Source organism: Actinoalloteichus caeruleus DSM 43889 (assembly GCF_000429185.2).
Taxonomy (GTDB): domain Bacteria; phylum Actinomycetota; class Actinomycetes; order Mycobacteriales; family Pseudonocardiaceae; genus Actinoalloteichus_B; species Actinoalloteichus_B caeruleus.
In genome coordinates this window covers 4,087,459-4,145,129 of record NZ_AUBJ02000001.1, presented here as the reverse complement: position 1 = coordinate 4,145,129, position 57,671 = coordinate 4,087,459, and the positions used below count along the sequence as shown (strand labels likewise).

Annotated in this window: 44 protein-coding genes and 2 tRNA genes (1 of these 46 running past the window's edge); 29 read left to right on the top strand and 17 right to left on the bottom strand. The window is 72.1% G+C overall.

Annotation, left to right across the window (positions count from 1 at the left end; all coding sequences use genetic code 11):
* Positions 1 to 278 precede the first annotated feature (278 nt).
* Positions 279 to 2,477 carry an MMPL family transporter gene (locus tag G443_RS16390; protein ID WP_026417873.1) on the bottom strand — a complete coding sequence of 733 codons (2,199 nt, stop codon included), beginning with the start codon at positions 2,475 to 2,477 and terminating at the stop codon, positions 279 to 281.
* 141 nt (positions 2,478 to 2,618) lie between these two features.
* Here G443_RS16390 and G443_RS16385 point away from each other — a divergent pair, with 141 nt between their 5' ends.
* On the top strand, positions 2,619 to 3,377 hold the full coding sequence (locus G443_RS16385; RefSeq protein ID WP_081715272.1) for a TetR/AcrR family transcriptional regulator: 759 nt from the start codon (positions 2,619 to 2,621) through the stop codon (positions 3,375 to 3,377).
* A gap of 236 nt (positions 3,378 to 3,613) precedes the next feature.
* Here the strand turns inward: G443_RS16385 and leuS are convergent, their stop codons facing one another.
* Entirely contained in the window at positions 3,614 to 6,523 is a 2,910-nt protein-coding gene (gene leuS / locus G443_RS16380; protein ID WP_026417872.1) for a leucine--tRNA ligase, read from the bottom strand.
* 316 nt (positions 6,524 to 6,839) lie between these two features.
* Between leuS and G443_RS16375 the strand changes: the two genes are divergently transcribed.
* Positions 6,840 to 7,355, top strand: a complete 516-nt coding sequence (locus G443_RS16375; protein ID WP_245588711.1) for an SdpI family protein — start codon at positions 6,840 to 6,842, stop codon at positions 7,353 to 7,355.
* 77 nt (positions 7,356 to 7,432) lie between these two features.
* Here G443_RS16375 and G443_RS16370 read toward each other — a convergent pair whose 3' ends face one another.
* A complete protein-coding gene (locus G443_RS16370; RefSeq protein ID WP_026417870.1) occupies positions 7,433 to 8,005 on the bottom strand; it encodes a YqgE/AlgH family protein in 573 nt (190 codons plus the stop codon).
* 131 nt (positions 8,006 to 8,136) lie between these two features.
* Here G443_RS16370 and G443_RS16365 point away from each other — a divergent pair, with 131 nt between their 5' ends.
* Positions 8,137 to 9,807 (top strand): MFS transporter, encoded by a 1,671-nt coding sequence (locus tag G443_RS16365; RefSeq protein WP_253860229.1) that lies wholly within the window; start codon positions 8,137 to 8,139, stop codon positions 9,805 to 9,807.
* On the opposite strand, the gene G443_RS16360 is transcribed toward G443_RS16365, so the two are convergent.
* Both G443_RS16360 and G443_RS16355 read right to left on the bottom strand, forming a co-directional pair.
* Positions 9,731 to 10,003: a hypothetical protein gene (locus G443_RS16360; RefSeq protein WP_253860228.1), complete on the bottom strand. Its 273-nt coding sequence runs from the start codon at positions 10,001 to 10,003 to the stop codon at positions 9,731 to 9,733. The two genes, G443_RS16365 and G443_RS16360, sit on opposite strands and share 77 nt — an antisense overlap.
* 1,049 nt (positions 10,004 to 11,052) lie before the next feature.
* Positions 11,053 to 12,684 (bottom strand): CCA tRNA nucleotidyltransferase, encoded by a 1,632-nt coding sequence (locus G443_RS16355; RefSeq protein ID WP_245588710.1) that lies wholly within the window; start codon positions 12,682 to 12,684, stop codon positions 11,053 to 11,055.
* Here G443_RS16355 and G443_RS16350 point away from each other — a divergent pair.
* The 9 genes from G443_RS16350 (at position 12,672) to G443_RS16310 (ending at position 24,322) form a co-directional block, all read left to right on the top strand.
* On the top strand, positions 12,672 to 13,217 hold the full coding sequence (locus G443_RS16350; RefSeq protein ID WP_026417868.1) for an NUDIX hydrolase: 546 nt from the start codon (positions 12,672 to 12,674) through the stop codon (positions 13,215 to 13,217). The genes G443_RS16355 and G443_RS16350 overlap by 13 nt on opposite strands.
* Before the next feature lie 35 nt (positions 13,218 to 13,252).
* A complete protein-coding gene (locus G443_RS16345; protein ID WP_155886049.1) occupies positions 13,253 to 15,694 on the top strand; it encodes a DUF6049 family protein in 2,442 nt (813 codons plus the stop codon).
* 130 nt (positions 15,695 to 15,824) lie between these two features.
* A complete protein-coding gene (gene murJ / locus G443_RS16340) occupies positions 15,825 to 17,615 on the top strand; it encodes a murein biosynthesis integral membrane protein MurJ (RefSeq protein ID WP_026417867.1) in 1,791 nt (596 codons plus the stop codon).
* 184 nt (positions 17,616 to 17,799) lie between these two features.
* Positions 17,800 to 19,458, top strand: a complete 1,659-nt coding sequence (locus G443_RS16335) for a protein kinase family protein (protein ID WP_051313555.1) — start codon at positions 17,800 to 17,802, stop codon at positions 19,456 to 19,458.
* 172 nt (positions 19,459 to 19,630) lie between these two features.
* Positions 19,631 to 20,248 carry an RNA polymerase sigma factor SigM gene (gene sigM, locus G443_RS16330; protein WP_026417866.1) on the top strand — a complete coding sequence of 206 codons (618 nt, stop codon included), beginning with the start codon at positions 19,631 to 19,633 and terminating at the stop codon, positions 20,246 to 20,248.
* Positions 20,245 to 21,150, top strand: coding sequence for an RsmA family anti-sigma factor (locus G443_RS16325; RefSeq protein WP_051313553.1), 906 nt, complete (start codon positions 20,245 to 20,247; stop codon positions 21,148 to 21,150). The genes sigM and G443_RS16325 overlap by 4 nt, the downstream gene beginning before the upstream one ends.
* Positions 21,151 to 21,352: 202 nt before the next feature.
* A complete protein-coding gene (gene trxB, locus G443_RS16320) occupies positions 21,353 to 22,339 on the top strand; it encodes a thioredoxin-disulfide reductase (protein WP_026417865.1) in 987 nt (328 codons plus the stop codon).
* A 77-nt stretch (positions 22,340 to 22,416) separates the two neighbouring features.
* The gene (trxA, locus tag G443_RS16315; RefSeq protein ID WP_016699014.1) at positions 22,417 to 22,746 is read left to right on the top strand and encodes a thioredoxin; all 330 of its coding nucleotides are present in this window, start codon (positions 22,417 to 22,419) and stop codon (positions 22,744 to 22,746) included.
* A gap of 391 nt (positions 22,747 to 23,137) precedes the next feature.
* Complete coding sequence (locus G443_RS16310; RefSeq protein WP_026417864.1) at positions 23,138 to 24,322, top strand: N-acetylmuramoyl-L-alanine amidase; 1,185 nt, start codon at positions 23,138 to 23,140, stop codon at positions 24,320 to 24,322.
* 251 nt (positions 24,323 to 24,573) lie between these two features.
* Here the strand turns inward: G443_RS16310 and G443_RS16305 are convergent, their stop codons facing one another.
* A complete protein-coding gene (locus tag G443_RS16305) occupies positions 24,574 to 25,224 on the bottom strand; it encodes a GNAT family N-acetyltransferase (protein WP_026417863.1) in 651 nt (216 codons plus the stop codon).
* 364 nt (positions 25,225 to 25,588) lie between these two features.
* Here G443_RS16305 and G443_RS16300 point away from each other — a divergent pair, with 364 nt between their 5' ends.
* The gene (locus G443_RS16300) at positions 25,589 to 26,932 is read left to right on the top strand and encodes an aminotransferase-like domain-containing protein (protein WP_035291481.1); all 1,344 of its coding nucleotides are present in this window, start codon (positions 25,589 to 25,591) and stop codon (positions 26,930 to 26,932) included.
* 289 nt (positions 26,933 to 27,221) lie between these two features.
* Positions 27,222 to 28,181: a D-alanine--D-alanine ligase family protein gene (locus G443_RS16295; RefSeq protein ID WP_026417861.1), complete on the top strand. Its 960-nt coding sequence runs from the start codon at positions 27,222 to 27,224 to the stop codon at positions 28,179 to 28,181.
* 486 nt (positions 28,182 to 28,667) lie between these two features.
* On the opposite strand, the gene G443_RS16290 is transcribed toward G443_RS16295, so the two are convergent.
* The 9 genes from G443_RS16290 to rpmH form a co-directional block, all read right to left on the bottom strand.
* Positions 28,668 to 29,669 carry a ParB/RepB/Spo0J family partition protein gene (locus tag G443_RS16290; RefSeq protein WP_026417860.1) on the bottom strand — a complete coding sequence of 334 codons (1,002 nt, stop codon included), beginning with the start codon at positions 29,667 to 29,669 and terminating at the stop codon, positions 28,668 to 28,670.
* Entirely contained in the window at positions 29,666 to 30,565 is a 900-nt protein-coding gene (locus G443_RS16285; RefSeq protein WP_026417859.1) for a ParA family protein, read from the bottom strand. The genes G443_RS16290 and G443_RS16285 overlap by 4 nt, the downstream gene beginning before the upstream one ends.
* A 58-nt stretch (positions 30,566 to 30,623) precedes the next feature.
* Entirely contained in the window at positions 30,624 to 31,376 is a 753-nt protein-coding gene (rsmG, locus tag G443_RS16280) for a 16S rRNA (guanine(527)-N(7))-methyltransferase RsmG (protein ID WP_245588708.1), read from the bottom strand.
* 270 nt (positions 31,377 to 31,646) lie between these two features.
* Complete coding sequence (locus tag G443_RS16275) at positions 31,647 to 32,090, bottom strand: ASCH domain-containing protein (RefSeq protein ID WP_030106360.1); 444 nt, start codon at positions 32,088 to 32,090, stop codon at positions 31,647 to 31,649.
* 2,934 nt (positions 32,091 to 35,024) lie between these two features.
* Entirely contained in the window at positions 35,025 to 35,585 is a 561-nt protein-coding gene (locus G443_RS16270; protein ID WP_026417856.1) for a Jag family protein, read from the bottom strand.
* Between the two features lie 53 nt (positions 35,586 to 35,638).
* Entirely contained in the window at positions 35,639 to 36,628 is a 990-nt protein-coding gene (gene yidC / locus G443_RS16265; RefSeq protein WP_026417855.1) for a membrane protein insertase YidC, read from the bottom strand.
* A 4-nt stretch (positions 36,629 to 36,632) separates the two neighbouring features.
* On the bottom strand, positions 36,633 to 36,953 hold the full coding sequence (yidD, locus tag G443_RS16260) for a membrane protein insertion efficiency factor YidD (protein ID WP_026417854.1): 321 nt from the start codon (positions 36,951 to 36,953) through the stop codon (positions 36,633 to 36,635).
* Complete coding sequence (gene rnpA / locus G443_RS16255; RefSeq protein ID WP_081715269.1) at positions 36,950 to 37,516, bottom strand: ribonuclease P protein component; 567 nt, start codon at positions 37,514 to 37,516, stop codon at positions 36,950 to 36,952. The genes yidD and rnpA overlap by 4 nt, the downstream gene beginning before the upstream one ends.
* Before the next feature lie 9 nt (positions 37,517 to 37,525).
* Positions 37,526 to 37,663 (bottom strand): 50S ribosomal protein L34, encoded by a 138-nt coding sequence (gene rpmH / locus G443_RS16250; RefSeq protein WP_016699000.1) that lies wholly within the window; start codon positions 37,661 to 37,663, stop codon positions 37,526 to 37,528.
* A 667-nt stretch (positions 37,664 to 38,330) separates the two neighbouring features.
* Here rpmH and dnaA point away from each other — a divergent pair.
* From dnaA to G443_RS16195, 11 genes are all read left to right on the top strand, one after another.
* Positions 38,331 to 40,121: a chromosomal replication initiator protein DnaA gene (dnaA, locus tag G443_RS16245; RefSeq protein WP_026417853.1), complete on the top strand. Its 1,791-nt coding sequence runs from the start codon at positions 38,331 to 38,333 to the stop codon at positions 40,119 to 40,121.
* A 1,801-nt stretch (positions 40,122 to 41,922) separates the two neighbouring features.
* Positions 41,923 to 43,077 (top strand): DNA polymerase III subunit beta, encoded by a 1,155-nt coding sequence (gene dnaN, locus G443_RS16240; RefSeq protein WP_026417852.1) that lies wholly within the window; start codon positions 41,923 to 41,925, stop codon positions 43,075 to 43,077.
* Between the two features lie 172 nt (positions 43,078 to 43,249).
* Positions 43,250 to 44,167: a phosphogluconate dehydrogenase (NAD(+)-dependent, decarboxylating) gene (gnd, locus tag G443_RS16235; RefSeq protein ID WP_026417851.1), complete on the top strand. Its 918-nt coding sequence runs from the start codon at positions 43,250 to 43,252 to the stop codon at positions 44,165 to 44,167.
* 49 nt (positions 44,168 to 44,216) lie between these two features.
* Entirely contained in the window at positions 44,217 to 45,371 is a 1,155-nt protein-coding gene (gene recF, locus G443_RS16230) for a DNA replication/repair protein RecF (RefSeq protein WP_026417850.1), read from the top strand.
* Positions 45,372 to 45,432: 61 nt separating this feature from the next.
* Positions 45,433 to 46,026, top strand: coding sequence for a DciA family protein (locus G443_RS16225; RefSeq protein WP_372493017.1), 594 nt, complete (start codon positions 45,433 to 45,435; stop codon positions 46,024 to 46,026).
* Between the two features lie 398 nt (positions 46,027 to 46,424).
* The gene (gyrB, locus tag G443_RS16220) at positions 46,425 to 48,395 is read left to right on the top strand and encodes a DNA topoisomerase (ATP-hydrolyzing) subunit B (RefSeq protein ID WP_026417848.1); all 1,971 of its coding nucleotides are present in this window, start codon (positions 46,425 to 46,427) and stop codon (positions 48,393 to 48,395) included.
* 79 nt (positions 48,396 to 48,474) lie between these two features.
* Complete coding sequence (gene gyrA, locus G443_RS16215; protein ID WP_026417847.1) at positions 48,475 to 51,012, top strand: DNA gyrase subunit A; 2,538 nt, start codon at positions 48,475 to 48,477, stop codon at positions 51,010 to 51,012.
* On the top strand, positions 51,009 to 51,863 hold the full coding sequence (locus G443_RS16210) for a DUF3566 domain-containing protein (protein ID WP_245588707.1): 855 nt from the start codon (positions 51,009 to 51,011) through the stop codon (positions 51,861 to 51,863). Before gyrA ends, G443_RS16210 begins: the two co-directional genes overlap by 4 nt.
* A gap of 558 nt (positions 51,864 to 52,421) precedes the next feature.
* Positions 52,422 to 52,495 (top strand) — tRNA-Ile (locus G443_RS16205).
* Between the two features lie 86 nt (positions 52,496 to 52,581).
* The gene (locus tag G443_RS16200; protein WP_211215418.1) at positions 52,582 to 52,704 is read left to right on the top strand and encodes a DLW-39 family protein; all 123 of its coding nucleotides are present in this window, start codon (positions 52,582 to 52,584) and stop codon (positions 52,702 to 52,704) included.
* Positions 52,705 to 52,834: 130 nt separating this feature from the next.
* Positions 52,835 to 52,907: transfer RNA gene (locus tag G443_RS16195), tRNA-Ala, on the top strand.
* 113 nt (positions 52,908 to 53,020) lie between these two features.
* Here G443_RS16195 and G443_RS16190 read toward each other — a convergent pair.
* Positions 53,021 to 53,833: a helix-turn-helix transcriptional regulator gene (locus tag G443_RS16190; RefSeq protein WP_155886048.1), complete on the bottom strand. Its 813-nt coding sequence runs from the start codon at positions 53,831 to 53,833 to the stop codon at positions 53,021 to 53,023.
* Between the two features lie 103 nt (positions 53,834 to 53,936).
* Between G443_RS16190 and G443_RS16185 the strand changes: the two genes are divergently transcribed.
* The 4 genes from G443_RS16185 to G443_RS16170 all read left to right on the top strand — a co-directional run bounded on the left by G443_RS16185 (position 53,937) and on the right by G443_RS16170 (position 57,327).
* Positions 53,937 to 54,791 (top strand): NAD(P)H-binding protein, encoded by an 855-nt coding sequence (locus tag G443_RS16185; protein WP_026417846.1) that lies wholly within the window; start codon positions 53,937 to 53,939, stop codon positions 54,789 to 54,791.
* Between the two features lie 327 nt (positions 54,792 to 55,118).
* Positions 55,119 to 55,622: a hypothetical protein gene (locus tag G443_RS16180; RefSeq protein ID WP_026417845.1), complete on the top strand. Its 504-nt coding sequence runs from the start codon at positions 55,119 to 55,121 to the stop codon at positions 55,620 to 55,622.
* A gap of 68 nt (positions 55,623 to 55,690) precedes the next feature.
* Positions 55,691 to 56,734: a methyltransferase gene (locus tag G443_RS16175; RefSeq protein ID WP_051313546.1), complete on the top strand. Its 1,044-nt coding sequence runs from the start codon at positions 55,691 to 55,693 to the stop codon at positions 56,732 to 56,734.
* 50 nt (positions 56,735 to 56,784) lie between these two features.
* The gene (locus G443_RS16170; RefSeq protein WP_026417844.1) at positions 56,785 to 57,327 is read left to right on the top strand and encodes a DUF2020 domain-containing protein; all 543 of its coding nucleotides are present in this window, start codon (positions 56,785 to 56,787) and stop codon (positions 57,325 to 57,327) included.
* Between the two features lie 48 nt (positions 57,328 to 57,375).
* Here G443_RS16170 and G443_RS16165 read toward each other — a convergent pair whose 3' ends face one another.
* Positions 57,376 to 57,671, bottom strand: partial view of a hypothetical protein gene (locus tag G443_RS16165; protein ID WP_253860227.1) — the 3' portion only. Its footprint extends 37 nt past the window's final position; 296 of the gene's 333 nt are visible here — the last part of the coding sequence; its start codon lies off the right edge, out of view; the stop codon is at positions 57,376 to 57,378.

Genomic DNA, 57,671 nt, shown 5'->3' with positions numbered 1-57,671 from the left:
GGCCGGCGGGGGCTGGAGCCCAACGGTCCCCACGCGGCGCTCCTGGCGGGGTCGGCCCGGGGCACCCGCGCCGGTGGTGATCCCGGGGCCCGGGTCCGGACGTCCACCCGACGACGTCGGAAGGGGGAGCGGCCCGTGGTCCGTGACCCGGTGCGGATTTCCCACGGGTTCCCGGGAGCCGACGGCCGCTCCGGCACGTCAATAGACGGAGACGGGCCGGCCCGGCCGCTGGGGGTGGCCGGGCCGGCCCGTCTCCGTGGCTCGCGGGCGGCCGGGAGCTAGGCGGCACCGCCGCCGTCGGCGCGCCGCTCGGCCGCTCCGCCACGCGAGGGCTCCGGCTCGTCGCCGCCCTCGTGGATCCCGACGCGCTGCTGGAGGCGGCGCAGCGGTCCCGGCGCCCACCACCCCGCGTTGCCCAGCAGCTTCATCAGGGCTGGGACGAGCAGCATCCGCACGATGGTCGCGTCGAGGGCCAGCGCCAGGATCATCCCGACGCCGATGAAGCGCATCATCTGGAGTCCGGAGAAGGCGAAGGCGCCCGTGACGACGATCAGCAGCAGCGCCGCCGCCGTGATGACGCGTCCGGTGCGGGCCAGTCCGGTCCGCACCGCCTCCTCGGTGGTCGCCCCGTAGGAGCGGGCCTCGACCATCCTGCTGAGCAGGAAGACCTCGTAGTCCGTCGACAGCCCGAAGACGACGGCGGCCATCAGCACGATGATGCCCGCCTCCATCGGCATCGGCGTCACGCCGAGCAGGCCGGCACCGTGGCCGTCGACGAACACCCAGGTGAGCACGCCGAAGGTGGCCGAAAGGCTGAGGACGCTGAGCAGCACCGCCTTGATCGGCAGCAGCACCGAGCCGAAGGCCAGGAACATCAGCACGACCGTGGCGCCCACGATGAGCAGCGCCATCAGGGGCAGTTGTTGACCGACGGCGTCGAGGCTGTCGAGGTTCAGGGCGGTCATGCCACCGACCAGGAGGGTGGAGCCGGCCGGCGGTTCGAGGGCGCGGATGTCGCGCACGGCCTGGTTGGCCTCGTCGCCGAAGGTGTCGCCGACGGGCTGGGCGGTGAGGACGACGACGCCGCGGGCCGCTCCGGAGGGCTGTACGCCCTCGATACCGCCGACCTCGTCGACCTGGGCGACGAACTGGCCGATCGCGGCCTCGTCCGGCGGGGTGTCCCCCTCACCCTGGATGACGATCTCGATGCCGTCACCGGAGGTGAAGGGGAAGTCCTCCTTGAGCGTCTCGACGGCCACCCTGGCGGCGTCGCCCTCGGGCAGGATCCGCTCGTCCGGCTGACCGAACTGGGTGGACAGGAACGGGGCACCCAGCAGGACGAGACCCGCGACGATCGGCACCGCGATGAGGGTGGGGCGGCGCATCACGCGGTCGGCGAGCCGTCCCCAACCGTCGCGCTCCGGGCGCTTGGGCCGGCGTTCGGCGCGCTTGCGCCAGGGCATGGGGAGTGCGTCGACCTTCGGCCCGAGCAGGGCGAGCATGGCCGGCAGCAGGGTCAGGGACACGACGGCGGCGAAGCCGACGGCGCTCATCCCGCCGTAGGCGAGGGACTTGAGGAACTCCTGCGGGAAGAGCATCAGGCCGGCCAACGCGATGACCAGCAGGGTGGCGGAGAACGCGACCGTCCGGCCGGCGGTGCCGATGGTGCGGCGCACCGCGTCGGCCGTGGAGCGCCCGGCGGCGATCTCCTCCCGGAACCTGCCGACGACGAAGAGCCCGTAGTCGATCGCCAGCCCCAGGCCGAGCAGGCTGGCGACGTTGACCGCGAAGACGTTGACGTTGGTGAACAGCGAGATCAGGTGGAGGAGGCCGAGTGACCCGAACACGGCGAGGCCGCCGACGAGCACGGGCAGCGCGGCGGCCACCACGCCACCGAAGACCACCAGCAGCAGGATCAGCACGATGGGCAGGGAGACGATCTCGGCGCGGATGAGGTCCTGTTGGGCTCGTTCCTCGATGGAGTGCTCCATCGGGATGCCGCCCGCGATGTCGCCGCGCACTCCCTCGACGTCGAGGAGGTCCCTGATCTCGTCGTAGGAGCCCATCTTGGCGTTGGCGTCCTCGCCGGCCAGGCCGACGATCGCCAGGGCGCGTCGCCCGTCCTCGCCGCGCAGCTGCGGGGCCATGGTCTGCCAGTAGCTGGTGACGCTGGTGACGGCGTCGGGGGGCAGCTCATCCAGGGCGTCGGTGATCCGGGCCCCGAACTCGGGGTCGTCGACGTCCGACCCGGCGGGGGCGGTGTACACGACGATGACGTCGCCGGCCTGCCCGTTCAGGGCCTCCTCGGCGAGGTCGCTGGCCAGCACCGCCTCGCTGTTCGGGTCCTCGTAACCGCCCTGCCCCAGCTTCCCGAAGACCCCGGTTCCCCAGACTCCTCCGGCGACCGTGATCACCAGAACGGTGATCAGGATCGCCCACCGGCCACGGAACGCCGTGACCCCCCACCTCGCGAACACGTGTTCTCCTCCACCAGTCCTTGCACGGTCGGCGCGCCGACATCCACTGGTGTGAACGGTGTAAACTCAGTTAACGCCGTTCACCCATTCGAGCAACGGTACGGCTGAGTAAACGGTGTTTACAACCCAGAAGGGTGAGGTATGTCGGGGGTCACACGTCGAGGGCGCGCACGTTCCGCGACCGAGCGGGAAATCCTCACCCAGGCGAGGGAACTACTTGTGCGGGAAGGTCGAGAAGCCGTCACGCTGCGCGCCATAGCCCGCAACCTCGGCATGACCGCGCCGGCCCTCTACCGGTACTTCCCGTCCCGGGAGGAACTGCTGCACCGACTGGTGGAGGAGATCTGCTCCGACCTGGCGGAGGTCATCACCGCACGCGCGCGCGCCGCGGACACCGGCGAGGAGATGGGAGCCGTGCTCACCGTCTGCCGGACCTTCCGGGGCTGGGCGCTGGCGCACCCCACCGAGTTCGAACTCGTCTTCGCCTCGCAGCAGGCCGTCACCGACGCTCCCACCGACGGCCCGACCTCCCGCGACCAGTTCGGTTCGATCTTCCTGCGGGTGATCGCCGGGCTGCCCGACTTCGAGGACGAGGAGCTGACCCACGCGGACGACGAGGCGTTCCCGGAGCCGATGCGGGACGAGTTGGTCGCCTACCGGCGGGAGATGGTGGCCTCACTGGGCGAGCTGGGCGTGGAGACCACCGAGGAGCAACTCACCCTCAGCGCCGTGTACCTGATCCTGCGCTGGTGGAGCCGGCTCTACGGTCACGTCGCGCTGGAGGTCTTCCAGCGGTTCCCCTTCACCGTCTCCAACGCGGAGCTGCTGTTCGAGTCGCTGCTGGCCGAACTCGTCGCCGAGGCGAGCAGCGGCGGGGCCTGCCAGGCACGGGCGCGCTAGACGACCCGGAGCAGCACCCGAACCCCCTCGGATGACCCACCCGGCCGGTGCCGTCCGCGCACCACCCCGTCGCTTCCGCCCCGACGACCCGTCGGTCGAGCTGACGAGGTCGCGCCCGGCCGCCCAGGCGGCGACCGGACCGCCTCGCCAACCACCGGCGGAGCGACCGGACCACCACGCCGCCCCGGCGCGCGCGGGCCGGTCGCCCACCTCGAACGACCGGCCCGCCCGTCGGCTCAGACGACGATGTTCACCAGGCGCCCCGGCACGACGATGACCTTGCGCGGGTCACGCCCCGCGACCACCGCCTGGATGCGCTCCTCGGCCAAGGCCGCCGCCCGCACCGCCTCCTGGTCGGCGTCCGTCGGCACCGTCACCCTGGCCCGCACCTTGCCGTTGACCTGGATGGGGTACTCCACGGTCTCGTCGACCAGGAACCGCTCATCGGCGACCGGGAACGGGCCGTGGGCCAGGGACTCGGCATGCCCCAGCCGCGACCACAACTCCTCCGCCACATGCGGACAGAGCGGGGCCAACATCAGCACCAGGGCCTCCACCACCTGACGCGGCGTGCCGGTCGAATCGCCGTACCTCTTCGTGAGGTGGTTGTTCAACTCGATCAGCTTCGCCGCCGCCGTGTTGTAGCGCAGCCCCACGTAGTCCTCGCGGACCCCGGCCACCGTCCGGTGCAACAGCCGCGTGGTCTCGTCGTCCGGCGCGTCCTCGGTGACCCTCGGCGCGCCCGTGGTCTCGTCGACGACGTTGCGCCACACCCGCTGGAGGAAGCGGTAGGCACCGACGACGTCCTTGGTCGCCCAGGGGCGGGAGATGTCCATCGGCCCCATCGACATCTCGTACAGCCGCAGCGTGTCCGCGCTGTAGGCGTCGCAGATCTCGTCGGGGGAGACGGAGTTCTTCAGGCTCTTGCCCATCTTCCCGTACTCCTGGGTGACCTCCTGGTCCTTCCAGAAGTAGCGGCCGTCCCGCTCCTCCACCTCCTCGGCTGGCACGTACACGCCGCGCGAGTCGGTGTAGGCGTAGGCCTGGATGTAGCCCTGGTTGAACAACCGCCGGTAGGGCTCCTCCGAGGACACCTCACCCAGGTCGTACAGCACCTTCTGCCAGAACCGGCTGTACAGCAGGTGCAGCACGGCGTGCTCCACCCCGCCGATGTACAGGTCCACCCCGCCGGTGTCCCGGTCCCCGTGCTCCCCGGGACGCGGACCGGTCCAGTACCGCTCGTTCACCGGCGAGCAGAAGGTCTCCTGGTTGTTCGGGTCGATGTAGCGCAGCTGGTACCAGCAGGAACCGGCCCAGTTCGGCATCGTGTTGGTGTCCCGCCGGTACTTCCTCGGCCCGTCCCCGAGGTCCAGCTCCACCTCCGCCCACTCCTCGGCACGCCCGAGCGGGGCGAACGGGTCGCTCTCCGCGTCCTCCGGGTCGAAGGTCTTCGGGGAGTAGTCGTCGACGTCGGGCAGCTCGACGGGCAGTTCGCTCTCCGGCAGGGCGATCGGCTCACCGTCCTCGTCGTAGACGATCGGGAACGGCTCACCCCAGTACCGCTGGCGGGAGAACAGCCAGTCCCGCAGCTTGTACTGCACGGTCCGCTCGCCGTGCCCCCGCTCGACGAGCCAGGAGATGACGCGCTCCTTCGCCTCGGCGACCTCCAGGCCGTCCAGGTCCACCGAGGACGGGTGGGAGCTGTTGATCGCCGGCCCCTCACCCGTGTAGGCCTCACCGTCGAAGCCCTCCGGCGGTTGGACCGTCCGCACCACCGGCAGGTCGAACGCCGAGGCGAAGTCCCAGTCCCGCTGGTCCTGCCCGGGGACGGCCATGATCGCGCCGGTGCCGTAACCCATCAGCACGTAGTCGGCGACGAAGATCGGGAGGCGGCCGCCGGTCACCGGGTTCACGGCGTACGCGCCGGTGAACACGCCCGTCTTCCGCCGGTTCTCCTGCCGTTCCAGCTCCGACTTGCGGGAGGCCGTGAGCCGGTAGGCCGCCACCGCCTCGGCCGGGTCGGCCGCGCCCCCCGTCCAGGACTCCGGGGTCCCCGCCGGCCACCCCGCCCCGATCAGGGCGTCCACCAGCGGGTTCTCGGGAGCCAACACCAGGTAGGTCGCGCCGAACAGCGTGTCCGGCCGCGTCGTGAACACCTCGATGCGCTCACCGACCCCGTCGACGGAGAAGGAGACCCTGGCCCCTTGGGAACGGCCGATCCAGTTCCGCTGCATCGCCTTGACCTTGTCCGGCCAGTCCAGCCGGTCCAGGTCGTCGACCAGCCGGTCGGCGTAGGCGGTGATCCGCATCATCCACTGCCGCAGGTTGCGGCGGAACACCGGGAAGTTGCCGCGCTCACTGCGGCCCTCCGCCGTCACCTCCTCGTTGGCCAGCACCGTGCCCAGCCCGGGGCACCAGTTGACCGGCGCGTCCGAGACGTAGGCCAGGCGGTACTGGTTCAGGACGCGGCGACGCTCACCAGCCGACAGCTCCGCCCAGGCGCGGCCGTCCGGGGTCTCCCGCGCACCCGACTCGAACTCGGCGACCAGCTCGTCGATGTGCCGCGCCCGTCCCTGACCGTCGTTGCCGTCCGGGTCGTACCAGGAGTTGAAGATCCGCAGGAAGATCCACTGGGTCCACCGGTAGTAGCCGACGTCCGTGGTGGCGATGCGGCGGCGTTCGTCGTGGCCCAGGCCGAGGCGCTGGATCTGGGCCAGGTACCGCTCGATGTTCCGCTCGGTGGTGATCCTCGGGTGCTGCCCCGTCTGCACCGCGTACTGCTCGGCGGGCAGGCCGAACGCGTCGAACCCCATGGTGTGCAGGACGTTGCGCCCCAACATGCGGTGGTAGCGGGCGTAGACGTCGGTGCCGATGAACCCGAGCGGGTGGCCGGTGTGCAGGCCGGCCCCGGAGGGGTAGGGGAACATGTCCTGGACGAAGAGCTTGTCCACCGGGACCGCTCCCTCCCCGTCCGAGGGGGCGAGGTCACCCTCCGGGTTCGGCGCGTGGAACGTGCCGTTGGCCGCCCAGTGCTCCCGCCAGCTGGCTTCCAGCTCGGCGGCCAGCCGAGGGGTGTAGCGGAACGGCGGCGCGTCACCGTCCCCGCCGGCCCCGCGCGCGGCGGTCTCCGAAGTCGCCTCACTCATCGCTCTTCCTTCCCTCCGGTCACCCGTTCGATCGCCGGCCGCGGCACCTGCCAGGGCCGCGCCATCCCCCGAAAACACGAAACCCCCCATCCCGGGAGGGCATGAGGGGTGGCCGCGCTGGCGCGTTCGCGACGCTCAGCGCGGCTGTGTAAGGAGCAGGCGACCCATGCTCACGTCGTCAGGATAGCGGATCGCCCACCGCCACCCGGCCCTCGCCAGCACCGGCGCCGTTCGGACGGGTCCGGCGTGGTGGCCTGGAACACCGGACCCCGGGGTAGCGGGAGGTGGCTGACCTGCGCCGCTTACCCTCAACCAGGTGACGACCGTGCTGGAGTCAGGACAGGTTCTCGCCGCACAGGCGGAGGCGGGGGGGATCACCGTTCCTCGCATCCTCCTGATGCTGGTCATGGTGGCCGCCGGCGTCGCCGTCGGCTTCGTGGGTCTGCGCGGCCTCCGGGAAGCCCTGCCGAAGAACTCGTGGGCGGGTGTGCAGACACCCGCGACGATGCGCAGCGACGAGGCCTTCCGGGTCGGCAACAAGGCCGCCGGTCTCCCCCTGCTGGTCGCCGGAGCGGTGTTGACCGTGCTCGGCGCCCTGGTGCCCTTCGCCACCGGCACCGCGACCGTGGTCACCCTCGGCGTGGTCGGCGGGCTGGGCGGGCTGGCGTTGACCGCCGCCGGCTGCCTGCTCGGCCACCAGGCGGCGTCCCGGGTTCCCGCGCCCAAGCCGCAGGGTCGGCGACTGGGCTGTTCCGGTCAGTGCTGCGGCGACAGCGCGTGCGGCGTGGCCAGCGCGCTCGGTGGCAGGGCCACCCCGGGCGCCGCGGGCTGAGGCTGGACGCCGCCGACCGTCCCCCGCCGACGCGGTGCTTCCCCAGTCCGAGCCAGGACGTCGGGTGCGCGGCCCGTTCAGTTGCGGCGGGGGTCCGAGGGGTGGGTGGCCAACAGCGCCAGCGGCATCGGTTGCCGCCGGAGCACCCGTCCCCACAGGTCGTCGTTGGGTGGGGCCAGGATGTCGTCCGGGAGCGCGGGGACCACGATCCAGTCACCGCGCTCGATCTCACCGGCCAGCTGGTCGCTCTCCCAGCCGGCGTACCCGGCGAAGACGCGGAGCCCCCGGATCACTCCCGCGAACGTGTCAGGGTCGTGGTCGAGGTCGACCAGTGTCACCGGGCTGCGCACCGAGATCGTGCCGGGGACCTCGGACACCCGGACGCCGGTTCGCAGCGCCGCCAGGCACAGCGCCACCTTCTGCTCCACCGGCCCCCCGAGGAAGACCGCTCTCGGCCGGGTGGCGTACGGCCCCCAACTCGGCAGCACGTCCCGAAGCGCGGTCTCGCTCGGACGGTTCAGCACGACGCCCAGCGTTCCCTCGCCGCGGTGTTCGATGACGTAGACCACGGTTCGGCGGAAGTTCGGGTCGGAGAGACCGGGCGAAGCCACCAGCAGCGTGCCGGGTTCAACCTCGACGTCAGGTCGCACTCCACCATAATTTCACCTGGCCGTCGTCCCGAACAGCCGGTACCACCCGCCCGCTTCCCCGGCGGACCCACTCGTCGGTGTCGGGCGTCGCGACCCACGCGGGACCGAGGTCGTGACTAGGCTCGGCAACCGTGAACGCCGGTGCCGACCAGAGCGACCCCACCCCACCGAGCACCACCGGTGGTGTCGAGCCCCGGCCGCCCGGCGGCACCCGGCTGCTCATGATGTTGGTCCGCACCCGGGCCGGGTTCCGCAGGCTGTTGATCAGCCGCTTCACCGCGCAGTGGGGCGACGGGATCTTCCAGGCCGGTCTCGGGAGCGCCGTCCTGTTCAACCCGGAGCGGGAGGCCGACCCGGCCGTGGTGGCGGCGGGCCTCGCGGTCCTGCTCCTGCCCTACTCGGTGGTCGGCCCGTTCGCCGGAGCGCTGCTGGACCGGTGGGACCGCCGACGGGTGTTGCTGACGGCCAACCTGGTGCGCGGGGCACTGATCGTGCTGACATCGGCCGCGGTCGCGGCGGGCGTCGCCGGGGCGCCGCTGTACGCGGGTGCCCTCCTCGTGATGGGGGTCAGCCGGTTCGTCGGGGCGGGCCTGTCGGCGTCCCTGCCGCACGTGGTGGCGCCGGGGGAACTGGTCCCGGCGAACGCGGCGGCGACCACGCTCGGCGCGGCCGTCACCGCCATCGGCGCCGGTTCCGCCATCGTCCTTCGGGAGGTGCTGGGCGCGGGCGACGCCGGGTCCGCGCTGGTCACCGTGATCGCCGCCGCCGGCTCGCTGGTCGCGGCCCTCGTGCTGGTCGGTTTCAGCCGCGGGGCTCTGGGCCCCGGCCACGAACCGACCGGGACCTCCGCCGCCGACGGCCGCGTCGACCCGCCCCCCGCCGGGGCCGCCGCCAGGCCAGGCCTGTTGGCGACGCTCGCCGCGGTGGCGGGCGGCCTGCGCGACGGAGGGCGGACCGCGTTGTCGGTGCCCTCCGTCACGGCGGGGTTCCTGGCGTTGATCAGCCATCGGGCCGCGTTCGGCGTGGTAACCCTCACCGGGCTGTTGCTCATGCGGCACGGTTTCACCGACCTCGGGCCGTTCCGGGCGGGACTGCTGGGCGTCGGCCAGGTCGTGGGGGCCGCCGCCGCCGGGATCGTCGTGGGGGCGCTGCTCACCCCCCGGCTCGTCGCGAGGCACGGTGCGCGAGGAGCCGTGCGCGGCGCCCTGCTCGGTGGAGCGGCGACCATGCTGCTGCTGGGCATCGTGACGACGCTCCCGACCCTGCTGCTCGCGTCGTTCCTGGTGGGGCTCGCTGGCCAGGTCGTCAAGCTGTGCGCCGACGCGGCCGTCCAGCGGGACATCGTCGACGAGCACCGGGGTCGGGTCTTCGCGTTGTATGACACCCTGTTCAACGTCATGTACGTGGCCGCGATCGCCGCGGCCGCCACGGTCGCCCCGCTGGACGGGCGCTCGCCCGCCCTGCTCTTCGCCGCCGCGGGGCTGTACCTGCTGGGGCTGGTGGGACACGGGATGGCCAGTCGTCGGGCACCGGAGGACGGCCCGGGAGGGGGCGGTTCGGCCGGCGGAGCGGTCGAGGCGGGCGACCCCGCGCCCGACGAACGGGACGGCGACCGGGGCCGGAGTCCTCCGCCCCGCGCCCCACGAGCTGACCCGAGCCCCCGCCCCGCACCAGCGCCCGTGCGCGCGCCCTACGCGGCCCCGTGCCCACGTCAGGCCGCCGGTCTCAGAGGTCGAACCCCTCCTCGCCGCGTCCGATCACCCGGTCCATCTCCCCGTCCCCGTCGGTGTCCACCAGCCTGACGTCCATCACGCCGTCCCCGTCGGTGTCCAGGTACACGGTGTCCAGGACGCCGTCCCCGTCGCTGTCGACGTACACCTCGTCAGCCCGGCCGTCGCCGTCCACGTCCACCACGGCCTCGTTCGCCCGGCCGTCCCCGTCGTAGTCCACCCAGGCCGCGTCGGGCACCCCGTCCTGGTCGACGTCGACCCGGGCCACGGCCACCTGTTCCCGCCCCGCCGAGTCAACCCACCGCAGTGGGGTGCCCGCCCCGCCACCGTCCGGCGCGACGGCGCCGAAGATGTCGTCCAGCCACGGATCGTCGGGCCTGGTGCCCTCCCCGACGTCGCCGGCACCGTCCCGGACGTCGTCGGCCCACTCGGAGTCGGGAACCGGGGCCTCCTCGACACCGGGCCCCTCCTCGCGTGGCGGACGCTCCTCGGTCTCGCCGGTCTCGCCGGTCTCGCCGGTCTCGCCGGTCTCGCCGGTCTCGCCGGTCTCCTCGGTCTCGCGGGTCTCGTCGGCGGGAGGCGCCGGTACCCGCTCGGTGCCCTCCCCTGGCGGGGCGTCGGTTCCCCCGGCTCGGCCCCGCCGACCCGGTCCTCCGCTCCACCGGTCGCCTCGTCTCCGGCCGGGTCCTCACCGGGGAGGGTCGGAACCGCCGGGGGGAACCCGGGCTCCTGTTCACCGGACCGCTGGTCGGGCACCCGGTCGGGGTGCGGCACCACGGAGCCCTCTCCCCAGGGCGGGAGTTCCGCGCGGGCGTTCCAGGTCCCCAACCCGGTCGGGTCGGTGAACGCGGCGTCCACGACCCCATCGCCGTCGAGGTCGAGCAGGACCGTGTCGGCGATCCCGTCCCCGTCCGAGTCCCACAGCAGGTCGACCCGGCGGCCGTCGCCGGTGAAGTCGAGCGGCACCGCGTCCGCGACTCCCGCCCCGGTCACGTCCACCGACGCCGGACTGGTCCACACCGTCGGCGCGCCCTGCCCGGTTCCGAACGAGTACTGGATCGACGCCTCAGGTACCGCCGTCCGCTGCCGGTCCGACATTCCAGCACCCCCGGTCCCTTCGGTCACCGCTCGGGCACTTCGACGTCCCCTGCCACACTCGGGTTCCGTGGTCCCATCATGTGCCGGGGCTGCGGCCCGCGCCGGCCCCCGCCGGGTGGTCGCGCGGGGAGGGCGCCCGAACGGAGGGGAGGACCACCCGGGTGAGGGTGCGGTACGACCCGCTGGGGCCGCCGAGGGGCACCGGGTCCCGGGGTGGGCTCAGGGGGCCGGCGGCGGCTCGAGGCCCTCGGAACGCGCCCACTCCCGCAGTTCCGCCTCGGCCTCGTCCCTGCTCAGCGGGCCCCGCTCCAGTCGGAGTTCCTTGAGGTGGCTCCACGCCCGCCCGACCAGGGGGCCTGGCGGTAGCCCGAGCAGCCGCATGATCTCGTTCCCGTCCAGGTCCGGGCGAACCCGCTGGAGGTCCTCCTCCGCGGCTATCCGGACGATCCGCTCCTCCAGTTCGTCGTAGGACCGTTGGAGCGCGGCGGCCTTGCGCCGGTTCCGCGTCGTGCAGTCCGCGCGGACCAGCTTGTGCAGCCGGGGCAGCAGGTCCCCGGCGTCGGTCACGTAACGGCGGACGGCGGAGTCGGTCCACTGGCCGGTGCCGTAGCCGTGGAAACGCAGGTGCAGGTAGACGAGCTGCGAGACCTGGGTGACGAACTCCTTGGAGTAGCGCAGCTCACGCAGTCGGCGTCGCGTCATCTTGGCGCCCACCACCTCGTGGTGGTGGAAGCTGACGCCACCGCCGGCCTCGAACTTCCTGGTCGCCGGCTTCCCGATGTCGTGGAGCAGCGCCGCCATCCGCAGCACCAGGTCGGGCCCGTCCTGGTCCGGGTCGTTGGCCTCCAGCTCGATCGCCTGGTCCAACACAACCAGCGAGTGCTGGTAGACGTCCTTGTGCTGATGGTGTTCGTCGATTTCCAGGCGCATCGCCGGCACCTCGGGGAGCACCCGGTCGGCCAGGCCGGTGTCAACCATGAGCTCCACCCCCTGCCGGGCATGTGGACCGCGCAGCAGCTTCGACAGCTCGGCCTGCACCCGTTCGGCGGTGATGCGGTCGAGCTGGTCCGCCATCTCCCGCATGGCCGCGACCACGCGCTGCGCCGGGCGGAAGCCGAGCTGGGCCACGAACCGCGCGGCCCGCAGCATCCGCAGCGGGTCGTCGGCGAACGACTCCTCCGGGGTGGCGGGGGTGTCGAGCCGCCGCTCGAGCAACGCGGTCATCCCGTCGTGCGGGTCGACGAACCTGCGCTCCGGCAGGCGGACGGCCATCGCGTTGACCGTGAAGTCCCGCCGCAGCAGGTCGTCGTCGATGTGGTCGCCGAAGACCACCTCCGGGTTCCGGGTGACCCTGTCGTAGCTGTCGGCCCGGAAGGTCGTGATCTCCAGGGTGCTGCCCCGCCTGGTCGCGCCGACGGTGCCGAACTCGATGCCGGTGTCCCAGATCGCGTCGGCCCAGCCGGTGAGCAGCTCCACGACCTGCTCCGGCCTCGCGTCCGTGGTGAAGTCGAGATCCGTCCCGAGCCGACCGAGCAGTGCGTCGCGGACGCTTCCCCCGACGAGGTAGAGCTCGTGGCCGGCGTCCTCGAACCTCCTGGCCACCTCGTCGGCGACCGGCGCCACCCTGAGCAGTTCGACCACGGCGTTGCGCTGGGTCCGCAGCTCCGCGGCGGACCTGCTGGCAATCGGCTTCTGTTCCGGAGACACGGCAAGCCAGGGTATCTGCCCCCTCCGGTCGACGACGACGGTCTCCGCCGCACCACCAGCCGGGGCCACGCGGACCGCCGAGGGCCCAGCACGACCGGCCGGTACCCCCGTTTCCGCACTACCATCCGGGTATGCCCTCGTCATCCGGTCGTTCCGGCTCCCGGAAGCCGACCGGCAGGAGCCGCCGGCGCCGCCGGCTGCGGACCGTGCGGGAGACATCGGCCGGAGGACTGGTGCTCGACGCGGCCGGGACGCACGCTGCGATCATTGGGCGGCTCGACCGCCGGGGCAGACTGCTCTGGTCGCTCCCCAAGGGTCACCTGGAAGATGGAGAGACAGCCGAGCAGGCAGCCGAACGCGAGGTCCGGGAGGAGACCGGGATCGAGGGCGTGGTGGTGGCCCCGCTCGGCACCATCGACTACTGGTTCATCGCGGGGGACAGGCGCGTGCACAAGACGGTGCACCACTACCTGCTCCGCGCGGTGGGTGGCGAGCTGTCCGACGCTGACGTCGAGGTCACGGAGGTGGCCTGGGTGCCGCTCGAGGACCTCGACGGGCGGCTGGCCTACGCGGACGAGCGTCGGCTGGTGCGGCGGACGGAGGAGGTCCTCACGAGGTCCCCCTCGACGAGCCGTTCCCCGGACCCCAACGAGCAGGCAGGCACGGAGCTGGCGTGAAACGAGAACGGGGCCGGAGGGCCCACCGGGCGGACGTGCGCGCGTCCCTACTGCGATGTGTGGCGGCCCTCGGGTTGGTCGGTCTGATCGCCGTCGGTGCCGCCGGTGCGGCGGGGGCGGTGGAGAACCGGCCGGCGGCCACCGGGGGCCATCCCCGCCAGACGACCCCGGCGGCAGCCCTGGCCGAGCTGTCCGTCTCGGAGACGACCCCTCGGGTGGTGACTCCCGACGGGCCCCCGGAGCTCGTCGTCACGGGCCGGATCCACAACGTCTCCGACCGCAACCTCTCCAACGTCGTGGTGCGGCTCCAACGCGGTGAGCCGGTCACCAGCGCGGACGCCGCCAGAGCGGCCCTCGACGGAACCGCGCCGACGGACACCGCGGCCTCCCCGTTCGTCCCGGTGGTCGAGTCCCTGGCCCCCGGCGACAGCGCCGACTTCAGCGTGCGGGCACCGCTGGCCGGGGGTGACGGCACACTCGGGATCAGCCAGCCCGGTAGCTACCCGCTGCTGGTCAACGCGAACGGCCAGCCCGACTACGGCGGCGACGCCCGGCTGGCGGCGACGTCCATGCTGCTGCCCGTGGTGGGCGCGCCTGGCGGCGCCACCGCCTCCTCCTCGGTCTCCCCGTCGACCACCGTGCTGTGGCCGCTGGTCTCCACTCCCAAGATGGTCGGCCGGGACACCCGGGGGCGGGCGATCCTCGCAGACGACGAACTCGCCAGGTCGGTCGGACCGGGGGGGCGGCTGTTCGGGCTCCTCCAGGCGATCGAGGACGGTGTCGCTCCCGGCTCCAACCTGAGCAGGTCGCTCTGCTTCGCGATCGACCCGGCGCTGCTGGAGGCCGTCGAGGCGATGTCAGCCGGGTACCTGGTGCGGTCCTCCAGCGGGGAGGGACCCGTCGAGGGCGCCGGTGGCAGCACCGCCGATGTCTGGCTGAACAAGCTGCGGGACGTGGTCAGCGGACGCTGTGTGATCGCGCTGCCCTACGCGGACGCCGACCTGGTGGCCCTGACGAGGTCAGGCATGGACGACCTCCGCGACCTGGCGTTCACCCGGGGCGCCGAGATCGTGGAACGGGTGTTGGGCGGTTCGAAACCGCTGTCGTCGGTGGTGTGGCCCGCCGAGGGCGTCCTGGACGACGCGACGTTGTCCGCGCTGGCCGAGTCCGGCACCAGCACCCTGCTGCTGTCCCCCTCCGGCATGGAGGAGGCCACCCCGGGTCTGCTGCCCACCCGCGTGTCCGGGGCGACCGTCGAACCCACGGCGCTCCCGATCGACCCGCTGGTCAGCCGCGCGTTGCGCGACACCGCCGCCACACCTGGCCCCCAGCTGGGCGGCGGCGGGGCGGCGGCCGCCGCGCTCGAACCCGCGACGCCGGCCCGGGACGCGGTCACCGACTCGCTCGGCGTGCTGCTGTTCCGGACCACGGCGGACGCCAACGTCACCGAGGCGTCCCGCCTGGTGGTAGCGCCGCCCCGACTCTGGGAACAGCGCCCCGCCGACCACGCCGCGTTCCTCGGGGGGCTCGAACGCCTCTTCCAGCTGAACCTGGCCACCCCGGGATGGCTGGTCGACCAGACCGACTCCCCCCTCCCCGAACGGGCCACCGCGCTGACCTACCCCGCCGACGTGGGTTCCCGCGAGATCCCGGCCCAGGTCGGAGGGTCCGTCCGGCGAGGGACCCAGCGGGTCACCGACTTCGGGTCCGCGCTCACGCCCGACAACTCCGTCGACCCGAACAGCCGGGTCCAGCCGGAGGACCTGACCGACCCGGTTCGGCTGGCCTACCTCGGCGCGACGTCGAGCAGTTGGCGGGGCAACCCCACGGCCGCCAACCACCGCCTGTCGGCGGCCAACCTCAGCCTGGACCGACTCCTGGCCCGGGTGCAGGTCAACCGCCCCGCCACTCCGCTGTCCCTCGCGGCCTCCGACTCACCGCTCCCCCTGGCCGTCAGCAACCGCCTCCCGGTGGGCGTCCGGGTCCAGGTCCTGCTGCGCGACTCGCCGGGGCTGGACATCCCCCACGCCCAGGAGTTCGACGTCCCGGCCAACAGCACCCGGCAGCGCCTGATCCCCGCCGAGGTCAGCAGGTCGGGGCAGTTCACGGTGTCGGCCGTCCTGACCACGCCGGGGGGGACGGAACTCGGACCGCCGGTGCGGTTGTTGGTCAGTTCGACCGCGTACGGGACGATTACGGTGATCATCACCGTGGTGGCCGGAGCGGCACTGGTGCTGTTGTCCGCACGTCGGCTCGTCCGCAGGTTCCGGGGTGCGGGCGGCACGCCACCGCCGGGGGAGGCTGGCGGGGAGCGCCCCTCGCCAACCCCCGACGCCGGGGACCGTGCAGGACCCCGCCCCGGTGCGCCGGACCAGGACGACCCACCCGGTCCGGACGACGACCGGAGCGGGCCCTCCACGACGGGTCGGCCACCGGCCGGCGGACCCGGCACGACAGCGACGGAAAGTGACAGGTGACACAGTCCGAAGAGCCGCGCCGCCGGCGCGGCCCTCTCCACGCCGTCCGCGCTGATGGCAGCCTCGGCTGCTGGCAGCTGGTAACACGTGCGGGGTGCGGTCAGATATCGCAGCGGGGTGAGGAGGCCAGGTGAGCAACCCCAACGAGGAAACCATCCGGATCGGTCGGCCGATCCGGGCCGGAACCGACCCCTCGGAGGCGGAGACGGTCCAGTTCGCCACGGTGGGTTCCTCACCCGAGGCCGAGTCGAACCCGGACGCGGAGACGACGGTCATGGCCACGGCCACCGCCGCGGCGACCGCCGAGTCCGGTGCGGGTGGGGGGCGGAAGAAGTCCCTGCTCAGGGCGGCCGGCTCGATGGCGATCGCGACGCTGATCAGCCGGATCACGGGCTTCCTCTGGAAGGCCGTCCTCGTCTGGATCGTGGGTTGGGGCGCGATCAACGACTCCTTCACGGCCGCCAACAACCTGCCGAACATCATCACCGAACTCCTGCTCGGCGGTGTCCTCGCCAGCGTCGTCGTCCCGGTGCTCGTCCGCGCGCAGAAGGAGGACGCCGACGGTGGGCAGGCGTTCACCGAACGGCTCCTCACGCTGGCGACGGTGATCCTCGGCGTCGGCATGATCCTGTCGGTGGTGGCAGCACCGCTGCTGACCGCGATGTACGTCAGCGACGGGGACACCGAGGCCAACCCCGCGCTGGCCACCGCCTTCGCCTACCTGTTGCTGCCGCAGATCCTCTTCTACGGCATGTCCGCGCTGTTCATGGCGATCCTGCAGGCCAAGCAGGTCTTCGGCCCGCCGGCCTGGGCCCCGGTCCTGAACAACGTCGTCATCCTGGGCACCCTCGGCGCCTACGCGCTGCTGCCCGGTGAGCTGACGGTCAACCCGGTGCGCATGACGGACACGCACCTGCTGGTCCTCGGTCTCGGGGTCACCGCTGGTGTGGTCGTGCAGGCCGCCGTGCTGCTGCCCGCCCTCCGGCGCGCCAAGGTGTCGCTGCGCTGGCGGTGGGGTTTCGACTCCCGTCTCGCGGAGTTCGGCGGGCTCGCCGCGTGGGTGCTCGGCTACGTCGCCGTCTCCCAGGTCGGGCTCATCGCGCTCAGCCGGGTCGCCACCGCCTACGGCGGCCTCGCGATCTACAGCAACGCCTGGCTGCTGCTCCAGCTCCCGTACGGGGTGATCGGTTTCTCGATCATGACCGCGATCCTGCCCCGCATGAGCTCCGCCGCGGCCAGCCACGACTACGAGAAGCTCAAGGACGACCTCTCCCTGGGCAGCCGGCTGTGCACGACGGCCCTGCTGCCGCTGAGCGCGTTGATGACGGTGCTCGGCGCGCAGATCGGCGTGGTGCTGTTCTCCTACGGTGCCAGCGGCGTGGAGGGCGGCAACCGGCTGGGGATCGCGTTGGCCGTGTCGGCCTTCGGCGTCCTCCCCTACGCCGTCACCATGCTCCAGCTCAGGGCGTTCTACGCGATGAAGGACTCGCGGACGCCCACCCTGCTGATGGGCGTGATGACGCTGGCCAAGGTGCCACTCATCTACCTGTGCCCGCTGGTGCTCGAACCGGAGAACGTGGTCTTCGGCATCACCTTCGTGAACTCGCTGACCTTCGTCGTCGGGTGGATCGCCGGGGAGATCTGGCTTCGGCACCGCATCGGCCGGCTCGGCAGCCGGGCGCTGGCGGTGACGATCGGGAAGACCCTCGTCGGCTCGGTGGCCGGCGCGGGCGCGGCGGCGCTGGTCGTCGTGATCACCGGCTCCGGAGGAATGACACCCGACTCAGCGATTCAGGCCTGGATCCAGCTGATCTTCGCCGGAATCGTCGGGGTGATCGTCACCTTCGGGGTGATGTTGCTGCTGAAGACGCGTGAACTTGACCCCGTCGCAGGCAAACTGCGCAGACTCGTGAGGCGGTGAAGCGTTCGGTGACCGGAGGCAACCGCGCGACCGTGCCGCCCCGTCCTACTGACGGCCCCCAGTGTGGGCCTCCTTATCGGCCAGTCGATGACAGCCAACTTCCCGTACCCTCAGCTCGGAGACTCCGCGGCGGTGGTTGGGGGCCTTCGCTTTCCGGGGAGCGGGTGGATCAGGAGAAGACACCGTGAGCGGCAAGCCTACGCAGTACACGGCAGCGCACCGGAACCACACGGGCAACGGTGCCGACCTCACCGTGCCCGCGTCCGCTCCGCCGCCACCGGACTGGTCGGACCTCGCCGAGCTGAGCCCGGGCACCCTGCTCGCCGACAACCGGTACCGGCTGATCGAGCAGGTCGGGTACGACGCGTCCTGCCAGGCCCAGCTCTGGCGGGCCAAGGACACCGCGCTCGGACGGGACGTGGCGCTGACCGTCCTGGTCGGGTACCGGACCGACGGGCAGATGGTCACCAAGGCGCGTCGGGTCCTGGAGCGCTGCATGCACGCGGCGAGCTTCCACTGCGTCGGGGTCGCCAGGGTGCTGGACGTCCTGAGCAGCAGCCACGGCGTCGACCACCCGGAACACGTCCTCGGGGTGGTGGTCGCCGAGTGGACGCACGGGAGCAGGCTCGGTGAGCTGCTCCGGGATGGCCCGCTGCCGGCGGACAACGCCGCCCGCCTGCTCCAGACCCTGGCGGCGGCGGTGGAGACCGCCCACCACGTCGGACTGGTGCTCGGAGTGGACCACCCGGAGCGGATCCGGGTCACCGCGCAGGGCGAACTGCGCTTCGCCTTCCCCGGGTCCCGGGCCGAGGCGACGACGACCGAGGACGTCCGGGGGCTCGGCGCGGTCCTCTACTTCCTGCTGACCGGCCGCTGGCCGTTGCGGCAGGGCCAGGAGACGCTGCCGGCGGCGCCGCTGGCCGCCGACGGTTCGGTGCTGCCGCCGCGAGCGCTGCGCCCGACGGTGCCGCACGAGCTGTCCAACGTGGCGGTCAAGGCGCTCGCCGGCCCGGAGAGCGTCATCAACACCGGCAACATCCGCACCGCCGCCGCGCTGCTGCCCGTGCTGGAGCGGGCGGCCGACGCGGGCAGTCCCACCCAGAACCTGATGCGGGAGACCCCGGCGCGCGGGAACACCGACTCCCTGTGGCGCACCCAGGACATCCCGAAGGACAAGGCCAGCAAGCGGAAACTGCGGATCGGCGTGGCGGTGCTGGCCGCGGCGACGCTGATCGTGGTCGCCTGGATCGGCTTCCAGCTCGTCTCCTTCTTCAGCGGTGACGGCGGTTCGGGGGCCCGCCCCCAGTTCGACGTGGGGGCGCCGAGCTCGAACAGCGCGGGACAGCAGGAGACCGAGTCCGAACCGGAGCTCGGGTCCGGGCCTGTCGAGGTGACCGGTGCCACCGAGTGGCAGCCCGCCGGCCAGCAGCTGGACTCGCCGGACCGGGCCGCGCACGTCCTCGACGGCGACCCGGCCACGGAGTGGCGGACCGCCGAGTACAACGCGCCATTCGACGCCGACAACGCGCTCAAGCCGGGCGTGGGCCTGATCCTGTCCCTAGACCAGGTCACGCAGCTCACCTCCGTGACCATCGACTCCCCGTCGGCCGGCGGGCGGGTCGAGGTGCGCGCGCTACCCTCCGCCAGTCCCGGGAGCCCGGAGGACGGCGAGCTGATCGGGGTCGCCGACCTGACCGACGGTGCGACCGAGGTCGCGTTCGACGAGGCCAGCCAACCCACCCAGCACGTCCTGCTCTGGGTCACCGGCATCGTGCCCCTGGACAACGGACGTCACCAGACGACGATCCGCGAGGTCGCCGTGGAGGGGCTGCTGCCGCAGTGACCGCCGACCGGTCGGGTGCGCCATCTGACGGATGTCCGCTGTGGATATCACCCGTCGCATGCGTCAGATGGTTGAAATTCACTCGAACAGCGGGTTCAGGTTTCGTTCAGACGGCGGCGGGAAACAGACTGTGGTCTCGGTTTCCGACACGTGGTACCGCTATTCTCGGCGTGTGACAGCCCCAGCCAGTTCGGATGCCGACCTCATCGCGGCTCACGCTCATGGGGATCCTCACGCCTTCAGCGAGTTGGTCCGTCGCCACCGGGACCGGCTCTGGGCGGTCGCGCTGCGGACGATGCGCGACCCAGAGGAAGCCGCGGACGCACTCCAGGACGCCCTGATCTCCGCCTTTCGGGCGGCGTCGTCCTTCCGCGCCGAGTCCCGGGTGACAACCTGGTTACATCGGATCGTGGTGAACGCGTGCCTGGACCGGATCAGACGAAAACAAAGTCGTCCCACCGTCCCGCTCCCCGACGCCGGACCGGGGGAGCCCGCGAGCCCTCGCGACGCCATCGCGGAGCAGGACACCCGCCTGGCGGTGCGGGACGCGCTCGCCGCCCTGCCGGAGGAGCAACGCGCCGCGATCGTGCTGGTGGACGTGGAGGGGTACTCGGTGGCGGACACCGCCAGACTGCTCGGGGTCGCCGAGGGAACGGTGAAGAGCCGTTGCGCCAGGGGCCGGGCCCGGCTGGCGAAACTTCTGGGGCACCTCAGGAACCACGGTGCAGTTGCGAACGTCCCATCTGACGCTGTTGGTGACCGCCAACGTCGTGACCGGGAGGGACGATGACCCGCAATGAGTGGGAAGGGCATGGGCTCGACCCGGCGAGCAGGTCCCGACCCGACGCCCCGGCCGACCCAAGCCTGTCCCTCGACGTGCTGGCGGACCTGCACGGTGACGTGCTGGACGCGGAGACGGCCAGGGAACTCACCGCCAGGATAGGGGACGACCCCGACGCGAAGGCCGTGCTGGACGCGCTGGACGCGGTGCACGCCGACCTGGCGGCCTTCGGCTCGGAACTGTCCGCCCCCACCACCACGATGCCCCCCGAGGTCGCCGCCCGGCTCGAACGCGCCCTGGCCGACGAGGCCGCCGCCATGACCCGCGCGTCCGCGCCACCCCCGCGCCCGGTCACCCAGCTGCCGACCACCCCCGCTCCGCCCCACACCCCCGAGGACCACGCACGCCCGCCGGCACCGGTCGCCGACCTCTCGGCGGCCCGCCGCCGGCGGAACAGGATGCTCGGTTGGGGGTCGGGGGTCCTCGCCGCCGCGGCGGTCGCCGCGGTCGTCGCGTTCGGACTCCCCGGCCGCTCCCTGGAGGACGGCACCCCGATGGCCCAGCCACCGGCCACCACCACGACCCCGCTCCCGACGGAGACCGGCGCCTCACCCGGAGCGGGTCCTCTCGCGCTGACCGGTCCCGACGACGTCCAGGCCAACTACGGGGCCGCGATGAACGCCGAGGACTACGGCCCCTTCGGCGACGAGGCCGCGCTCACGGCCTGCCTCCGGGCCAGCGGGGTGCCCGACACCGCCGTCCTGGGATCGCTCTCGGTGAACTACCAGGACGAGCCCGCGTTGATGGTCGTGATGAGCGGTGGTGACTTCGGTAGTTTCCGGGTCGCCATCGTCTCCTTCGACTGTGGTCCCGACTCGCCCGGTCTGCTCACCCAGACCGAGATCAACTGAGTCCGCCACCACCGGGAGCGCGGCACGGTGCGGGCTGGGGCGCCCGCACCGGCCCCAGTGCGGCCGTCACCCTCGCCACACGCCGAACCGCGGCGGGAACACCCACGCCTAGGATCGCGTTACAGCTCGATGTCGGTATGGCGATGCCAGGTCGGCCGACAGCACAGCGTGATCCCGCAAGCGAGTCGGTGGAGGCGTCAACTTGTCCGAAGTCCGCAACCTCATCATCGTCGGTTCCGGCCCCGCCGGGTACACCGCGGCCGTGTACGCCGCCCGCGCCCAACTGAACCCACTGGTCTTCGAAGGCACCCAGTTCGGTGGTGCCCTCATGACGACCACCGAGGTGGAGAACTACCCGGGCTTCCGCGAGGGGATCATGGGCCCGGACCTGATGGAGGAGATGCGCCAACAGGCCACCCGTTTCGGGGCGGAGCTGCGCGCCGAGGACGTGGAGGCCATCGACCTCTCGGGGCCGGTGAAGACGGTCGAGGTCAACGGGACCACCTACCGGTCACGCGCGGTGATCCTGGCGATGGGCGCGGCACCCCGCTACCTGGACGTCCCTGGCGAGGAGCGGCTGTTGGGACGTGGCGTGTCCTCCTGCGCCACGTGCGACGGGTTCTTCTTCCGCGACCAGGACATCGCCGTCGTCGGCGGCGGGGACTCGGCCATGGAGGAGGCGACCTTCCTCACCCGGTTCGCCCGCAGCGTCACGATCATCCACCGCCGCGAGGAGTTCCGCGCCTCGCGCATCATGCTCCGCCGCGCCGAGGAGAACGAGAAGATCCGGTTCCTGACCAACGCCGTGGTGAGCGAGGTGCTGGGGGAGGACACGGTCAGCGGGCTCCGCGTCACCGACACCAGGACGGGCGAGGACTCGACGCTCGACGTGACCGCGATGTTCGTGGCGATCGGTCACGACCCGCGCAGCGAGCTGGTCCGGGGACAGGTCGACCTGGACGACGAGGGCTACGTGGGGGTGGAGCACCCGAGCACCCGCACCGGGCTCGACGGCGTCTTCGCCGCCGGTGACCTCGTCGACAACACCTACCGGCAGGCCATCACCGCCGCCGGGTCGGGGTGTTCCGCCGCGATCGACGCGGAACGCTGGTTGGCGGCCTACGAGCCCACCGCCGAGCACGTCGGAGGCGGGTACGGCCCCGGTGAGGACGCGGTCCCCGTCAGCTGACCCACCGGCCCCAGGAACTTCGAGGCCGGTGGGGACGGACTCCACCGGTGGACACGTAGCGACAAGGAGAGACGACTATGGCCGGCAACACCATCGAGGTCACCGACAAGACGTTCGCCGACACGGTCCTGACCAGCGAGAAGCCCGTTCTCGTCGACTTCTGGGCCTCCTGGTGCGGGCCGTGCAAGATGGTCGCCCCGGTGCTGGAGGAGATCGCGGCGGAGTACTCGGAGAAGATCACGATCGCGAAGATCGACTTCGACTCGAACCCCCAGACGGGCCGCGACTACAAGGTCATGTCCCTGCCGACCCTGATGCTGTTCAAGAACGGCGAGAAGGTCAAGGAGATCATCGGGGCCAAGCCGAAGGCCGCCCTGGTCAAGGAGCTGTCGGACTACCTGTCCTGACCGTCTCGTCCAACGCGTTCGAGAAGGGGGGTCGGTGCCTGGCGCCGATCCCCCTCCGTGTTCGGGTAGCCTGCGACACGCGTCCGACCAGGGCCCGCCCCGCGCGGACGTGAACGCGCTTCGGCACGCGACCCCGGTCGACTCCGGGTCCGTCCCCGACGTGACGCCACCGGATCGCGATCCGGCACGCCAGCACAACAGCCCACGTCGGGCCAACCCCTCCCCGGTCGAACAGCAGCACCGCACAGCACCGCCCCGGAAGATCAACACCGCGAGCAGGGGCACCCGGAAGGGTGACGGCCCGATATGTCGACCCGTGGCCGACAGGGCACAATAAGTTGTCCGCCTCCGCGCCGAACGACTTCGGCGCCTCTAGTCGAGCGAGGAGTACATGCAACTGCTCCACCGCGGTGACTTCGGTCCGGCCGTCGCCGAGATCAAGGCCAATCTCGCAGCCCAGGGGCTACTACCCGAGGGCGATGGCGCCCCTGCCGGCAGCGGCCAGCACGCCGACGGGCGGCGGGAGGAGCACGTCTACGACGCGGTCGTGGAACATGCCGTCCGAGTGTTCCAGCAGCAACGAGGGCTGATCACCGACGGCATCGTCGGACCGGCGACCTACCGCGCGCTCCGGGACGCCCGCTGGCGGCTGGGGGACCGGCCGCTGGCCTACCTGGTGACGCAGCCCACGACCGGCGACGACGTGGTGGCGCTCCAGGAGCGGCTGTTGGAACTCGGCTACGACGCCGGAAGGGCGAACGGGATCTTCGGCGGGCAGACCGAGCAGGCCCTGCGCGGCTTCCAGCGGGACTACGGCCTGGTCGCCGACGGCGTGTGCGGCCCGGAGACCCTGCGCGCTCTCCGGCAGCTCACCCCCAAGGTCCGGGGTGGCCGGCCCGTCTTCCTCCGGGAGCAGGAGCGGGTGCGCACCGCCGGTCCGCTGCTGCGGGGGAAGCGCATCGTCCTCGACCCCGGTCACGGCGGGCCGGACCGGGGCATCTGCGTCGACGGCGCCTCCGAGGCGGACCTGGTGTGGGATCTGGCCCGCCGGCTCGAGGGGCGCATGGTCGCCACCGGCATGGAGGCACTGCTCACCCGGGGCCCCGACTCCTGCCCGCAGGAGTCCGACCGCGCGGCCTTCGCCAACGACGCCGGGGCCGAACTCTTCCTCTCGCTGCACGTCGACGCGAACTCCTCACCCCGCGCCCAGGGCATCGCCTCCTTCCACTTCGGCACCGGGACCGGTAACGGCACCACCTCCACGGTCGGGGAGGCCCTGGCCGGCTACATCCAGCGGGAGGTGTCCGCGAAGACGGGGATGGTCGACTGCGGGGCGCACCGGAAGACCTGGGAGGTCCTCCGCCTGACCCGGATGCCCGCCGTTCGCGTCGAGGTGGGCTACCTCACCAACCCCGAGGACAGGGCGCGGCTCCTCGACCCCAACTTCCGCGACATCGTCGCCGAACGCATCCTGGTCGCGGTGAAGCGCCACTACCTGTTGGGCAAGAACGACCAGCCCACGGGCACCTTCACCTTCGACGACCTGCTCCGCCACGAACTCGCCAAGATCGACTGAACGTGTCCCGCCGCCGCGGTGGCGGGAGGGACGACGAGGACCGGTCCGCGCGATCCCGCCGGGCCGGTCCTCCCCGTTTGCCCGTTCCTCGGGCCTGGGCGACCGTGCCCGGGCGTCGGGGCCGGACCCACACGCGGCACGAGGACGTTCCCCGTTCGCGTCGCCGCCAGGGCGGAGCAGCGAGCCGTCCACGGGACCAGGTCGTCGACGTCAGGGTCCGACCGGCGCGGACGTGGTCGCCCCTCCGCCGCTCAGCGGCCGGTGGGGGCTGCCTCGACGCCGGCGGGGCCCACGCCCGCCGTGGTGACCGTGACGGAGTCCAGCAGCCGTTCCAGGGCGGCCTCGACGTCGGCCTGCCAGGAGAACGCGGACCTCAGCTCCAGCCGCAACCTCGGCCAGCGGGGATGTGGGCGGACCGTCTTGAAGCCGACCGAACGCAGGAAGTCGGCCGGCACGACGCAGCCGGCCTGGTTGTCGGGCAGGCCGTTGCCGAAGGCCTCCACGGCCTTCACGCCACGTCGCGTGAGGTCCCGGACCACGGCCTGGGCCAACATGCGCCCGACACCGTTGCCCGCGAACTCGGGGAGCACCTTCACCGTGGTGAGCAGTACCGCATCCGGGCTGACCGGGCCGCTGGGGAACATGGCCGTCCTGGGCACCGCCGAGGGCGGGGCGTAGAGGACGAAGCCGGCCGGGACGCCCTCGACGTGCGCGATGCGCCCGCAGGAGCCCCACTCCAACAACACGCTGGAGACCCAGGCCTCCTTCTCGAACTCGGTCTGGCCGAGTTCCTCCGCCTCCTCACGCAGGTGCGGCGCCAGTTCCCAGAACACGCACCGCCGGCACTTCGCCGGGAGCTCGTGCAGATTGTCCAGCGTGATACCAACCACACTTCGAGACATGTGACCTCCCCGCACGACACGCCCCGCCTGCCGCGGCGCTCCCGCGGCGGCACCTCGACCGGCGGCCGGCGGTGACCCACCGGGCGGTCGACCGGACCACGGAGGTGCGCTGGCCCTCCACCGAGGATAGGTGGCCGCCGGTGCCCGGCCGCCGGCGGCCCCTGGGCCTGTCGGCGGCGTGATCGCACTGCCGTTCGGCGGCGGGTCGTTACACTCGGGCCAGGTAACGGACACCGCTGCCGTACCGCTAATCAGGAGGGGACCCCTCATGCGGGTCCCCCGCGCCCGGCCGAGCCGACCGGTGGGGCGCGCAGCTCGGGTGACAACCCGAACCTCAGCACTGAGGCCGACCATCGGAGGCGGCATGGAGAGCCCGGAACTGCCACCCGTGCTACGCGGGGGCCAGCCGCAGGGGCCGCGCGGGCAGCGCAGCCTCGACCCGCACCTGGACCGCTACGCGGAGCGGACCGCCGGCATGACCGCATCCGAGATCCGCGCGCTGTTCTCCGTCGCGAGCCGGCCCGAGGTGGTGTCGTTGGCCGGCGGGATGCCGAACCTGGCGGCGCTCCCGTTGGAGTCGCTGGCGGCCGAGGTGGCGCGGCTGGTCGCGACCGAGGGGCAGACCGCCCTCCAGTACGGTTCCGCCCACGGCGTTCCGGAGCTCCGGGAACAGATCGTCGAGGTGATGGCGCTGGAGGGCATCTCGGCGCACCCCGACGACGTGGTCGTGACGGTCGGCTCCCAGATGGCGTTGGACACCGTCGCCCGGATCTTCTGCGACCCCGGTGACGTGATCATCGCGGAGGCCCCCTCCTACGTCGGAGCGTTGGGCAGCTTCGCCGCCTACCAGGCCGAGGTGGTCCACGTCTCGATGGACGACGAGGGGCTGGTCCCGGATGACCTGCGCCAGGCGTTGGAGGCGGCGGAGCGGGCTGGCAAGCGGGTCAAGTTCCTGTACACGATCCCCAACTTCCACAACCCGGCCGGCGTGACCCTCGCGGTGCGACGACGCGCCGAGGTGTTGGAGATCTGCGCCCGCCACGGTGTGCTCGTCATCGAGGACAACCCCTACGGCCTGTTGGGCTTCGACAACCAGATCTACCCGGCGCTGCGCGCCGACGACCCCGACAACGTCATCTACCTCGGATCGTTCTCCAAGATCTTCGCCTCCGGCCTGCGCGTCGGCTGGGCGCTCGCCCCCCACGCCGTCCGCGAGAAGCTGGTGCTCGCCTCCGAGTCGGCCACGCTCTGCCCGCCCACCTTCAACCAGCTCCTGGTGTCCCGCTACCTCTCCACGCACGACTGGAAGGGCCAGATCAAGTCCTACCGGGAGGTGTACCGCGAACGGCGGGACGCGATGCTGGGCGCCCTGGAGCAGCACATGCCCGCCGGCTGCCAGTGGACCCGGCCGGACGGCGGCTTCTACGTGTGGCTGACCGCCCCGGAGGGGGTGGACACCAAGGCGATGCTGCCCAGGGCGATCACCAAGCGGGTGGCCTACGTCTCGGGCACCGCCTTCCACGCCAACGGCTTCGGCAGCCGCCAGATGCGGTTGTCCTTCTGCTACCCCACCCCGGACCGGATCCGGGAAGGGGTGCGACGGCTCGGCGGCGTGCTCCAGGACGAACTCGAACTGCTGAACACCTTCGGGACCGTCCGCCCGCCCGCGCTCGGAGGGCCCCAGGCGCCCTCCCCGGACACCGCCTGACGGACGGTCACCCGCCCCCGAGGCCGGGCTCAGGGACCGTTCGGCGGCGGGTCCCCGGAGGCGGCCGACGGGGTGGCTGGCCGAACCTGGCCCGGGCCGTGCTCGGCACGCGCCGCTCAGGCGCCTGACGCGGGTACCGGCCCAGCACCCGTACCCGCCCCTCCCCCGGACACGACCAGGAGGGCACCGGGCGTGTCCCCGGCCGGTACCGCCCGCGCGGGGACACCGGAGGCGTCGAACTAAGGTGTGCGGTCAGTCGACGTTCCGCCTGAGACGAGGAGTTGCTGGCGTGTCAGATCGCTGGGTCGCCGTGCTGTCCGGAGGCCTGTCCCACGAGCGGGACGTCTCGCTGCGTTCCGGACGTCGGCTGTCCGCCGCGCTGCGGACGGTGGGGTTGACCGTGGAGGAGTGGGACGCCGACGGCGAACTCCTCGGTCGTCTCCGCCGGCACCGCCCCGACGCGGTGGTGTTGGCCCTCCACGGTGGGGAGGGTGAGAACGGGGCCTTCCAGTCCGTGCTGGAACTGGCCGGCGTGCCCTTCGTGGGCACCGACTCCCGCTGGTGCCGCCGCGCCTGGGACAAGCCCACGGCCAAGACGGAGATGCTCCGGGCGGGGCACTCCACCCCGGACTGGGTGTCGTTGCCCCACAGCACCTTCCGCACGTTGGGTGCGCGGGCGGTGCTGGACGCGGTCGTCACCCGCTTCGGCCTCCCGCTGGTGCTGAAGCCCGACCAGGGCGGATCCGCGCTCGGGGCCAGGCTGGTCACCGAGGCCGAGGAACTGCCCGCGGCCATGGTCGGGGTGCTGTCGTACTCCGACAGTGTGCTGATCGAACGCTACGTCGAGGGCGTCGAGGTCGCCGTCAGCGTCATCGAGGGCCCGGAGGGACCAACCGCGCTGCCCGCCGTGGAGATCGAACCGGCGAGCGGTTTCTACGACTACGCGTCCCGGTACACGGCGGGGCTGACCGAGTTCCACACCCCGGCCCGACTCGAGCCAGGTCAGGCGCGGAAGGTGGCGGACCTGGCGGTGGCCGCCCACCAGCTGCTCGGGCTCCGGGACGTCTCGCGGACCGACGCGGTGGTGACGGCGGACGGGGACGTGCACTTCCTCGAGGTCAACGTCTCACCAGGACTGACCGAGACCTCCCTGCTCCCGATGTCGGCCGACGCGGCGGGCCGCTCGCTCGGTGAGGTGTTCGCCGGCCTCGTGGAGCGCGCCGTGGCCAGAGGCGGCCGCGTGCTCTGAACCCCGAGCCCGACCGACCGCAGGAGCCGTCGAGGCCGGAACGACGCTGACCTCATCCTGGTCGCGAGACGGCGCCCTCCGCCAGCCGGCCCGGCCTCCTGGCCGCCGTGTCCTCGGTGGCCGTGCCCCGCCGCCCCGCCGTCGTGGTTCGCCCGCGATCGTCGTCCCCGGCTTCGGGGCCTGACCGGCGTGCCTCCGGGCGAACGGCCGGGCACCACCCACGGCCGTTCGGGTGAGTCGGGACGGAAGCGGAGGCCGCCACTCGGCTGGGGGAGTGGCGGCCGTGTTCGTTCCCGTCCGGCCGCACCGAGACCGGGCATCGGCTGGCCGAGATCCTTCGAGCCCCCGAGCCACCGGGCTGGGTCGCCGGTCCTCTCCTCGGGAGGCGGCACACCGGTGGGACGAGGACGGCGGAGGCCGTTCACCGACCTCCGCCTTTTCGTCACCGTGACGGAACACGGTGGCATGGTTCCCCTCGCAGGTCGATCAGGTCCCATTCGTCCCGTTTGCCGTGATCATCCGCACGATGCGCTCCAGATCGTCCACCGAGCCGAACTCCACGACGATGCGCCCCTTGCGACGTCCCATGTCCACCTTCACGCGGGTGTCGAACACGTCGGCCAACCGGTCCGCCACGGCCTCCAGGCCGAGCGAGGGTTCGGGGCGTGGAGCGGCTGGCTTCGGCTTCGGGGGAGTGGCACGACGCGCGAGCGTCGCCGCCTCCTCCGTCGCCCGAACGGACAACCCCTCGGCGACGATCCGACTCGCGAGCTCCTCCTGACCTCCCGGGTCCTCCAGCGAGAGGAGCGCCCGCGCGTGCCCGGCGGACAGCACGTTCGCCGCCACCCGGCGCTGCACCGGAAGCGGCAGCCGGAGCAGCCGGATCGTGTTGGTGATCACCGGCCGACTGCGCCCGAGCCGGGAGGCCAGCTCCTCGTGCGTGACGCCGAACTCCTCCAGCAGCTGCTGGTACGCGGCCGCCTCCTCCAGCGGGTTGAGCTGCACCCGGTGGATGTTCTCCAGCAGCGCGTCCCGCAGCATGGCGTCATCCGCCGTCCGCCGCACGATCGCCGGGATGGTCTCCAGCCCGGCGCGCTGCGAGGCCCGCCAGCGACGCTCACCCATCACGAGCTCGTACTCGCCGCGGCCCAGCTCACGCAACACGATGGGCTGCATCAGCCCGAACTCGCGGATCGAGTGCTCCAGCTCGGACAACGCCTCCTCGTCGAAGACCTGCCTCGGCTGCTTCGGGTTCGGCCGGATGTCGCCGATGGGGACCTCACGGTAGATCGCCCCGGCCACCTCGGGCTCCGCCCCGCCCGGATCCTCGCCGGCGGACCACCGGGGTGGTGCGGCGGGCACCGTTCCGACCGCCCCGGCTCGGGGCGCGGCCGGCGCCGCGACCGACGCGGTCTGCTCCACCACCGCCGGGCCACTCGGGATCAACGCGGCGAGGCCCCGTCCGAGCCCGCCCTTCCGGTCCTTCATCCTGTCTCCCCGTTCGCACCCCGGACCGCCATCTCCCGCGCGGCGTCCAGGTAACTCATCGCTCCCCGTGAACCCGGGTCGTAGGCCAGCACCGTCTGCCCGTAGCCAGGTGCCTCCGACACCTTCACGCTTCGCGGGATGACGGTACGCAACACCAGGTCACCGAAGTGGCCACGGACCTCGCTCGTCACCTGATCGGCGAGCTTGGTGCGACCGTCGTACATCGTGAGCAGGATCGTGGAGACGCGAAGCGACGGGTTCAGGTGTGCCTTCACCAGCTCGATGTTGTTCAGGAGCTGCCCAAGCCCTTCCAGCGCGTAGTACTCGCACTGGATCGGGATCAGCACCTCCTGCGCCGCGACGAGCGCGTTCACCGTGAGCAGCCCCAGCGACGGTGGGCAGTCGATGAAGACGTAGTCGGCCTGGAGGTGGTCGAGCGCCTCGGTGGACAACGCCTCCTTGAGCCGCGTCTCCCTGGCCGCCATCGACACCAGTTCGATCTCGGAGCCGGCCAGGTCGATGGTCGCGGGGATGCACACCAGGTTGTCCGACTGGGTGCTGACGGCGGCGGCGTCGGCGATGCTGATCTCACCGAGCAGCACCTCGTAGACCGAGGGGGTGTTCGAGTGGTGGTCCACCCCCAACGCGGTGCTCGCGTTCCCCTGGGGGTCGAGATCGATCACCAGGACCTTCAGACCCCGCAGCGCGAGCGCCGCGGCGATGTTCACGGTACTGGTGGTCTTGCCCACCCCGCCCTTCTGGTTGGCCACCGCGACGACCCGACGCTGCGCCGGAACCGGCAGCGTCTCGGTGGGGTGCAGCACCTTCGTGGCCCGCGCGGCCTCCTGCTCGATCGGCGTCCACTCCACGTCCAACTGCCCTTTCTCGTAACTCACAGACCTGCCCACCTCCACGGTTTCACGTGAAACATCGCTTGTTCCCGATCCGCGCGCGTCACCTGCCGGTCCGGCGGCCGCGTGCCGGAGCACGCCGCGACGGAGGCGCGGCCTGCCCGCGTTCCACGACCACGACGGTCGTCGGTTCCGCCAGCGACTCCGCTCCGCACCGCACCACGTGGGCCCGGGAGCCCCCAGCCCTGGACAGTGCGGCGGCGTCGCGTTCGACCTCCTCCTCCGCCGACGCGCCCTTGAGAGCGAGCAGCTGCCCACCGGGGCGCAACAGCGGCAGGCACCAGGTGCCGAGTTTGGCGAGCGGAGCGACCGCACGGGCGGTGACCACATCGGCTCCTCCGAGCTCGGAGCGCACCTGGCGTTCCTCCGCTCGTCCTCGCACCACCGCCACGTCCAACCCCAGGACCTCCACCGCCTCCTCCAGCCAGGCCACCCGTCGAGCCATCGGCTCGAGCAGCGTCATCCTGATGTCGGGGCGAGCGATCGCGAGTGGGAGGCCGGGGAGCCCAGCACCGGAACCGACGTCGATCAGGCGACTCCCCACGGGCACGAGCTCCTGGACGGCGGCCGAGTTCAGCACGTGCCGGCTCCAGAGCCGTCCCAACTCCCTCGGGCCGACCAGGCCACGTCGTTCTCCGTGTTCGACGAGGAGGTCGACCAACCGGCGGGCGCGGGGGAGGTGGTCGCCAAAGAGGTCAGCGGCGGCGGGCGGCTCCTCCTCCGAAGCGGGGGGCAACACCACGTCATCCGCGCCACGTCCGAGTTCGCCCGCCGGGGGTGGCTGCCGTTCTGTCATCACACACTTTCCGGTTTCACGTGAAACATCGACTGCTTGCTCAATCTACGGCGCCGTCCGCCATGTTTCACGTGAAACATGGCCCCGGCCGGGTACCGATCAGGACGTCCTCATCGGAGGTGGCCTCGCCACCACCGCGCCACCGGGAACCACGAGTGGCGGTGGGAACGCCCGCCCCGCCACCTCCCATCGACGTCTCCCGACCTCGTCCGCACCACCGTTCGGCGGCACACCTCGCACCTCCCGGGCCAACCGTCGTCCCCGGTTTCGTCACCGTGACGTCTCGACCGCGACGGAGGACACCTCAACGACCCGGAAGCACTCGAGGACGACGGGCGTCCCGTCGGAGGGCGTGAAGCTCGGGTCCCCGATGGCGGCGCGGAAGTCCGCTCCGCACCAGAACTCCTCGTGCCCGGCACGCCAGGCCACCACCGAGTCATAACCCTCGCCCTCGGCGCGGGCGTGGGCGAGATCGACCTCGTCCAATCGGGACACCCGGACGTCGGTGGTCTCGATGACCGCGACGGGGCGTTCGGCCGAGTCGACCACGACGGACCGGGCACCCACCTCGGGAAGCGGCACACCCTCGCTCCCGTACTCCACGAGCAGCGCGGACGTGGCCGTCTTGGTGCCCGAGAGCACCGCGACGACCAGCCGATCGCGCAGCGGTCCGGGAAAGGCGAACTCGGCGATCGGAAGACCCGAAGGCGGCATGGTCAGCACGCTACCGGCAACTCGATCTCCCGGGAACGACCAACGGGTCACATACCTGACCCACACCTCGAAGGAAGGACGGGACGAGCACCGGTGGGCACGCTCCCGGCTGCGGGGAACGGTGCGCGACGAGGACCGCGCTCCCGGCCATCCCCTCCGGATGCCTCCCTCCTCCACGCCCGGAACCACACTCGCCACCGTCGACAGCGGCCGCCCGTCCCGCGTTCTCCCGGGTCCGTCCGGTCGATCGCCCCGGCGGGTCCGATCCACCGATCGGCGGGCGCCCGGAGCACCGCCGGTCCCGGGGCACCACGGCGAGGGCGAGGCCAGGACGACGGGCTCAGCCCCCGCCGGGAGGAAGCACAGCCGACGATGACGGCCTCCCCAGTCCACTCGGCCCCTGGAAGCCGGCCGGCACCGCATCCGCTGCCCGTGCCGAGAGCCGACCTCCCGCACGACCCGAACCCACCGCCCACTCGGCGACGCGGCCGGGCGCCCACCCGCTTCCACCGTTCCGTCCGCCCGCCCCGCCCCGCCTGGACCTGTCCCGATCCGGCGTCGCGCGGCGACAGCGCCCGGACCCCGCAACCTCGACCTCGACCTGCCGCGTCACTCGCCGGACCACTCCACTCGGACGGCGTGCCGGCCGGGGGCGGGACGACGGGCGCTCCTCGCCGGAGTTCCTCCCCCCGCGCCCGCCCGCTGCCCCAGGGGCACCTGCCCGGCACGACCGACGACGACCGCGCGAGGTGACATCCGGATGGCGGCGTGGATCCACCTCGGCCCGTGCGTCCGGGCACCGAACTCCCCCTCTGGTCGCCGCGAGAGCCGAGGACCACCGAACCCTCCACATCCACCGATGTTTCACGTGAAACGTCGCCCCACGGCAGGCCAGGAGGGCGGCCGCCACCGCGCTCGGCCACCGCCCGCTCTCCCCGACGCACAGCCGAGCCGGGACTACCGGGCAGACGAGGGGAGACCGCCCCCGCATCGCCACCATCCGGAAGGCGTGCCCGCCCGTCCGTCCCCACGCCGGGCGGACCGCCGATGGTCGGCGACGAGTTCGTCGTCCACCCAGCAGCCGGGCCGACAACCCACGCGGCTGACCCCTCCCGGTCGAGGCCCCCGCCGGGCGACCCCACCTTGCCCTGGAGGCCGGCCGGACCGACCTCGGCGGTGACTCGACGCCTCCCGGTCACGGCGGGGCGGCGAGCCACCGGAGGGAGACAGCCTGCCAACCGTCGGCGTCCACCAGGGGCGGGCAACGGCTGCTGGGCCCCTCGTCAGGCCGGCGAGACCCGCGCCCCCGGCCGCACGACCCCGACCAGCCGACGCTTTGCCGCCGGGGGGTCGCGGGACGGCTCCCGACGACGGGTCGCGAGCCGTGGCCCAGACGCGTGTCCTCCCACCGACCGCCTCCGCGCCAGCACGCGGCATCGACGACGACACGGAGGGCGTGACCGGCCCGCCGGGGAGGCGGGCGCGTCGTCGTGTTCCACGTGAAACATCGACCGCTCGTTCGGAGCGGACGTCCGCCGTCCGACATGGTCGCGCTCCACGGCTCTCCACCCCACTCCGTGCCGGCCACGGCCCGCGGCGGCCTACCGCGGAGCAACGCTCGACGCAGGACCAGTCCGGATCACCGTCGCCCCACCAGGTGGAGGGCCGCCGGCATCCACACCGTCCGAGTTCCCCCGGCGGGACGGCTCCCGCTCCGCGCGAGGCAGGGTCGGTCGCCCTCGTCCTGGACATGCCGGGCGTGTTCCGCACCGCCCGCACCCTGGCCCCGGCGCTGGCACGTCGCGACGGGTCGCGCGGCGCTGGCGGACGGCGGGCCACGCGCGACGGGGACGCCGCGGGACGGGATCATGACCGGGGCGGTGGGGCAGCGGGAACGGGCGGTGGCTCCCACGACCGGCGGACGGGTCCCTGGGGCTGACGCGGCACCGCCACCCAACGCACCCCGAGGTCCGCGAACCATCGCTCGCGCCCGTCGTGAACACGCGCCACCGACAACGCCGATGTCGCGCCTCGGGTCCAGGACGACCGCCGCCGCGCCGGTTCGCGTGCCGACCGGGCCAGCTCGACCGCCGACACCGTGCCCGACGACTCACCGAGACGCCCGCCCGGCTGGTGCGGAGGCCGGCCGCCACCTCCCGAGCCTCCGACGTTCCCGCCGCCCCTGTCTCCCGGCCGCGACCGTCCGAGGCGCCGGTCGCACCCGGCGCGGACGCCGTCGCTCGTGACTGGGCGGCGATCACGGTGAACACCCCGACGGCCGCACTCCACGCACTCCGGCGGCGGTGCGCACCCCCGTCGAGCCAGTCACCGCCAGCGTGGTGACCGGTCCGTCCCGCACCACGGCCCGCCTGGAGCGCCCGGACACCAAGCCGCACGGCCGGGCACCCGCCAACCGGAGCGCCAGTGGGGACGGTGTTCCAGATCTCACCCCACCAGCGCTCCGCACCCCGCGCGGCACCTCCCGTGCCGGCGAGGCCGAACCCGCGACGCGTGACCGGAGGACAGCACCGCCCCGGCGGGAACGATGCCACCAGGAACCGCGCCGGCGGCTCCCGAGCAGGCCCCGAGCCGAGGGCACGCACCGTCCGAGGCGGAGGAGACCCCTCGGGGGAGTGCTCCGGTGGAGCCGGGAACGAGGCCGCCCGGCTGACCACCCCATCGCTCGTCGCGGACCCCGTGCCGCCCGTCAACCCCGTCACCGCCCGCGTGGCACGGCGAGGACCGGCCGGCGCGCTGGCGAACCACACCCACGGCACCCGTTCACACCGATCCGGCGCGCGGACTCCCACGGCACCAAGCGGCGAGGCCGGCCCGCCACCTCCCGGCTGCCGTCGGACAGCGGTCCCACCGAGGGCCCCGAACGGAAGTGGGCCCCGGGAACGTCGTTCCCGGGGCCCACTCACGAACTCAGCCCTACTCGGCGGGCAGCACCACGACCCGCCGGTTCGGCTCCTCGCCCTCGCTCTCGCTCCGGACACCCTCGACACCGGCCACGGCGTCGTGCACCACCTTGCGCTCGAAGGGGGTCATGGGGTTCAACCGCACCGGATCGCCGGTCTGGCTGACCTGCTCGGCCGTGGTCCGACCGAGGTCGGACAGCTCGGCACGCCGGTCCGCCCGCCACCCCGCGACGTCCAACATGAGCCGACTCCGCGCGCCGGTGCTCTGCTGCACCGCCAGCCTCGTCAACTCCTGCAGCGCCTCCAGGGTCGCCCCACGGGTACCCACCAACTTGCTCAGGTCATCCCCGCCGTCGATGCTCACCACGGCGCGGCCACCGTCCACGTCAAGGTCGATGTCCCCGTCGAAGTCGAGCAGGTCGAGCAGCCGCTCCAGGTAGTCGCCGGCGATGTCGCCCTCACGGACGAGCAGGTCCTCGCCGCCCTCGGGCGTGGCGGACGCTCCGTTCGGCGTGCCGTCGGCACCCTCGGTGTCCACGTCACCGCCGGTGGTCACCTGCACCGCTTCCGACACTGGTGCCTCCTCTCACTTGGTTCACGACATGCGAGACGCGTGACCGCGCTCGGTCATCGACGCTTCTTGTTCTTCTTCTTGGCGCCGCCGGTCGCCGGTCGGCTCCGCGCCGCGTCCCCCGCACCACCGGACGGGGCCGAGGGGGGAGTGGTCCCGGCCGGGCCGTGCTGGCCGGGCTGCGGACCCTTCTTCTTGGCCGGACGCTGCCCGGGCTTGGGGGAGAGGTCCTTGCGGGACTGCTCCGCCTTGGCGGCGGCGGCCGCCTTCTTCGCGGCTTCCTCGCGGTCGATGCGGTGGTAGATGAAGTACTGCTGACCCAGCGTCCAGGTGTTGTTGCTCAGCCAGTACAGCAGGATCGCGATCGGGAAGAACGGGCCACCGAAGAGCACGAACAGCGGGAACACCCAGAGCATCAGCTTCTGCATGATCTGGGCCTGCTGCTGGTTGGCCCCGACGCTCGGGTTCATCGCCTGCCGCTGCACGGAGTGGCGGGCGGTGAGGTGGGTGGCGATGCTGGCGATGATCGTCAGCGGCACCGCGACGAAACCGATGGTCCACGGGTCGACGCCGAACATCGGGTCGGCGATGGAGCCGGACAGCGGGGCGCCGAAGAGGCGGGCGTTGATGAAGGACTCGACCTCGGCCTGGCCGAAGACGTACACCTCGGTCTTGCCCGGGGTGAACTGGCGGAGCACGTGGAAGAGCCCGATGAACACCGGGATCTGCACCAGCATCGGAAGGCAGCCGCCGAGCGGGTTGACCCCCTGCTCGGACTGGATCTTCTGCATCTCCATCGCCAGCTTCTGGCGATCGTTGCCGTACTTCTCCCGCAACTTCTGCATCTGCGGGGCGAACTCCTGCATCTTGCGCATCGACCGCACGGAGCTGATGGCCGGCTTCAGCAGGATGATCCGCAGGGTGAAGACCAGGAACACCACCGAGAGCGCCCACGCGATACCGCTGTCCGGGCTGATGATGAACCCAAAGACCTTGTGCCAGAACCACATGATGGCTGACACGGGGTAGTAGATGAAGTTGAGCACGAAGCTACTCCTCGGCGCGGGTGTCGGGGAGCCCGGAATCGCCGTCGCGGGACCGCGGGGACGCGGCGTCGCGCGGGGGAACGGGGTCCAAGCCTCCAGGGTGCCAGGGTCCACAGCGCAGCAGCCGGCGCACGGTCAGCCATGCCCCCCGGATCGCACCGTGAACGGTCAGCGCCTCCACTGCGTAGGCGCTGCAGGTCGGGTAGAAGCGGCAGGTGGCCGGCAGGTACGGGGAGATCCAGCGTCGGTAACCGTGCACCGGGAGCAGCAGGACCCGACTGACGACTCCGCCTCGTCGGCGGTCCGCGCCCGCTGGTTCACTCATGCCTCGTCCTCACCGGAGGTGCGCCCGCCGTCCTCGGCGACGTGGCGCGTCGCGGGTGGCTCCTGGCCGGCGGTCGGGGACCCACCGGTTCGCCGACGGGAGGCGCTCGGGTCGTCGACGAGCCCCAGCCGAGCCAGGAGCCGGTCGACGTCCGCCGCGAGTTCGCGACTGGAGGCCGTGGCCGACGGGGGGAGCGCCCGCACCACGAGGGAGGTCCCCCTCGGGATGGCGGCCAGCCGTTCCCGCACCACGTGGCGGAGACGGCGCGCGACCTGGTGGCGGACCACCGCGTTGCCGACAGCCTTGCTCACGACAAAACCCACCCGTGTCGAGGCCGAGCCGGGGACGCTGCTCGAACGCTGCGAGCGGCGAGGGGGCTCGACGCGGGTGGGATGGGAAGTCGGGGTCGTCGACCCCGCGTTGTCGGTGTCCCGTGCTCCAACGCCGAGCTCGGGCACGCACAGTGCGTGCAGCACGACGCGACGTCGCCCCGCCCGCCGCCCCCGGCGGACGACCAGGTCGAAGTCCTGGCTCTTGGTCAGCCGGGCGGCTGGCGGTAGCACGGCCTACCGTCAGGCCGACAGCGTGTCGCGGCCCTTGCGGCGACGGGCGGCGAGGATGGCACGGCCGGCACGGGTGCGCATGCGCAGCCGGAAGCCGTGGGTCTTGGCCCGGCGACGGTTGTTCGGCTGGTACGTCCGCTTGCTCACGGTCAGGTCTCCCGGTAGTCACTACAGCTTGGGTCGGTGATCTCCGCGTGCTATGCGTGGCTGGCCACCCGGCGCACGTTCCATCCCGACCCTCGGCGTCCTGGCGTCCCCGGTCCCGGCGCGAGGCGCAGGGCACGGCGACAGTAGCCCAGGGTACGTGACAGGGAACGACCGACCGCATGAGACTACGCGGTGCCCGTTGCCGGGTCCACACCGCCTCCTCACGCGAGGCGCGGGACCCGCCCGGTGAGGAGGGGGATTGGCCAACGTATCGGCCGTGGTCCAGGGACCTGCGCCCGACACGCCGAGCCCCCACCGAGCCGTCATCCCCGGTTCACCCTGCTGAGCTGTCCGTCTTGTTCCGGGAGGCGCCCGCTTGTTAGCGTGCCTCACCTCCGACGGCCACGGCGGCCGATGCCCGCTGAACTGGCCTTTCCGGGCAGGTTCACGGAACCTCGGGACCCAAGCACAGGGGCTCCGGTGTTCCGTCGTACCTTCATGCACAGTTGTGGACAACTATGTGGATATCTTGGGGATCGGCAGCCCGCACCGCTGACCGCTGACGTCGCAAGTCAAACGAACACGGGGTCGACAGGAGCTCGACATGGGGTGGCGGCGTCGCTGGACGGTGACGGAGCAGGGACAGCGTGGGGAGGGGAACTCGCAGGTGTCGGACCACCAGGCCAATCTCGGTCTCGTGTGGGAACAGGTGCTCGAGGAGCTCTCCTCCGGCACCCTCTCACGGGCCCAACTCGCCTGGATGCGGGTGGTCCGCCCCATCGGGTTGCTGGACGGCACCGCGCTGTTGGCCGCTCCGAGCGACTTCGCGAAGGACGCCATCGAACGGGCGTTGCGCGACCCCATCGTCGAGGCGTTGTCCCGACACCTCGGGCGGCCCATCTCGCTGGCGGTCAAGGTCGACGTGATCGCGCCGGCGCCCGATCCCGGTCAGCAGGGCCACCAGCCCCACCACGAGAGCACTCCCACCCCTCCGTTCGGCACCGTGCTGCCGATGGGCGGCTACGCGGGGGATTCCCGTCCCCGCCACCCCGGTCCGCGCGCGGAGCCCACTGGCCGACCTGGCTCGATCTACGACCCGGTGGGGCCGCTCCCGGAGGAGTCGGGGGAGCGGCCCGGCCCGGCCCACCCGCCGTCCCCCGGGTATCCCGGCTCGGTGGGCGGTGTCGACCGCGACCACCACGGCCTCGTCGAGGACCAGGACGAGCGGGAGGCGGAGGACGACGTGCTCGGCCAGGTCGCCGCCCCGGCGAACGAGGTCTGGCACAACGTCAGGGCGCAGACGCCCCCGGTCGGGGCCGCGCTTCCCTCGGACCAGCTCGGCCACCCCCAGGTCGGGGGCCTGCCGCAGGGGGGCGCCGAGGCCTACACCGCGCCACGGCACGGACCGCCGAGTTCGCAGACCCGGCTGAACGCCAAGTACAACTTCGACACCTTCGTCATCGGAGCCTCCAACCGGTTCGCGCACGCCGCCGCCGTGGCGGTGGCCGAAGCCCCGGCCCGCGCCTACAACCCCCTGTTCATCTGGGGGGAGTCCGGGCTGGGGAAGACGCACCTGCTCCACGCCGTCGGGCACTACGCCCAGCGCCTCTTCCCGGGGATGCGGGTCCGCTACGTCTCGACGGAGGAGTTCACCAACGACTTCATCAACTCCCTGCGGGACGACCGCAAGGTCGCCTTCCAGCGCCGCTACCGCGACGTCGACGTGCTGCTGGTCGACGACGTGCAGTTCCTGGAGGGCAAGGAGGGCACCCAGGAAGAGTTCTTCCACACCTTCAACACGCTGCACAACTCGAACAAGCAGATCGTGGTCTCCTCCGACCGGCCGCCCAAGAGGCTGGAGACCCTGGAGGACCGGCTGCGAACGCGTTTCGAGTGGGGTCTGATCACCGACATCCAGCCACCGGAGCTGGAGACGAGGATCGCCATCCTGCGGAAGAAGGCCGCCCAGGACCGGCTGGCCGCGCCGGCCGAGGTGCTCGAGTTCATCGCCGCCAGGATCGAGCGGAACATCCGGGAGCTGGAGGGGGCGCTGATCCGGGTCACCGCCTTCGCCTCGCTGAACCGGCAACCGGTCGACGTGCACCTCGCCGAGATCGTCATGCGGGACCTCATCCCGGACTCCCAGGCGCCGGAGATCACCGCGCCGACGATCATGGCGGTGACGGCGGACTTCTTCAAGGTGAGCATGGACGACCTGTGCGGACCGGGGAAGATGAAGGTGCTCGCCCAGGCCCGCCAGATCTCGATGTACCTGTGCCGGGAGCTGACCGACCTCTCCCTGCCGAAGATCGGGCAGATCTTCGGTGGCCGCGACCACACGACGGTGATGTACGCGGACAAGAAGATCCGCAAGGAGATGGCGGAACGGCGCAGGATCTACGACCAGGTCCAGGAGCTGACCTCCCGGATCAAGCAGCGCGCGCGGGCCCAGGGCTGACGGCCCACCGCTCGGCTCCTCCGCTGGACGGTCGTCAGCCGCTCCGCCCACGCCGGCGACGAGGGCTGCCGCCGCCCTCCCGACGCTCCGGTCGGCTCGTGGGGTCGCGCTCCGACTGACGCGCGGTTCGGCGCGGAGGGCGGACGGTCGCGCCGGGGAGGTTTTCTGCGACTGGGGAGACCGTGCTGCGGCGGGTCTCGCATTCGTCAGGGCCCGGGGTGCCCCGATCGGGGATGGCCGTCGACGACGCGGGGCGCGCTCGCGACACCTCACGGGGTTCCGGCGGTTCGGCGGCGTCGCGCCCGTCGCGAGGAGGGGACGAACCCGGGGTCGGGCCGGCTCGGGCCGGGCCGCCGCTCCCGGGCCCACCGGGTTCGTCCGAGGTGCCCGGCTGGTACGCGGAGGGCGGCCGACGCGGGCCCGGAGGAGCATCGCTCTAGGCTGGTCCACGAGGCGACGCGGGTGCGGCGAACCGGGCCGAGGTCGACCCGCCCGGGGAAGCCCCCGGCACGGGGGCGCACCGGTCGTAGCCCGCGGTTTTTCTGCGACTGGGGAGGCCGCGCCTGGGGGCCCCCGAGATTCGTCGCCGGCGGTTCGGCGCTGGTGCTCCGGGGGCACGTTCCCGGGGGTGCGGGGGCGGTGCCCCGGCTGCGCCCGGTCCCCACCCCGGCTCTACGGTGATCACGAACGCCGTGGCACGCCCCGGCCGGCTCCTGGTCGTCGCGTCCGGCCCCGCACCGCTCCCGCCCGGCCACACACGCGGGGCAGTGGTCGAGTCCCGCCGGGTCGGGTACCACCCGGCGTCGCATCCAGGCGGTTTTCTGTGGCTGGGGAGGCCGCGCCTGGGGGTCCCCGAGATTCATCATGCGCCGTGCGGGCGGGAAGTGTTCCCCCTTCGCCGAGGACGTCCTCGCCTCGGGCCGTCGGAGGAGGCGCCGGCCTCGGAGCGCCTCCTCCCCGCCGCCCCTCGCCGCTGGACCCGCGCACGTCGCCAGCCTCCGCCCGCTCGGGGCTCACCCGCCGTCAGGGGCGTCCCCTCGGCCGTTCCGGGCGGCCAGGTCGCGCCCTGCTGGTTCGTCGGGCGGCCAGGTGGGCCGAGCCGCCGGCGGGGCGCGGTACGAGCCAGGAGGCGGGTACCGGGCTCGTCGGAGTGGCCAGCCCCGGCCCCGGGGTGGGGCGGTCGCAGGGGCTCCCCGGCGCGCCAACCGTTTCTGTCGGTGCGTTGCCCGAGACTGCGTGCCGTGGGAGAAATCCGGCGGGCGCACACCTGTACACAGCCCCGATCGGGGGAGATCCAGACCACTTCCACCCTGTGCATGACCTGGGTACAACTACCCCCAAATCTGTGGATGGATCTGTGGACAACTCGCGCCACCTGTGGACAGAGTGTGGATGAAGAAGATTCATCCACAGTGAAGGAAATTCATCCACCGATCCACCCCCAGGCTGTCCACACCCCCTCATGCCGTGTCAGCAGGGACAACGAGGGTTATCCACACAATCCACAGCCCCTACTACGAGCACTACATTTCTCTCTTGAAGAGAAGAAAAAAGAAAAACAGGGGGTGGGGACAAGTCGCTCCGCCGCGCCCTCAGAAAGCCCGGGAAGGGCAGCCCCGCCGTCGAGGGCTCGGAGCCAGGCTCTACGGTGGTGTCCCGCGCCTCGCCTGCCAGCGGCTCGAGCTCAGAGCGTCGGTCTGGCTCCGAGCGCCAGCAGCATCCGGCCCGACTGTCGACTCCCGTGGTGGACCGCGATCTCCGGCGCACCGGTCATGATCGCAACGGCCCGAAAGGACGCCAGATGAAGATCCGTGTCGAGCGAGACGGTCTCGCAGACGCCGTTGCCTGGGTCGCACGGAGCCTCCCATCCCGCCCACCGGTCCCGGTGCTCGGCGGCGTGCTCCTCGACACCGGCTCCGAGTCCACCTCCGAGCACGACGACGGAGACCAGACCCTGACGGTCTCCGGCTTCGACTACGAGGTGTCCGCGCAGGTCGGCGTGCCGGCGACGGTCGTCACTCCCGGCCGGGCACTGGTCTCGGGCCGGCTCCTCGCCGACATCACGAAGTCGTTGCCCAACCAGCCGGTCGACATCACCATCGACGGTGCACGCGCCACCATCACCTGCGGGAACTCCCGGTTCAGCCTCCCCACCATGCCCGCCGAGGACTACCCCCAGCTGCCCTCGATGCCGGAACTCGCCGGGGCGGTCGCGGGTGACGTGTTCTCGGAGGCCGTCGCCCAGGTCGCGGTGGCCGCCGGCAAGGACGACACCCTGCCGATGCTGACCGGGACGCGCGTCGAGATCGAGGGAGACCGCATCACGCTGGTCGCCACCGACCGCTTCCGGCTCGCCGTCCGCGAGTTCGCCTGGGAGCCCACCAGCGAGGCCTCCAGCGGCACCGCCGTCCTCGTGCCCGCCAGGACCCTGGCCGAGGCCGCCAAGACACTCGGCGGTTCCGGGAGCCGGGTGGAGCTCTCGCTCGCCTCCGGAGACGGTCTGCTCGGTCTGGCCGGCAACGGCCGCCGCACCACCAGCAGGCTGCTCGACGCCGAGTTCCCCAAGTACCGCCAGCTGCTGCCCAGCGAGCACACCGCCAGCGCCGTGCTCGGCGTGGCCCCCCTCGTCGACGCGATCAAGCGCGTCTCGCTGGTCGCCGAGCGTGGTGCCCAGGTTCGGCTCGAGTTCACCGAGTCCAGCCTGCGCCTCTCCGCCGGAGGTGACGACGAGGGCAGCGCCGAGGAGGAGTTGCCGCTCGACTTCCAGGGCGAGCCCCTCACGATCGCCTTCAACCCCGGCTACCTGTTGGACGGCCTGAGCGCCGTGCGCACCGAACGAGCGCACCTCTCCTTCACCGCGTCCAGCCGGCCCGCCCTGATCAAGCCCGTCGGCGAGGAGGGCCAGGTCCTCCCCGGCTACCTGTACCTGCTGATGCCGGTCCGCCTGCCCGGCTGACGCGGTCCCACCGGGCGAGGTCGTCGAGCCGCACGCGGTGACCAGCACCGACGGGGCGACGTAGGACACGTGCCCGCCGGGTGTGCCGTGCCTTTCGTTCGGATTGACCCGAACCGGTCGTGGCGGCGACGATGTCGCCCCAACCGCAGCATCAGGAAACGGGGGAGTACTCGTGCAGCTCGGACTGGTCGGTCTCGGCAAGATGGGCTTCAACATGCGGGAGCGGCTCAGGCGAGCCGGCCACGACGTGGTGGGCTACGACCGCGCCGCCGAGGTCCGCGACGTGGCGAGCCTGGAGGAGCTGGTCGACCAGCTCGAGGCGCCCCGCCTGGTCTGGGTGATGGTCCCCGCCGGCGACCCGACGCGGGAGACCGTCGAGCGGCTCGGTGAGTTGCTCGACGAGGGGGACCTCGTGATCGAGGGCGGCAACTCCCGTTTCAGCGATGACCAGCGGAACGCCGAGATCCTGGCCGAACGCGGCGTCCGGTACGTCGACTGCGGTGTCTCCGGTGGCGTGTGGGGCCTGGAGGAGGGCTACGGCCTGATGGCCGGCGGCGCCGCCGAGGACGTCGAGCGCGCCATGCCCGTGTTCGACGCGCTGCGGCCTGAGGGTCCTCGGGAGGAGGGCTTCGCCCACGCCGGGGGCGTCGGGGCGGGTCACTACGCGAAGATGGTGCACAACGGCATCGAGTACGGCCTGATGCAGGCCTACGCGGAGGGCTTCGAGCTGTTGGCGGCCGCACCCCAGGTGGAGAACGTGCCCGAGGTGCTCCGGGCCTGGACCCGAGGCACCGTCGTGCGGTCGTGGTTGCTCGACCTCATGGTGCAGGCCCTCGAGCGGGACCCCCAGCTGGAGAACCTCCGCGGCTACGTCGAGGACTCCGGTGAGGGCCGCTGGACCATCGAGGAGGCCATCAACAACTCGGTGCCGGCACCGGTGATGTCGGCGGCGCTGTTCGCCCGGTTCGCCTCCCGGCAGGACGACTCCCCGGCGATGCGGGCCGTGGCCGCGCTCAGGCAGCAGTTCGGCGGTCACGCCGTGCACCACGCCGGCCCCACGTCCGGCGCGGGCGACGTGCACGGCCACTGACCCCCGGCCGGCGAACGCCCGGCCACGACACCGAGGAAGCCAGCGCACGGTGCACGTCCGTCACCTCCAGGTCACCGACTTCCGGTCGTGGCCGACCGCGGAACTCACGTTCGGGCGAGGGCCCAACGTGCTCGTCGGGGCCAATGGCCAGGGCAAGACGAACCTGGTCGAGGCGGTCGGCTACCTGGCGAACCTCGGATCGCACCGTGTCTCCGGCGACGCTCCCCTGGTGCGGCACGGCGCGAGCAGCGCGATCGTGCGCGCGACCGTCGTGAACGAGGGACGGCAGCTGACGCTCGACGTCGAGATCACGCCGGGACGGACCAACCGGGCCCGGGTCAACCGGGCGCCGGTGAAGCGCCCCAGGGACATCCTCGGCATCCTGCGCACGGTCTTCTTCGGCCCGGAGGACCTGTCCCTGGTCCGGGGTGACCCGGGGGAACGCCGCCGGTTCCTCGACGAGCTGCTGGCGAGCAGGTCGCCGCGGTTCGCCGGGGTCCGGGCGGACTACGACCGGGTGCTCCGGCAGCGCAGCGCCCTGCTGAAGACGGCGGGCGGACTCCGCCGCGGGCAGCGTGGTCGGTCCGACGACGCCGCGCTGGGGACACTGGAGGTCTGGGACAACCACCTGGCCCGTTTCGGGGGCCAGCTGTTGGCCGGGCGCCTCGATCTCGTCGCCGAGCTCTCCCCGTTGGTGACGGCCGCCTACCACGAACTCGCGCCGGGGGGCGTGGCGACCGTGCGCTACCGGGACACGGCCGGGCCGGACGGCGGGGCGAGGGCCGGGCAGGGGCCCTCGGACCCCGAGTCGCTGGCCGAGGCGCTGCTGGCGGAACTCCGAAGGGTGCGTGATCAGGAACTCGACCGGGGCGTGTGCCTCGTCGGCCCGCACCGGGACGAACTCGAACTCACCATCGGCGACCTCCCCGCGCGCGGGTACGCGAGCCACGGCGAGTCCTGGTCCTTCGCGCTCGCCCTCCGCCTGGCCGCCTACGATCTGCTGCGGGCCGAGGGGAGCGAGCCGGTGCTGGTCCTCGACGACGTCTTCGCCGAACTCGACCAACGGCGGAGGAGCCGGCTGGCCGCCGTGGCGGGGCGGGCCGAGCAGGTGCTGGTCACGGCCGCGGTGGAGGAGGACGTCCCCGCCGAACTGACCGGGGGCCGGTTCGTGGTGCGGGACGGGACGGTACGACGCGGTGACTGAGCGCCGACCGTCGACGAAGGGTGACTCACGACGCGCGCCTGGGGATAAACCTGTGGATTCTGTGGATAACTCGGTGACTCCGGGCGTGGGCCCGGTCACGGGACGGGCGGCAGCGCCGGACGGGGCGAGCGGCGACTCGGCCGCCCTGTCCGGCCCCGACCTGGCCCGCGCCGCGCTCGAAGCCGCTCGTGCGCAGGTCAGAGCGGGTGGTGGCCGCCCAGGAGCGGGGCGGTCCTCCTCGGGGCGTCCTGGACGGCGCAGAGCCCGGCGCCGCGGTTGGTCGGGCGCCCGCCCCGACGAGCGGGACCCGCAGCCCCTGGGGCGGCTGGCGGTCCGGATGGTCGCCGAGCGGGGCTGGGGGGACCAGCTCGCCGGTGGCGCCCTCTTCGGCCGGTGGGACCGGTTGGTCGGCCCGGACATCGCCGAACACGTGCGCCCGGTCACACTGCGAGATGGTGAACTGACCGTCCTGGCCGACTCGACGGCGTGGGCGACCCAGCTCAGACTGCTGCAACGGCAACTGCTCGAACGCATCGCCGGAGCGGTCGGGCAGAACCTCGTCAGGCGGTTGCGGATCCAGGGCCCCTCGGCGCCGAGCTGGCGGTACGGCCCCAAGCACGTCCCCGGCAGGGGGCCCCGGGACACCTACGGCTGACGCCGCCCGCCCCACCAGCCAGTCCTCGCCCGGGCCGCCACGCCGGTCAGCGACCTGCTGGGAGCCGCTCCACCGCGCGGTGGCCCTGGCATCGGCGGGCACCCGACGGCGGGAGAGCCCCAGCCGAAGACTGAGCGGCTGCCAGCGCCATCGAAGAGGATTTTCGGCGGTTCGGACCTGGCCCTGTTCCTCTCGGCCCGCCAGCGGGGCAGCCAGGGGTGTCCTTTGCCCGCTTCTGTGGGGGTTGGGCAGTAGACTCGAAGGGGACCGCGTTCACGGCCTGCCCTCCACGACCGTGTCTTCACGTGGGTCCGGTCCTTTCCAGCCCGCGCCACAGGGACGGCGCGGGGGCCCCGACACGGGGCCAGCATCGTCGGCATGAGGAGAACCCGAGGCTCGTGGCAGCGAACGAGAACGAGTACAACGCGTCATCCATCAGCATCCTTGAGGGCCTCGACGCGGTGCGGAAGCGTCCCGGCATGTACATCGGCTCGACGGGAGAGCGTGGTCTCCACCACCTCATCCAGGAGCTGGTGGACAACTCGGTCGACGAGGCGATGGCCGGCTACGCCAGCAGGGTCGAGGTGACCCTGCTGGCCGACGGTGGAGTCCGCGTCGTCGACGACGGCCGGGGCATCCCGGTCGACATGCACCCCGTCGAGAAGCGCCCGGCGGTCGAGGTCATCCTCACCGTCCTGCACGCCGGCGGGAAGTTCGACAGCAAGTCGTACGCGGTGTCCGGTGGCCTGCACGGTGTCGGCGCCTCCGTCGTCAACGCGCTCTCCCACACCTTCGAGGTGGAGATCCACCGCGACGGCCACGTGTGGCGGCAGCGCTACTCGAAGTCCAAGCCGGTCCACCCCCTGGAGAAGGGGGAGACCACGGACCGCACGGGGACCTCGCAGACCTTCTGGGCTGATCCGGAGATCTTCGAGACCACCACGTACAACGCCGAGACGGTGGCACGGCGCCTCCAGGAGATGGCGTTCCTGAACAAGGGGCTCACCATCGTCCTGCGCGACGAGCGGGTCGACGAACAGGAGCTGGCCGAGGACGCGGAGGGGGAGGCCCCGCAGGCCACCGAGCGCGTCTTCCACTACCCCGGGGGCCTGGAGGACTTCGTCGGGCACATCAACGCCACCCGGGAGGCCGTGCACCGCAAGATCATCTCGTTCGAGGCCCAGGGGGACGGTCTCCAGGTCGAGGTGGCCATGCAGTGGAACAGCGGCTACACCCCCTCCGTGTACACCTTCGCCAACACCATCAACACCCACGAGGGCGGCACGCACGAGGAGGGGTTCCGCGCGGCGCTCACTCGCGTCGTCAACGAGTACGCGCGGGAGAAGCGGCTCCTCAAGGAGAAGGACTCCAACCTGACGGGCGACGACGTCCGCGAGGGCCTGGCGGCCATCGTGTCGATCAAGCTCGCCGAGCCGCAGTTCGAGGGGCAGACCAAGACCAAGCTGGGCAACAGCGAGGCGAAGGGCTTCGTGCAGCGGACCTGCAACGAGCACCTCGCCGACTGGTTCGAGCGTCACCCCACCGAGGCCAAGTCGATCGTGTCGAAGGCGGTGTCCTCCGCCCAGGCGAGGATGGCGGCCCGCAAGGCCCGGGAACTGGTGCGGCGCAAGGGGGCCCTCGACATCGGTGGGCTGCCCGGCAAGCTGAAGGACTGCCGTTCGCGCAACCCCGAGGAGTGCGAGCTCTACATCGTCGAGGGCGACTCGGCGGGGGGCTCCGCCAAGGAGGGGCGGGACTCGCAGTTCCAGGCGATCCTGCCGATCCGCGGCAAGATCATCAACGTGGAGAAGTCCCGACTGGACCGGGTGCTCAAGAACAACGAGGTGCAGAGCCTCATCACCGCGCTCGGCACCGGGATCCACGACGAGTTCGACCTTGGCAAGCTGCGCTACCACAAGATCGTGCTCATGGCGGACGCCGACGTCGACGGCCAGCACATCAGGACCCTGCTGCTCACCCTGCTGTTCCGCTTCATGCGCCCGCTGGTGGAGCACGGCCACGTCTACCTCGCCTCGCCCCCGTTGTACAAGGTGAAGTGGTCCCGCGCCGAGCCCGAGTACGCCTACTCCGACCGGGAGCGGGACGGCCTGATCGAGGCCGGGGTGGCGGCCGGCAAGCGGTACCCCAGGGAGGACGGGGTCCAGCGCTACAAGGGCCTCGGGGAGATGAACGCCGAGGAGCTGTGGGAGACCACGATGGACCCGGCCAACCGCCTGCTCCGCCAGGTCACCCTCGACGACGCGGCCACCGCCGACGAGCTGTTCAGCGTCCTGATGGGCGAGGACGTCGAGGCCCGCCGCTCGTTCATCACGCGCAACGCGAGGGATGTGCGCTTCCTGGACATCTGACCGGTCACCTCCAGGACGGCGGCCCGTCCACCGAACGGCCGCCGCGCACCCCTGAACCCCGCACACGAGAAGGACTGCAATGACCGAGACGACCCTGCCACCGGACGGCGATCGCATCGAGCCGGTCGACATCCAGCAGGAGATGCAGCGCTCCTACATCGACTACGCGATGAGCGTGATCGTCAGCAGGGCGCTGCCCGACGTGCGTGACGGGCTCAAGCCCGTGCACCGGCGGGTGCTCTACGCGATGTACGACGCCGGCTACCGGCCGGACCGGAGCCACGTCAAGTGCTCCCGCATCGTCGGCGACGTGATGGGCAACTACCACCCGCACGGCGACTCCAGCATCTACGACACCCTGGTGCGGCTGGCGCAACGGTGGTCGATGCGGCACCCGTTGGTCGACGGGCAGGGCAACTTCGGTTCCCCGGGCAACGACCCGGCGGCCGCCATGCGCTACACCGAGGCGAAGCTCACGCCGCTGGCGATGCAGATGCTGGCGGACATCGACGAGGACACCGTCGACTTCCGGGACAACTACGACGGCAAGACGCAGGAGCCGGACGTCCTGCCGTCCCGCATCCCCAACCTCCTCGTCAACGGAGGCGGTGGGATCGCGGTCGGCATGGCGACCAACATCCCGCCCCACAACCTGCGTGAGGTCGCCGAGGGCGTCTTCTGGGCGCTGGACAACCCGGACGCCCCCGAGGACGAGACCCTCGCCGCGATGATGAAGCGGATCAAGGGCCCGGACTTCCCGACCAGCGGGTTGATCCTGGGCACCTCCGGCATCGAGGAGGCCTACCGCACCGGTCGGGGTTCCATCCGGACCCGGGCGGTCATCGAGGTCGAGGAGGACGGCAAGGGCCGGACCATCCTCGTCGTGACCGAGCTGCCGTACCAGGTGAACCCGGACAACCTCGTCGAGGGGATCGCCGCCCTCGTCCGGGACGGCAAGCTCACCGGGATCGCCGACATCGCGGACGAGACCAACAGCCGCCGGGGCATGCGCATCGTGATCACGCTCAAGCGGGACGCGGTGGCGAAGGTCGTGCTGAACAACCTCTACAAGCACACCCAGCTCCAGAACTCCTTCGGCGTCAACATGCTCGCCCTGGTCGACGGGGTTCCCCGGACGCTGCGGCTGGACCAGGTCATCCGGCACTACGTCAAGCACCAGATCGAGGTCATCGTCCGGCGGACGCGGTACCGGCTGCGCAAGGCCGAGGAACGCGCCCACATCCTGCGGGGTCTGGTCAAGGCGCTGGACGCGCTCGACGAGGTCATCGCCCTCATCCGGGGCTCCCGGACGGTCGACATCGCGCGTTCCGGCCTGATCGACCTCCTCGACATCGACGAGAGCCAGGCGAACGCGATCCTGGAGATGCAGCTCCGCCGCCTCGCCGCCCTGGAACGCCAGAAGATCACCACCGAACTCGGCGAGATCGAGCGCGAGATCGCCGATCTCGAGGACATCCTCGCCAGGCCGGAGCGCCAGCGCTTCATCATCAAGGACGAGCTCAAGGCGATCGTCGACAAGCACGGCGAGGACCGCAGGACCCGGATCATCCCCTACGAGGGGGAGGTCTCGATCGAGGACCTGATCGCGATCGAGGACGTGGTCGTCACCATCACCCGCACCGGCTACGCGAAGCGGACCCGCACCGACCTCTACCGCGCGCAGAAGCGCGGCGGGAAGGGCGTGCAGGGGGCGGCCCTCAAGCAGGACGACATCGTCGCCCACTTCTTCGTGTGCTCCACCCACGACTGGATCCTGTTCTTCACCAACCAGGGGCGGGTGTACCGCGCCAGGGCCTTCGAACTGCCCGAGGCCAACAGGAACGCGCGCGGTCAGCACGTGGCGAACCTGCTCGCCTTCCAGCCGGACGAGCACATCGCCCAGGTGATGCAGATCAAGGACTACCAGGCGGCCCCCTACCTGGTGCTGGCGACGAAGAAGGGCCTGGTGAAGAAGTCCCGCCTGTCGGACTTCGACTCCAACCGCTCCGGCGGGCTGATCGGCGTCAACCTCCGCGACGACGACGAGCTGGTTGGCGCGGTGCTGTGCGGGCCGGAGGACGACCTCCTCCTCGTCTCGGCGGAGGGGCAGTCCATCCGCTTCCACGCCACCGACGAGGTCCTGCGCCCGATGGGGCGCGCCACCTCGGGCGTGTTGGGCATGCGATTCAACCAGGGGGATGAACTCCTGGCGATGGCCGTCTGCCGCGAGGACAGGTTCCTGCTGGTCGCCACCACCGGTGGTTACGCCAAGCGCACCCCGATCGATGACTACCCCGTGCAGGGACGCGGCGGGAAGGGCGTGCTGACCATCCAGCACGACAAGCGTCGTGGGAGGCTTGTCGGAGCGCTCATCGTCGATCTCGACGACGAGCTCTACGCGATCACGTCGACCGGGGGCGTGATCAGGACCGCCGCCAAGGAGGTCCGCAAGGCAGGCCGTCAGACCAAGGGTGTGCGTCTCATGAACCTGGGTGAGGGCACCACGCTGCTGGCCGTGGCGCGGAACGCCGACGAGGCCGCCGACCCGGACGCCGCGGCGGGTGAGGTCGTCGACGCCGCCATCGAGAACGGGACAGCGGGGAAGGACGAGGGATGAGTTCGCCAGGCAGCCCGGACCAGCGGCAGCCCGCGGAGGGCAGCGGTTCCGAGTCGGAGTCCGCCGGGGACACCACCCCGCAGGCGGTCGGTGGGGAGAAGACGACCTTCATGACCCCGGTGGCGCCGGCGGCGGCCAAGCCGGCCACCGAGGGCGGGTCCGATCTCGCCGAGGGGGCCGACCAGCCGGCCGTCGCTGCCGAGGAACACGTGTCCACACCCCCCTGGCAGCGGTCGACCGCCCAGGCGTCCGCCGGGCAGCAGTCGCCGGGGGCCGGCGCGGGAAACCCTGAACGGCACGCTGGTCAGGGGTACGCTTCCAGCGCGGCGGCGGGGGCGTCGCCCGGGGGAAGCGAGGCGACGACCACCATGACGAAACCTGTGGGAGCCGAACAAAGCGGAGCCGTGGGACGGGCGCCGGTGAACTTCCCGGGGCCAGGAGGTCGGCCGCCGTCCTCCGGTGGTTCCGGTCTGACCGGTCGTCGGCCCGGCCGGGGGCCCCGCCGGGCGAGCCTGCAGGTGAAGCGGGTGGACCCCTGGTCCGTGCTGAAGTTGGCCCTGGTGTTGAGCGTCGCGGCGTTCTTCATCTGGCTGGTCGCGGTTGGCGTGCTCTACGGCGTCCTGGACGGCATGCGCGTCTGGGACTCCCTGAACGGGACCTACAACGACCTGACCGGTGATGCCACCGAGGGTGACCTGATCAGCGCCGGCCGGGTGTTCGGGGTGGCCGCGATCGTGGGCGCCATCAACATCGTGCTGTTCACCGCCTTGGCGACCGTGGGCGCGTTCGTCTACAACGTGTCGGCGGACCTCGCCGGCGGCATCGAGCTGACGCTGTCGGAACGCGACTGACGAGGACACCACGCGACGCCCGGCCGGGTCCCCGGCCGGGCGTCGCGTCGTCTGGTGGGCGTCCGGCGGCGCTCGTGCCCGGGACCCCCTCGGTTCGGCCGCCGCCGTGCCGGGTCACCGCGGTCGGAACGCGCCGTTCCCCGGCCCACTGGTGTCCGATCCGTGCCTCGCCGGTGTCCGAGGGGCGGGTGGCCCGGGGCAGGCGGCCGGCCGTCGTCGCCCGGAGCTCGCCGTGCTGGTGCGGCACCGCTGTCGTGGCCGTCGTCGTGCGGCCGAGCCACGCCAGCCGCTGGTCCGCCTCGGTGTGACCGGCGGCTGTTATCGGCCAGTGCCGGCAGTGGAGCGTTCGAGCGGCCGGCCGGGATGGTGCCCTCGGGCGGCTCGGGGGCGTGAACCCGCTGGTCGTGGCCGGTTCGAGGGGGTGGGGGAACACCGTCGATCGTCACCGGGTAGCATGGTCCACACAGCGGATGACGCACGCGACGTCAGACTGGAACTGAAGATCAGACCCGGTTTGGGGAACTGAGACGCGTGCGGTAGTCTTCACTCCGCGTCCGAGGGCCTATAGCTCAGACGGTTAGAGCGCTTCGCTGATAACGAAGAGGTCGCTGGTTCAAGTCCAGCTAGGCCCACTGCCCGATGTTCGTACTTTTCTGATCCCGGTCATCGGTACACAGGACCGGGATCGTGTGCGCCAGACGCTAGGAGGCGACCGAAAGTGAAGAAGTTGCTTGCCCTGGGTGCTGTGGCTGGCGTCGTCCTGCTGCTCGTCCGCAGGAACCGCTCCGCCAAGGCTGAGGCTGACCTCTGGCGTGAGGCTACGGCCCCTGCCGAGAGCTGATCCGAGTGCCGGGGGCTCATCGAGCTCCCGGCTTCTCGTGTGTCCGCCCGCCGCCGGTTCGGATCGGCGGGCTGGACGACAGGCCAGGCCTCGGAAGGCCTGAGCGGGGTGGTCACCACTGGTGCGCCCGGGGGACGTAGCTCAATTGGCAGAGCACCGCCTTTGCAAGGCGGGGGTTAGGGGTTCGATTCCCCTCGTCTCCACCCAGATCAACGATGGCACGCTCCACGTCGTGCCTGGGCCGTTGGGAGAGGGCGGTGGACCCGAGACGGGTTCCACCGAACCCCTGGTCATCCCCACCGCCCCACCGCCCACCTCATCCGGTGTTCCCGCTGCCTGGCCGGCACCGCGGTCCGACCGGGATGCGCCCCGCCGCGTAGGCACCTGGCGGCACTCCCATCACCCTCCGGAAGTCCGTCGTCAGGTGCGCCTGGTCGTGGTACCCGGTCTCGGCGGCGAGGGTGGCCAGCTGACCCCGCTCGGCGCGCGCCAGGACGGACCGGATGCGGTTGAGCCGGGCGAAGCGTTTCGGTGCGATCCCCACCGCGCTGGTGAAGGCGTCCCGGAGCTGCCGTTCGCTGACGTACAGCTGCCTGGACACCTCGCGCACGCCACCCCGGGGTACCAGGTCGGACAGGGCGGAGGCCGCGGCTTCCGCCAGCTCCGCTCTCGCCAGCACCGAGGAGGTCGGTGGGGCGGACGACAGGCGGCGGGTCGCCGCTTCGGCGAGCCAGCTGAGAGCCGCTTGCCGGAAACCGGCGGGGTCCCGATGTTCCCGTTCCCACCACGTGGCCGGCAGCGAGTCGTCCGGCTCACCCCACAGCTCCCGCAGCGGCACGGCCCGGTCGCCAAGTCCGCGAACCCCGCGTCCCAGCAGTTGCTCCGCCCGCCCGGCCCTGACCCGCATCCGGACGCAGCCGCCCCCGGCCTCGCCCCGGCGGTAGGTGGCCCTCGTCCTCGGCCCCAACACCACGGCACCGCCACCCCCGGACCAGAACAGCAGCGTGACCGAGGTGTCGGGTTCCTCCACCACGGTCGTGCCCCCGGCGTCGGCGACCGCCGCCCGGACGTCCGACAACCACGGGCGCAACACGGCGGGCAACGAGGACGAGAGGTTCCCATCAGGCACGTCCAGGACGGTACGCACGTTGTCCCCGTCCCGGAACCGGTCCACGGGAGGACCGCCGAAATCTGCAAGTCACCGCTCCGGCCCTCCCAGCATGCTGGCAGGCGTGATTCTGGTTACCGGCGCCACGGGCGCCATCGGCGGCAATGTCCTGCGTCTGCTCGCGGGAGGAGAACACCCCGTCCGCGCACTCTCGAGAACCCCGTCCTCGGTTCCGACCCTGTCCGGGGTGGAGGCGGTCCAAGGGGACTTCACCGATCCGGACTCGTTGCGCCGCGCCCTCGACGGGGTGAGCGCGGTCCTGTTGGTGACCGTGCCCAACCCGCCGACCGTGGCGCACGACGTCGCCCTGCTGGACGCGGCGGTCTCCGCCGGTGTTCGGCGCGTCGTGAAGCTGTCGGCGATCGGGACGGGGGAGTGGTGGAACGGTCAGCTGGTGGGGAGCTGGCACCAGGAGACCGAGGACGCGGTCCGCGGCAGCGGGCTGGACTGGACGGTGCTCCGGCCCTCGACCTTCGCCTCGAACACCCTGGGGTGGGCGCGGTCGATCGCCGTGGACGGTGTCGTGCCCGACCCGGTCGGCGGCGCCAGGCAGGGTGTCATCGACCCGAGGGACGTGGCCGGCGTCGCGGTCGCCGAGCTGGTGGGTGACCACTCCCTCGGGCGGACCCTCACCCTGACCGGTCCCGAGCTGATCAGCGCGGCCGACCAGGCGGAGGTGTTGGGCCGGCTCCTGGGGAGGACGTTGCGCGTGGAGGACCTGCCGTTGCCGGCCATGCGCGGGCGCATGGAGGAGGACGGCTGGGACAGCACGGCGATGGAGCTCGCCGTCGCCGGGACGGGGTGGGCGAGGTCCGGCGGGAACGCCGTGCTCACCCGGACCGTCGAGGAGGTGTTGGGCCGCCCGGCCGCGACCTTCGAGAAGTGGGCGGTGGACCACCTGTCGAGGTTCGGCGGGTGATGTCCGCTCCCGAGGTGTGCTGGTGAGCCCGGGGGCCAGCGCCCGTCGATCCGGGGAGGGCGACGGGCGGGGAGGGTCGGGTTCGACGCCTGGGCGGTGGCGGTCGCCGCCATGCGGGGGCCCGGCCACCGCTCGCCGGACCGGTGCCCGCCCGATCTCCGGCTGGCGGCCCGTTCCATCCAGGAGAAATGCCTTTCACACCTTCGGGGGGTGGTGTTGTCGAACGTCCGGGTGCCTGTGCCGGACGGCGATGTCCGGTTGGAGCAACTTGCCCCGGGAGCCGCGTACGTCTTCTCGACAGGGTGGGGTCATGGTTACGCTCGGCACATGGATGTCCACCCGTGGCGTTCGTCCGGCGGTGCCGGGCCTGGCTTCCTCGAACTCGCCGACGACCCCGTCGGGACGCCACGGCGGCCACCCGAGCACCAGGACCTCCCACGACCGCACCCGGAACGGGGCGGCCTGCGGCTGACTGCGACCGGCGACCGCCTGGTCCGCACCGGGGCGTGGACCGTCCCGGGGCGGCTCCAGGTGGCCGCCACCCGCTGCGCGGTGCTGCTGGACATGGCGACCGCCAGGTTCACGGCTCCCGTCGTGCACCTCACGCTGGACCTGCGTGAGGTGCACTGCGTCCTCCTGGTCCCGCCGCACACGGCGGTCCGCACCGACCAGATCCACGCCGTCCGGTTCCGGGTGAGCGACCGGGTCAGCCGGTGCCGGGATCCCGGCCGAACGCTGGTCGTGGGTGGCGTGGCCCGCCACGGCCGGCTCAGGGCGCGGACCGTCGCCGACGGTGCGGGCCGGCTGAGCTGGCGGCACCGTGCGAGATGACCCGGCGGAACCGCGTGGCCCCGGGCGGACCACGCCGGGGACCCGCCCGTGGCGACTGTGAGGTGACGATGTCCGAGGATGGCCCCGCCCCGCCGCACGACCGGCTCGCTCCCCTGCTGTTCGGATTCGCCCTGTCCCGCATCACGGCCGTCGGGCTGCGGTTGGACCTGCCCGGCCTGCTGGGAGACGACGCGAGGAGCACACCGGAGCTCGCGGCGGAGTGCGGTGCCAGCGTCGAGGGGCTCAGCCGACTGCTCAGGGCCCTGGCGGGCATCGGCGTGCTGGAACGGGAGGGGGAGGAGCTCTTCCGCCTCACCTCGCTGGGGCGGTCGCTGCGCGACGACGTCCCCGGGGCCGTGGGCGCCGTGCTGTCGACGTACGCCGAACCGGGCCGGTGGGCGGCCTGGGGTGGGCTGGAGGCGGCGGTGCGGACGGGAACACCGGTGGCACGGCCCGCACCGAACGGGGAGCCTCCCCACGACGCCGGGGCAGCCCCCGAGCGGTTCGCGTTCCGGCCCGGGGCACGAGCGGTGGCGGAGGCCCAGGCCAGGGCACTGGTGGACGGGTACGACTTCTCCCGCTACCGCCACCTGGTGGACCTCGGCGGGGGAGACGGCACCCTGCTGGCCCAGGTGCTGCGCCGGCACCCCGACTGCCGGGCGACCGTCCTCGCCGCCGAACCGGGCCTGTCGGCGGCCCTGGGGGTGCTGGATGAGGCCGGGGTCGGCGAGCGGTGCGTCGCCGAGGAGGGCGACTGCTTCGCGGTCGTGCCCAGGGGCGGGGACGGCTACCTGCTGAGCAACCTGCTGCGCGGCTGGTCGGACGAGGAGGCGCTGGTGGTCCTGCGGCGCTGCCGGGCGGCGGTGGAGCCGGGCGGGGCGTCCCTCCTCGTCGTGACGGGCCTCGTACCGGAGTGGGACGACGACCACAGCCCCGAGGCCGCCCTGCTGAGCGCGCTCGACGACATGGAGATGATGGTGACCGGCGGGGGCCGTGAACGGCGGTCGCGCGAGTACCAGGACCTCTTCGGCGCCGCCGGACTGCGCCTGGACCGTGTCGTCACCGTGCCGGGTGAGGTGAACCTGCACGTGCTGGAGGCCAGCGCGGTGTGAGGGGAGGGGCGCGGGCCCGGGTGATCAGCACGTGGTTGACTGAACCCGCTATGAGACGTCCCGCCACCGCAGCCGCTCTCGCCGCCGTCGCCCTGCTGGCGGCGTGCTCCACGGAGCAGCCGGAGGACATGGCCACCACGCCACCCGCCGTGACCTCCTACGTCAGCCCGAGTGAGGTTCCACCGCCGCCGGTCGAGCCGGTCGTGGACGGTGACTGCCCCTACCTGGCCACCGCGAGCGTCGAGGACGTCAACGGTCAGCGCGTCGCGTCCGTCCGGCTGGGCGATGACGAGCCGCACCCGTCCTGCTTCTTCTACCGGGCGGACGGGCGGGAGCAGTTCCGGATCCGGGTCTTCGTCGGCGAGCCGTGGACCGCGAAGGCACTGGTCGACCAGGAGGCGCCGGTGGCGGACTCCCAGAGCGCCGACCTGCCGGGCGGCTGGACCGGCGGGCTGGCCAGCGGCACCGACGGCGGCGTCTTCGCCGTCTACCACCCGGAGAAGGGGGCGGCCGTGGTGGCGAGGACCAACCAGCAGCAGAGCTTCCCCGCCAGGGCGATGGTCGAGGAGGCCATCGGCGGCCTCGGCCTCTGACACCGGCCGGGACGCCGACGGCCTCCCCGCAGCACCTGGCGGGCGGCCTCAGCGCTTCCGGCTGTGCTCGCCCGTGTCGGAGTTCGCGCTCTCACCGCTCCCGTTGCGGGAGGCGTCGGTCACCCCGTTGGCCAAGGGGTCACCCTGCCGCTTCCGGTCGGACTCGGCCTCGGAGGGTTCGGGGCTGAGGTCCGCCTCGGCGAGGAACAGCTCCTCCTCCTGGCGCTTCGACGCCGCCACCGCCGCGGCACCCGCCGCCACGAGCGCCGCCAACACCCAGGGCCACCGGCGTCGGCGCGGGCGGTTCTGCTTCGCCAGCTCGGCCCGCGCCTCCTTGGCCGCCT

Coding starts and splice junctions, on each gene's coding strand:
- G443_RS16385 (WP_081715272.1), top strand. CDS start 2,619: ATGTCGGGGGTCACACGTCGAGGGCGCGCACGTTCCGCGACCGAGCGG.
- leuS (WP_026417872.1), bottom strand. CDS start 6,523: ATGAGTGAGGCGACTTCGGAGACCGCCGCGCGCGGGGCCGGCGGGGAC.
- G443_RS16350 (WP_026417868.1), top strand. CDS start 12,672: ATGCCCTCGTCATCCGGTCGTTCCGGCTCCCGGAAGCCGACCGGCAGG.
- G443_RS16355 (WP_245588710.1), bottom strand. CDS start 12,684: ATGACGAGGGCATACCCGGATGGTAGTGCGGAAACGGGGGTACCGGCC.
- G443_RS16325 (WP_051313553.1), top strand. CDS start 20,245: ATGACCCGCAATGAGTGGGAAGGGCATGGGCTCGACCCGGCGAGCAGG.
- trxA (WP_016699014.1), top strand. CDS start 22,417: ATGGCCGGCAACACCATCGAGGTCACCGACAAGACGTTCGCCGACACG.
- G443_RS16310 (WP_026417864.1), top strand. CDS start 23,138: ATGCAACTGCTCCACCGCGGTGACTTCGGTCCGGCCGTCGCCGAGATC.
- G443_RS16305 (WP_026417863.1), bottom strand. CDS start 25,224: ATGTCTCGAAGTGTGGTTGGTATCACGCTGGACAATCTGCACGAGCTC.
- G443_RS16300 (WP_035291481.1), top strand. CDS start 25,589: ATGGAGAGCCCGGAACTGCCACCCGTGCTACGCGGGGGCCAGCCGCAG.
- G443_RS16290 (WP_026417860.1), bottom strand. CDS start 29,669: ATGAAGGACCGGAAGGGCGGGCTCGGACGGGGCCTCGCCGCGTTGATC.
- rsmG (WP_245588708.1), bottom strand. CDS start 31,376: ATGACAGAACGGCAGCCACCCCCGGCGGGCGAACTCGGACGTGGCGCG.
- G443_RS16275 (WP_030106360.1), bottom strand. CDS start 32,090: ATGCCGCCTTCGGGTCTTCCGATCGCCGAGTTCGCCTTTCCCGGACCG.
- yidD (WP_026417854.1), bottom strand. CDS start 36,953: ATGAGTGAACCAGCGGGCGCGGACCGCCGACGAGGCGGAGTCGTCAGT.
- dnaN (WP_026417852.1), top strand. CDS start 41,923: ATGAAGATCCGTGTCGAGCGAGACGGTCTCGCAGACGCCGTTGCCTGG.
- gyrA (WP_026417847.1), top strand. CDS start 48,475: ATGACCGAGACGACCCTGCCACCGGACGGCGATCGCATCGAGCCGGTC.
- G443_RS16210 (WP_245588707.1), top strand. CDS start 51,009: ATGAGTTCGCCAGGCAGCCCGGACCAGCGGCAGCCCGCGGAGGGCAGC.
- G443_RS16180 (WP_026417845.1), top strand. CDS start 55,119: ATGGATGTCCACCCGTGGCGTTCGTCCGGCGGTGCCGGGCCTGGCTTC.
- G443_RS16175 (WP_051313546.1), top strand. CDS start 55,691: ATGTCCGAGGATGGCCCCGCCCCGCCGCACGACCGGCTCGCTCCCCTG.
- G443_RS16170 (WP_026417844.1), top strand. CDS start 56,785: ATGAGACGTCCCGCCACCGCAGCCGCTCTCGCCGCCGTCGCCCTGCTG.